Raw genomic sequence first — 57,671 nt, forward strand, 5'->3', positions numbered from 1 at the left:
GGTTTTTCCGGTTGAGCTGGTTTCTCAGGTTCAGCCGGTTTTTCCGGTTGAGCTGGTTTTTCCGGTTGAGCTGGTTTTTCCGGTTGAGCTGGTTTTTCCGGTTGAACTGGTTTCTCAGGCTCGGCTGGTTTCTCCGGTTCAGCCGGTTTTTCTGGTTGAACTGGTTTCTCAGGCTCGGCTGGTTTCTCAGGTTCAGCCGGTTTTTTCGGTTCAGCCGGTTTTTCCGGTTCAGCTGGTTTCTCAGGTTCAGCTGGCTTTTCAGGTTGCGCTGGTTTTTCAAGCTCAGCTGGTTTCTCAGGTTCAGCTGGCTTCTCAGGTTCAGCTGGTTTCTCAGGTTCAGCCGGTTTTTCCGGTTCAGCCGGTTTCTTAGGCTCAGCTGGTCTCTCAGGCTTAGCTGCTTCAAGCTTGCTAATTTGTTCAAGAGCGGATTCTAGCGCTTTATTAACTTCTTCTTGAGTCTTGGCTTCTTGAATTGCAGTAATTGCTTGGTTTGCAAGTTCAATTAATTTCTTCTTAGCGTCATTGTTAGAACCAAGCTCACCGACTTTTTTCTCGATGGCTTCTGTCAAGCTAGCCATGGCCTTATTGTATTCGATTTCCGGCTGTTTCGGTTCAGCAGGCTGTTCTGGACTAGGTTCTTCGCCAGGTTTTTGGTAGTTTTCGTCCTTGCTTAGGATATCTTGCAAAGTACTTACTGTCAACATAACATCCTGAGCATCTACAGTTCCAGCGCTGAGTTGGTTTCTCAATTTGTCTAGATTTGCTTGGAAAGCTTGGCGTGCAGCAGGTATATTTTTCAATCCTGTTGGGTCAAAGTTAGCCAAATCGTCCTTCCATTTAGTGATGGATTGGAGAAGCTCTTCTTTGCTGTAGAGTTCGCTTCCTTCACCACGAGTGATGAATTGATCCACCTGAATACCGATGTTTCGAGACAAATCGTTTCGATCAGGATCTAGTTGAAGGGTGACTGCGTGCAAGTTTTCGTCCAGACCTTTTAGGCTAACCAGGGTTTGATTGCCTTGGCGTTGGGCAGCGTGACCGCTAAAGTATTTCTTGCCATCAATAGTCGAAGCATTTCCCATGCCATCTTGGTAAGGAACTTCTTTACCATCTAAGAAGACCTTGTAGATACCGTGACCTGGGTCTACAAATCCCTTGATGTCAAGTCCAGTACCGTAGAAGTAAGCTGTTACAGTTGTCTTTTTCTTTTGCTCGTCAGTTAAGCGACCAAAGGAAGCCCAAGACTCCGTCTTTTGGTACTTATCTGCTGAATTGGTTTCATGGTTCCAACCAGGACTGTAATCCAACTGACTAGCTTGGTCATCATGGCTTGTTTGATCCTTGATCAGCAATTCAGCCTTCATCACCTGAATCGTTGCATCGGTAGCAAAACCGAGCAAGGCACCATCAGAAACAGAAGTGAGCTTGGCTTTAAAGTCAAAGACAGAGTCAGCTTGTTCTGTAAAGTCAATCGTTGGGATGGTAACAGTCTTTTCTGTTTCTCCATCTTCAAAAGTCACATCTTGAGTTGTATCTTGGTAAACTTTACCGTGAACCCCAGTTCCAGGTTCTGTGATGAAGCGAACAGTAGCAGTTCCCTTGCTTCCACCAACACGTTTAATTTTAACAGTGACTGGTTTTCCTTTTTCGACTTCGTAGTTAGTAGACTCAAGTTCAAACATCCCTTTGCTATCATTGTTTAGGGTGTAGATCCCTTCTGTAGCAATCGGTTCGCCTGTTTTGTTTACAAGGGTAATAGTGTGTTGACCAGGTGCTAAATCGTCTGTTTCATATACTTTTTGGCTACGTTTACGGCTAGCGTTCTTAGTTTGCACATCCGCAACTTTTTGGCCATCAACGTAAACTGACATTTCTCCATGACCTGGGTCGACTGTAGAGACGACATAGGCCTTGGTTCCTGTGAAGGTATAGCTTACTTTGGCATCTTTTTGATTGGTCCACATAGAAGTGCCACGAACACCTTCAGATTCATTGTACCAAGTTGTTCCAGCTGTATCCGCTGTTGTGTTTGAGTGGTATTCAAGTCCAAGAGGGTAGCCATCTGTCTTTTCAATGCTACTTGGTGTCTTGTAGACTGAGAAGTTGGTCAAGATTGGAGTTGCTTGAGCACCAGTGATGGTTACGCGGATTTTTTGTGCCTCTAAAGGCTTGCCTTGAACCAAGCGACGGTAACCAACAGTTGAACCTTCCCCGTAAGTCACCCAGCGACCGTTGATTTCAACTTCAATCTTGAAACCAGAAATACGTTGACCTTTGGCGATGTCTTCCTTGAGTTCAACGACGTCAAAGCGTCTCTTTTGCCCTAAATCGACTGTAAAGCTACCAGTTGTGGCATTATTTGAGAGCGCCCAGCTAGTATCATCTTTACCGTCTGTCAGGTGACTTTCCTTGTAGAGGTGGTTCTGACGAGTAGAACTTGCTGTTACAGTGGCACCTTTGGCAAAGTCAGTCGCATACATTTGGTCTAGAGTTGCCTTGAACTCCTTCAAGCGAGTCACATCCGCATCTGCAAATTTTCCTTCTTTATTTGGTGGAATGTTGAGAAGGAGTGGGGTTCCACGACCAACAGACTTGAAGTAGATATCCATCAGCTCTTTGAGTGATTTCGGCTGTTGATTGTCATGGTAGAACCAGCCAGAACGAATCGAAACGTCAGCTTCCCCTACAGAGTACATATCACCATCTGGGTCACCATGGTTGAGGTATTCGTTTTTCACATCGTCTGTGATGTTAGCTCTCTTGACTTTATGCCAGACAGGGTCACCTGCGATACCACGTTCATTTCCGATCCAGCGAACGCTTGTCGGTTGAGCAGAGAAGATGGCGATATCTCCTTCAGCTTCTTTGATATATTTGAACCACTCATCAAAAGTATAGGTTACTTTTTGGGCACCGCTACCACGTGCACCGTCCATCCAAACTTCGATGAATTTTCCTTTATTTCCGTATTTTGGATTTCCAAGGATTTCTTTCAGTTGGTTGAGATAGTATTGGTTGTATTCTTTTTCGGTTGCAACATGGTATTTTGGATGATTAGCATCCCATGGTGACAAGTATACACCCATATTCATGTCATACTTGCTAGCAGATTTAGAAACTTCTTCGAGAAGGTCACCCTTTCCATCTTTCCATGGACTAGCAGCTACAGTATGGTTGGTGTACTTAGATGGGTAAGCAACGAATCCGTCGTGGTGTTTAACAACCATAATGGTTCGTTTGAAGCCCGTTTCCTTTAGAGTGCGAATCCACTGGTCTGTATCCAAGTTGGTTGGATTGAAGTATCGAGGGTCTTCTTTCCCATTTCCCCATTCAGAATTGGTATAAGTGTTCATTCCGTAGTGGATGAAGGCTGCCAATTCTTCCTTGTGGTAATCGAGTTGAGCCTTACTTGGAAGAGGTCCATGATTGCCAATCTCAGTTTCTTTGTCTTCTGGATGAGCGACTGGTTGAGTCGGAGTCGTTGGATTAGCTGTATCAGCGACTGGCTCGTATTCAAAGACGACCTCATTCACCCCTCTTTGCTGGATCCTTGCTTCCAAGCTAGCTTTTACTGGACGGTAGCCAGTAATGTTTTTTGCATGGAAAGTGTTGACAAAGGAAACGTCGTACTCTTGACCGTCATTATTATCAACTGTCGCCTCAGCGAGTTCAGTAGTTGTTCCTTTTTGACGGTAGTAAACTTTGAAGGAACCTTTGTTGACTTTATAGACTACCTTGATGACACGGGTTCCAGGAGCTGTCTTGCTAACGACATTGTGGTTCCACTCATCTTTTAGTTGCTTCTGAATCTCGACCCCATCAATGGAAACAATCTGGTATTTTTCTAGGTTTTGCTTGTAGAATTCAGTTGGAGTGATTGCTTTCTTAAAATCATAGTCAAAGCCAGTTCCCACTTCTGTTTTGTCTAAGAAAGTATCGTTTTCTTTAACTGTATTGCCTGCTTCGTCCACGTGCTGGATAACGACACGTCCGTAATCAATTCCCTTGACTAGAGTAGCGACACCGCTCTCATCAAAGGAGTACTGATTTTCTCCGATGACAGCTGTCTTATTTCTAAGCATTTCACCTTCGGGTGTAAAGTAATAACGTTTGCCATTATCACCTTGATACCAGCCCTTGACACCATATTTGTCAATGATATCTTTAACCCATTTGAGTTGTTCAGGAGAGAGGACAAGTCCACCACCAAAGCGGTCTTTCTCAGGGACACCGTTGTCAACAGTTCCGTGTTGGTGGACACCGATGACTTTTCCATCACCATTGATAATTCCACCACCAGACAAACCAGATACAGAAGTTGTTTGATAAGTGATGCCAGTAGCTCCTTTGTCATCATAAGGATCAACGGATTTTACCTTGCCGTCAGCTTTATAGAGTTGGCCAGCTACGATAGGTTGCTTGAGCTCTTTTGAACTAGAGTCAGTTGGATAGCCAATCGTGCTGACAGGATCCCCTGCTTTGTATGTCTTATGCTCAGCGAGTGGCACAAAAGTTGCTGCTTTATTTGGGCTTGCAATTTGTATAGGGACAGGTGCCACAACCGCTGCCAAGTCATTCTGATATCCCTTGCTAAACTCTTCTTTGTTCCAGAAGTGGATATCTTTCTCTTGAAAGAGCGTGGTATTTCCTGAATTTGGCTGAGAATTCTTAACGGGAGCGTTGGATCCTAGATTGTAATAGAAGCGCGCAGAATCTCCGCCACGAATATGACCTTCTTTATCTAAAAAGTTATGAGCAACTGTCAAGAAAACGTTAGGCGCAACAAAAATACCAGACCCAGAAACGATGTATCGTTGAGCTCCACCGTTATAAATGCTGTAGACCATAGTGGCAGCAGTTGCGGGTTGTCCCTCGTAGTTGATGTGTTTGAGGTCTAAACCGCCGTTAATGATGGCACGGTTTCCGTTCTCAGCTTCTTTTGGAGCTTCTTCCTTGTCCTTTAGAATGCTCTTAGTTTCTACTTTTGGACTAGCTTTCTGGTCAACGATAGTTTTTGTGTCGAGTTCTTTGACAGGTGTGTCTGGATAGGCACGGTCCTGAATGTCTTCAGGGAGCAAGTCAGCACTGTTGGTATCGGTAGCAGGTGTTTCTTGTTTTTCAGCTTCTACACGACCTTCTTCTTTGACTGGTTCGGTCTTGCCTTCTTCTACATCTGCGACATGTTCAATTTGCTGATCTAAATTGGATGTCGTGGCAGGAGACGTTTCGTCTGCACGCACGGATCCAGAAGCAAAAAATGCCAGTCCCACGATGACAGAGGCCACACCTACAGTTAACTTCCGAATGCTAAATGTTTGCCCTTTTTCAAAAAGGTATCGATTCATAATATACTCCTAGTTTTTAGAAAGGCAGTCAGCTACTGCCCGAGCCCAAGTCTGACTTGGTTACAACTTGATTTAAGGATAAAAACTCTCTGATAATTTGTAAGCCACCTTACCTCCTGTGTATAAAGCGCTTTCATTTTAAGATAAAAAAATTTAAAAGGTCATTTCTCCCTTAAAATGACTGGAAACTTTTAATATAACAAATATACTAAATTAATAAAAGAATTGCAATAGCAAAAAAGAAAAAAATAAATATAAATTAAAGAAAATAAGTTACTTTTTAAAGAAAAAACGCATCCTTTCAAGGCTCAAACTAAATGAAAGGATACGTTTTAAAAAGAAATTAGAGTATTTTTTGGAGAGACTCTTGGATGGTTTTGGGGCCTGTTTTGGAAGAGAAGCGCTCAAGGACTTGTCCCTCTCGGCCAATGAGAAACTTAGCGAAATTCCATTCGATTCGTTTTCCTAGCGGACCAGCTTTTTGGTCTTTCAACCAAACATAGAGAGGATCTGCTTCCTTGCCGTTGACCTTGACCTTGGCAAATCGATGGAAAGTAGTCTGATAGTGTAGGCTGCAGAAGCTATTGATTTCCTCTGCGCTGCCGGGTGCTTGTCCCATAAATTGATTGCAAGGGAAATCTAGGATTTCAAAGCCCTGATCTTGATAGCGTTCATAGAGTTCTTGAAGTCCCTGGTACTGGGGCGTTAAACCACATCCAGTAGCAGTGTTGACAATCAAGAGAACGTTACCACGATAACTCTCTAGGGAAGTTGCTTGGTTGCTTTGGTTTAAAACGGAAAAATCATAGAGTGAAGTCATTGATTTATTTTCTCCTTATGTTTGTGATTTTTAGGAGTTTTTTCCTCCTGTAGTGATAGAAATCCATCAAAGATAGCAGCAATACTCAAGCCAAATACCAATAATGGGATGAGTGTATCGATTTGGACAAGTTTGTCCCAAAAAGTAGAAAGAGGAATTTGTTCGACATAGAATTCATAGAGTTTATGAAAGCACAGCAAAGTAAATAAACCAATTAGAATACCGATAAATACGAGCTGACTACGAACTCTAATCTCCTGTTTACTATAGGTTCTGTACATCGTTGAGGGCTGGAATATATACTAGGAGGAGCAATATCTCAGGAATCGGTAAGTTGCCTGAAAAGATGATGAAGAGGATTAGAGAACTAAATATAAGATGATAGGTAAGTAAGGTAAGTAGTGCTTTCATAAGTTTTCACCTATTCGTCATCTTGATCTTTCTTAGCTTTTTCAATGCGACGGGAGATGATAATTTGTATAATCAATCCGAAGAAGAAAGATTGGAGAATACTTGAAAAAATATTTTTAAAAGTGAGAAGAGACTGAAGATAGTCCTGACTCTCACCTAGTAGTATATGGAGAAGAGGGGTTACAAAAAAACTCATCAATCCATAGACTATCCCCGCTTTAAGACCTGGGTAGTGTAGTTGCTTGCTTTCTTTCTCATTCAGCATATCTAGATCAATGACTGTGATGCCTGTTTTCCTGGTTTGGGAGAGCACATAGAGAGCAGAAATCATCGAAATACCGAATACCACAAGAGGATAGCCGATAGCGACAATTTGCGGATATTTATAAGCAAGGACAAAGGGAATAAGATTACCTAAAGTCATGAGGTAAAAGAGAATCACAAAGATTTTATTTCCGATGCGGTCAGCTTCGCGTCGTTTGTGTTCATCAAGTGGTCCTGAAATGCCATAAATGCGTTTGATAAGTTTTTCAGTGAAGGTTTCTTTTTTCATGAGTTTGCTCCTTTTTTAAAAATCGTCTTCCCAAAAGAGACTGTTGAGGTCAGTTTGGAGGCTGCGGGCGAGATTGAGACAGAGTTCCAGAGTTGGATTGTACTTGTCATTTTCAATCATGTTGATGGTCTGTCTCGAGACACCGATATCTTTGGCGAGCTCGAGCTGGGAAATGCCCAGTTCCTTGCGGAATTCTTTGACACGGTTCATAGGGTCTTCTTTCTGATTTATGTCGTATATATTTGACTATATTATATTCTTTCGAGAGGGACGTGTCAAGTATATATGACATTTTTTGGAGAATTTTTTTCGAAGGTCTCTAGCTTTGTCTGACAAGTGCAAGCTGGTCAGATTTGTGGTAAAATAGATAGGATATGACAAAAGAATTTCATCATGTAACGGTCTTGCTTCATGAAACGATTGATATGCTTGACGTGAAACCTGACGGTATCTACGTTGATGCGACCTTGGGCGGAGCAGGCCATAGCGAGTATTTATTAAGTAAATTGAGCGAAAAAGGGCATCTCTATGCCTTTGATCAGGACCAGAATGCCATTGACAATGCGCAAAAACGTTTGGCACCCTATATCGAAAAAGGGATGGTGACTTTTATCAAGGATAACTTCCGTCATTTGCAGGCACGTTTGCAAGAGGCTGGTGTCCGTGAAATTGATGGAATTTGTTATGACTTGGGAGTTTCCAGTCCTCAGCTGGATCAGCGTGAACGTGGTTTTTCTTATAAAAAGGATGCGCCACTGGATATGCGGATGAATCAGGAAGCTGGTCTGACAGCCTATGAGGTGGTCAATCATTATGACTATCATGACTTAGTTCGGATCTTTTTCAAGTATGGGGAGGATAAATTCTCTAAACAGATTGCCCGGAAGATTGAGCAAGCGCGTGAAGTGAAACCAATCGAGACGACGACTGAACTGGCAGAGATTATCAAGTCTGCCAAACCTGCCAAGGAGCTCAAGAAAAAGGGGCACCCTGCCAAGCAGATTTTTCAGGCTATCCGAATCGAAGTCAATGATGAGCTAGGGGCAGCTGATGAATCCATCCAGCAGGCCATGGACATGCTGGCTCTGGATGGTAGAATCTCAGTCATTACTTTCCATTCTTTGGAAGACCGCTTGACCAAGCAGTTGTTTAAGGAGGCTTCAACAGTGGAAGTTCCAAAAGGCTTGCCCTTCATTCCAGACGATCTTAAGCCTAAGATGGAATTGGTATCCCGTAAGCCAATCTTGCCAAGTGCCGAAGAGCTAGAAGCCAACAATCGTTCGCATTCAGCCAAGTTGCGCGTGGCTAGAAAAATTCACAAGTAAGAGGAAAAACATGGCAGAAAGAATCGAAAAAACAAGCCAGTTATTGCAAACGAAGTTTAAAGGTTTTTCACGTGTGGAAAAGGCCTTCTATGTTTCGATTGCTGCAACAATGATTATCCTGGCAATTAGCGTTGTGTTTATGCAGACCAAGCTATTACAAGTTCAGAATGAATTGACTAAGGTCAATGCTCAAATCGAAGAAAAGAAAACAGAGCTCGACGATGCTAAGCAAGAGGTCAATGAATTGATTCGTTCAGAACGTTTGAAAGAAATTGCAAACTCAAAGGATTTGCAGCTGAATAACGAAAATATCCGAGCAACGGAGTAAGAAATGAAACAGTGGAAAGAAAAAATCATCCGTTATGCCGTTCGTAATCGTAAATCTCCAGAAGAAAACCGCCGAAGAGTAGGGAAAAGCCTGAGTTTATTGGCTGTCATACTCTTTGCTGTCTTTTTGGTCAACTTTGCGGTCATTATCGGAACGGGTAAAAAATTTGGTAAGGACTTGGTTCAAGAAGCAAACAAGGTCCATCAAACAACCAAGACGATTCCTGCAAAACGGGGAACCATCTACGATCGTAATGGGACACCTATTGCTGAGGATGCAACTTCTTATAATATCTATGCTGTTATTGACAAGACCTACAAGTCAGCAACAGGCAAAATTCTCTATGTAGAGGATTCTCAATTTAATAAGGTAGCTGAGATTTTCCATAAATACCTAGATATGGAAGAGTCTTATGTCAAAGAACAGCTTTCTCAACCAGATCTAAAACAGGTATCTTTTGGTACCAAGGGAAATGGGATCACCTATGCTAATATGATGGCCATTAAAAATGACCTCAAAACTGCTGGTGTTGAGGGAGTTGACTTTACAACTAGCCCTAACCGTAGTTATCCCAATGGACAGTTTGCTTCTTCCTTTATCGGTTTAGCGCAACTCCATGAAAATGAGGATGGCACCAAACGTTTGATTGGGACATCTGGATTGGAGAGTTCTTTAAATAGCATTCTGGCGGGTACAGATGGGATCATCACCTATGAGAAAGATCGTCTGGGAAATATTGTTCCGGGTACAGATCAAGCTTCTCAACAAACGGTAGATGGAAAGGATGTGTACACAACCCTTTCTAGTCCCTTGCAATCCTTTATGGAAACCCAGATGGATGCCTTTCAGGAAAAGGTAAAAGGCAAGTATATGACGGCTACCTTGGTCAGCGCTAAAACAGGGGAGATCCTGGCTACGACCCAACGGCCGACCTTTAATGCCGATACCAAGGATGGCATCACAAAAGACTTTGTCTGGCGTGATATCCTCTATCAAAGTAACTATGAGCCAGGGTCAACCATGAAGGTGATGATGTTGGCCTCAGCAATTGATAACAATACCTTCCCTAGTGGCGAATACTTTAACAGTAGTGAATTGAAAATAGCTGATGCGACCATTCGAGACTGGGACGTCAATGAAGGATTGACCAGTGGTGGCACTATGACCTTCTCTCAAGGATTTGCCCACTCAAGTAATATCGGGATGACCTTGCTTGAGCAAAAGATGGGAGATGCAACCTGGCTGGACTACCTTAACCGCTTTAAGTTTGGGGTGCCAACTCGTTTTGGTTTGGCAGATGAGTACACAGGTCAATTGCCTGCTGATAACATTGTCAATATCGCCATGAGTTCATTTGGACAAGGGATTTCTGTTACCCAGACCCAGATGCTTCGTGCCTTTACAGCCATTGCCAATGATGGGGTTATGTTGGAGCCGAAATTTATCAGTGCCCTCTATGACCCGAATGACCAGTCTGTCCGTAAGTCTCAAAAGGAAATTGTCGGAAATCCTGTGTCAAAAGCAGCAGCGTCCTCTACTCGGGAGCACATGGTCATGGTCGGAACAGATCCTGTCTACGGTACCATGTACAACCACAGTACAGGAAAACCAAATGTCAATGTTCCAGGTCAGAATGTCGCTCTGAAATCAGGGACTGCTGAGATTGCCGATGAGAAGAATGGGGGCTACCTGACAGGTGAAACCAACAATATCTTCTCTGTTGTGTCGATGCATCCTGCAGAAAATCCTGACTTTATCCTCTATGTGACGGTGCAACAGCCAGAGCATTATTCAGGTGTTCAGCTTGGGGAGTTTGCCAACCCAATCCTTGAGCGAGCTTCTGCTATGAAAGAATCCCTCAATCTTCAGTCAACTGCCAAGAGCTTAGATCAGGTCAGCAAGACGACAAGCTATGCCATGCCAGCTACCAAGGACTTTACGCCGGGAGACCTAGCAGAGGAATTGCGTCGCAACCTTGTCCAACCAATCGTTATCGGAACAGGAACCAAGATCAAGGAACTCTCGGTTGCTGAAGGAGATAATTTGGAAGCCAATCAGCAGATCTTAATCCTGTCTGACAAGGTCGAAGAAATGCCTGATATGTACGGCTGGACAGATGAAAATGTGCAAACATTTGCCAAATGGCTAAATATAGAAGTCGAGTGGGAAGGTAGTGGCAAAACGGTCAAGAAACAAAGTGTCCGTGCCAATACAGCCCTCAAAGACATTAAAAAAATGAAAATAACTTTAGGAGATTAAGATGATTAGTTCCATTAGTGCTGGAGTTCTAGCCTTTCTATTGACCTTGATTGGCATTCCAGCCTTTATCCGATTTTATCGAAAAGCACAGATTACGGGTCAGCAGATGCACGAGGATGTCAAACAACACCAAGCTAAAGCTGGGACTCCAACCATGGGAGGTCTTGTCTTCCTTATCGTTGCAGTTGTTGTGAGCTTTCTGGCTGCTCTCTTTACCCAACAATTGACCAACAATGTAGGCATGATTTTGTTTATCTTGGTTTTGTATGGTTTGGTAGGTTTTTTGGATGATTTCCTCAAGGTCTTTCGTAAGATTAACGAAGGCTTAAATCCCAAGCAAAAACTTGCTCTCCAGCTCCTTGGAGGAGTGATTTTCTACCTCTTTTATGAGCGTGGTGGCGACATGCTTTCAGTTTTTGGCTACCAAGTGCACCTGGGTATTTTCTATATTTTCTTCGCCCTCTTCTGGCTAGTTGGCTTTTCAAATGCGGTGAATCTGACTGACGGGATTGATGGCTTAGCGAGTATTTCTGTGGTGATTAGCCTGTCTGCCTATGGTGTGATTGCTTATATGCAAAATCAACTGGATATTCTTCTTGTCATTCTTGCTATGATTGGTGGTTTGCTAGGTTTCTTCGTCTTTAACCACAAACCTGCCAAGGTCTTCATGGGAGATGTGGGAAGTTTGGCTCTTGGTGGGATGCTGGCAGCTATTTCTATGGCTCTTCATCAAGAATGGACCCTTTTGTTGATTGGGATTATCTATGTCTTTGAGACAAGCTCTGTTATGATGCAGGTTACCTACTTTAAGCTAACTGGCGGGAAACGTATTTTCCGTATGACGCCTGTCCATCACCATTTTGAACTTGGAGGATTTTCAGGCAAGGGCAATCCTTGGAGCGAGTGGAAGGTTGACTTCTTCTTTTGGGGAGTTGGACTTCTAGCAAGTCTTTTGACCCTAGCCTTTTTATACCTACTGTAAAGATAATCTTTGATTACAAAACAAAACAGGATGAAGTTGATCTTCATCCTGTTTTTCTTATGCTTAAAAGTTAGTTGGATTCATCCTTTCTTCCTTTTAACATAAAAGTGGCTGTGAGGGCTAGGCTAAGGCCTGCTAAGAAGAGGAGTGGGTTGGATGCTTCCCCTGTTGCTGGAAGTTGTTCCTTAGGAGAATGATTTCCAGCTTTAGCAAGGCTAGGACTAGCTGAAAGTTGTTCAGCGCCGTGCGCTTCTGAAGCACTTGGTTTTTCCTCTGCACTTGGGGTTGTTCCAGCAGCTTGATAGACGACAGCATAGGTACTGAAATGACTAGTAGTGAATTCTGCCTTTCCTTCTCGAACGTCGAAATCAAGGGCTTGCAACTCTTTAGTCGGAGTGAGGTAGTAGACTCCTTGCACTTCTCCTGAAACTGGTAAGCGAACTAAGACTTGGTTCTGTAGTTGGACATTGTGATTTTCCTTATTTTTGAGCTGGAAGTCATATGCATCGTATGTCTTGCCAAAGAGTTCCTGAGCTAGGATACGTCGACTAGAAACGTGAGAAATTCCTTCTAAGTCAGTAGCACCACCGATGATTTCTACTCCCGTCTTTTCATCTTTCAAGGTGCGCAACTGATACTCAGGTCGAGTGAGGGTTGGAGCAGCCTGTTCTCCACTAGTTCCAATAGGCTCGGTGTACTCAGGTTTTTCAAGAGTAGGGGCTTCCTCTTGCCCTGCCGTTCCGATAGGTTCGGTGTATTCAGACTTTTCAATAGTAGGAGCTTCCTCTTGTCCTGCGGTTCCGATAGGTTCGGTGTATTCGGGAATTTCTACTGTTGGAGCAGCCTGCTCCCCGCTTGTCCCGATAGGCTTAGTGTATTCAGGCTTTTCAACTGTAGGTGGTTCCTCTTGCCCTGCAGTTCCGATAGGGCCAGTGTACTCAGGTTTTTCAACAGTAGGAGCTGGTTCGTCTCCCTTACTTGTAGTTGGTTGACTCTCGTCAACCTTTTTCTCATCCTTTTTAGTAAAGACGGCTACGACAGGACTGCTTGTGGTAGTTCCTTGAATGGCATAGGCTTCAATCGCTTTTCCAGCTTGTCGATCAGTAGCGTTAGGAATTGGGATTTGAACTTGATTGTCTTGGATTGATAGCACGGTCTGATCCCCACTTGTAACCAGATGTGTTTCATCTGCCTTGCGCAAGACTAGAGGATCTTTAACTCCTGGGAAGGTCACAGAGATGGCTTCCCAGTCTCCAGATGGTAGGGTTAAGGAAATTTCTTTGTCATTTTCCTTGAGAGGAGCGATACTTGGGCTATCTATACCTACAGCAGGTGCCTTGATGATATCAAAGGAGTCTAGAGAAATCTTCTTGCGACCTTCTGGCGAATCTGGGTCAACTTGTAATGTCAGGGTGTGCGGACCGGCAGCAAGGTTTGTAAATTCGCCAATAAAGGCTCTCTTTTCAGTTGCACCTGAAGTGTAGAAGTCTAGGCTTGGCATTTCTTTGCCATCTAGTGTAACACGTGCTCGTCCAAGGGCAAGGCTCTTCAAACCATAGATACGAATACCTGTACCAGTAAAGGAAATAGTTGCCTGAGCTTCTGAAGCTGCACTAGAGTCGCTGTTGTTGATATCAGCGTATTTTTCCGTACCTCCGTAGAGTTCAGGGTCAGACCAATCCTTAAACTGGGAACCATACTGGATGCGAGTGTCGCGATCATCCATTTTCTCAATCGTGTTGCCTGCTCCTGATAGGATCTTGAAGTAATCTAATGAAATTTTCGAGCGTTCACTTCCACGTCCCTTGTGCTCACGTTTAACAGAAAGAGTCAATGTATGAGGTCCGTCTGACAATCCTGTAAAGCGACCGATGAGACTTCCTTTTTCAGTTGCCCCAGCAGTGTGGAAATCAAGTTCGCCGACCTCTTTTCCATCAATTTTAGCAGTGGCAAGACCTAGTTCAGACGATTTTAGTCCATAGATTTCGATACCAACTCCAGTGAAAGGAATGGTAGCAGTGATATCTTCGTCTGTGTAGTCACCTTTTGAAAGATCAGCAAATTTTTCTGTTCCTCCAAATAATTCTGAGTCTGCCCAGTTTCCAAAGGCAGCTCCGTACTGGATACGACCGTCCCGGTCATCCATCAATTCACTAGGAGTTTCTACAGTGGCCTGTTCAGATACTTGTGTGGAAACTTCGCCCAGCATCGCCTTGACGGTATAGGTATAGGCGAGTTGAGGATCTAGTGAGCGGTCGACAAAGTGGGTTTGATTGGTTACAAATTCTCTGCTTGCAGAGGTTTGGCCAGACGCGTCTTTCATGTGTCTTTGGATGACATAGTGGCTAGCGCCTTCTACCTGGTTGAAGGTGAGTTCGGCAGTGACTCCATTTTGTCGAACTGCTGTCAGACTGGTTATGCGACCAGGGAAATGTTCAAAGGTAATCACGTCACCCTTTTGAGTTGCCAGTTGGATGCGGCCATCTTTGAGGACAGTTGCCTTGACAGCTTTGCCATTGACCTTGATTTGGCTGGCTTCGATATTTGGATAATCTACAACCAAGTCTCCACCGACATTTGAAAGGAAGGACAAACTTTGAAGATTTTTATCTTTCCACTTCATGCTAACTTCAAAATTACCACGGGCAATCAAGCCAGAAACCTGACCGTCTTTCCAAGCATCTGGAAGGGCTGGCAATGGCGCAATATAGCCAGTATGAGATTGCAGTAGCATTTCTGCCATCCCACTAGTTGCTCCAAAGTTTCCGTCGATTTGGAATGGTGCGTGCGTATCCCAAAGATTTTCTAGGGTTGAGTACTTGAGCTGTTCAGCGAGTAGACGATGGGCACGGTTACCGTCCAAGAGGCGAGCCCAAAGGTTGATTTTATTAGCCTTAGACCAACCGGTACCACCATCTCCGCGATGGTTGAGGGTAGCACGCGCAGCCTCCAGGTATTCAGCCTGGTCCTTGCTAAAGAGCGTACCTGGGAAGAGACCAACCAGATGGGAAACGTGGCGGTGGTGATTTTCAATCCCTTCATTGGTGAATTGGGGGCTATCCTCCTCGTACCATTCCTTGATGCGTCCTTCTTTGTTGATGTGAAGCGGTTTGAGTTTGTCAAATTTAGCCTTGACCTCTGTAACTAAGTCTTGGTCGACATTCAGATGTCTAGCGACTTCCATGTAGTCGTGGAATAGCTGCCAGACTAGCGATTGGTCAAAGGTGTTTCCGATGGTGATGGTTCCGTGTTCAGGTGAGTAGGATGGAGAAGACACCCAACGGTCACTGACCTTGTCATAGTGCAAGAAGGAGTTCCAGAACTTAGCGGTCTCCTTGAGCATTGGATAAATCTTTTCTTTGAGATAGGTCTCATCCTTGGTGAATTTATAATAGTCATAGACATTCTGCATCATCCAAGCGTTGGCTGCTGGAGACCAACCCCAATAGTAATTCCAGCCTGGAGTAGTCCAGCCAAATGGTGTTGCTTGGGTGTGGACCAGCCAACCATTTTCTTGTCCGTCTTTTGATTCGATACCAGCGTATTCCTTGGCGGCGATACGACCATAGTAGCGCATGTCGTCAATGTAATTGATCATTGGCTTGGCTGTTTCAGCCAGATTGCTCATATAGGCAGGCCAATAGTTCATTTGCAAATTGACATTGAGGTGGTAGTCAGCGTTCCAAGGTGGATTGTCTACAGCATTCCAGACTCCTTGGAGGTTGGCAGGCAGAGCATCTGTCCGATCACGAGACGAACTGATGAGTAGATATCGGCCATATTGGAAGAAGAGTTCTTCCAATTTTTGCCCTTTTTCTGGGTTATAGCCTTGAAGGGCCTCTTTTGTCGTTTGAGTAGTCTTGCTTCCACCTAGATTTAGTTTAACGCGGTTAAAGAGACTTTGATAGTCCTTGATATGGGCCTTTTTAAGTGTCTCGTAGTCTTTGGCCTTAGCTGCTTCAACAATCCCTTTAACTGTTTTTTCGAGGTCAATGTCTTTTCGATAATTGGTTTTTGGATTTTGAGCAAAATTAGTCTTGGCACTGAGATAGAGGGTCGCATAGCTTGCGCCTGTAACGGTTAGAGTTTCGTCCTGAACAGTCACCTTTCCGTCTGTTTTAATTCCTAGATAGGATGCAAATTTGAGGCCGTTATCTTTGACAGTTCCCTTTAGAAGGATTCCGTTTGCATCTGTAGTGACATGACCATTCTTATAGTTAGAATATTCCCAAGAGTAGTTGCCATTAGCAAGCAAGTCTTCTGTCAGGCTATTCCAAAGGGTAAAGTCAAGTGTCTTGTTTCCTTTTTTGGTCAAGTGGGTCACAGTGACATCATCAGGATAGCTGGAGAAAGTTTCGCGTTTGAAAGTCGTCCCATCTTGGGTGTAAGAAGTTGTCGTAGTGGCTTCTGTGATATCCAAACCACGATGATAATCAGTTACAGTATCTAACCCTTTTTTCTGGTTATTGAAGACCATGAAGATATCACCAAAGGCAAGATAACGTCCATACTGAGCATTGTTTGGTCCAACTAGATTTTGTTCAGCTAGCTGTTTTGCTTTTTGGCGGTCACCAGCTTCGAGGGCTTTACGTATCTCTGCTAAGACCTTGTAGCGGTCCTTGTAGTTTCCTCCGTTATAGTCGGTGCTATTGGGTTGAGGTCCTCCAGACCAGAGAGTCTTTTCGTTGTACTGGATTCTCTCTTCCCCAATGAGACCGAAAACCTTGGCTCCCATCTCTCCATTTCCGACAGGAAGGGCTTGTTTTTCCCATCCATCATAGGAGGGAGCTGTTGGCTGATCGTAGTTGAGTTGGTAGTTTTCTTGCTTTGTCACTGGCTGATCTGCCTTTTCAGGTTCCTTATTTTCTTTAGCTTCTACAATGGCTTCTTCACTAGCTTGACTATTTGTCTTCGGAGTCTCCTCAGCTGGCTTGCTTTCGGAACTTGGAGTCTCAACTAGAGCTGGTTTAGTGGTCTCGGTCGGTTCAATCTGCTCTGATCCACTATTAGGTTTAGTTGTAGTCTCGACAATACTTGGGTCATTTTGCTGCACTTCAATACCATCAGCTGAGACTGTATGACTGGATAGAAAAACAGCCCCTAGCAAAACAGAAGCAGTCCCAACCGTTAGTTTGCGGATGCTATAGCGACAGGATTTCTCCCAAAAGTGTTTTTTCATAAAAACCTCCGTTGTTTATCCGAAACCGCTTACATTTTATAAAGCAGTTCCTTTTAATTTGTTTCTATTTATCTCCTCACCTCCCATTCTAATGGTCGCTTAGCATTTGTCAAGAGGTTTTTGGTGAAAAACATATTTGAGATTGCTTTTTCTTAAAAAAGTAGAAGAAAGAGAGGAAAGGGTGGAATTATTCGTAATTTCATAGTTCAATCTGATTTTAAGACTAGCTTAGAATTGGCTTAACCCCTTCTTGAAAGCGTAAAACAAACTAGTCAGGAAAGCCACTTTATGGTATAATATAGAAGACTCAAAAAGAAACAGGAGAAAAAGAATGGATTTACTTTTAGCAATTGTCTTGATTGTGCTAGCTTTTCTAGGAGGAGCTCTTGGAGGTATGTATTTGGTGCGTAAGCAAATTGAAAAAGAATTTGCTGACAACCCACGTTTGAATGCTGAGGCAGTTCGTGCTCTTTTGAGCGCAAATGGTCAAAAACCAAGCGAAGCCAAGGTACAACAAGTTTACCACCAAATCATCCGTCAACAAAAAGCAGCCCTCGCTAACAATAAAAAGAAAAAATAAATAAGGAAAAGTCTGGGATGAAAGTTCCAGACTTCTCACTATGTTCAATAGTTCTCAAGGATAAGACTTTTTCCTTGCATTCTATTGATATTTGATTATGATTAAGAGAGGGGCAGTTGACATTCCATCAAGCTGTCTGTCAGTTCGTTCAGGATAAGAAATCATGATGAACTATCAATCAGAAAAAGAAGACTAGAAAGAAGACTGTATGGATAATCGACCAATTGGTTTTTTGGATTCGGGTGTCGGGGGCTTGACCGTTGTTCGTGAGCTCATGCGCCAGCTTCCCCATGAAGAAATCGTCTATATTGGAGATTCGGCGCGGGCGCCCTATGGTCCCCGTCCTGCTGAGCAAATTCGTGAATATACTTGGCAGTTGGTCAACTTTCTCTTGACCAAGGATGTCAAAATGATTGTCATTGCTTGTAATACCGCGACTGCGGTCGTCTGGGAAGAAATCAAGGCTCAACTAGACATTCCCGTCCTAGGTGTGATTTTGCCAGGAGCTTCGGCAGCCATCAAGTCCAGCCAAGGTGGGAAAATCGGGGTCATTGGAACACCCATGACGGTACAATCAGACATCTACCGTCAGAAAATCCATGATTTGGATCCAGACTTACAGGTGGAAAGTTTGGCCTGTCCTAAGTTTGCCCCCTTGGTGGAGTCTGGTGCCTTATCAACCAGTGTAACCAAGAAAGTCGTCTATGAAACCCTGCGCCCCTTGGTTGGAAAGGTGGATAGCCTGATTCTGGGCTGTACCCATTACCCACTCCTTCGCCCTATCATCCAAAATGTCATGGGCCCTAAGGTTCAGCTCATCGATAGTGGGGCAGAGTGTGTACGGGACATCTCGGTCTTGCTTAACTACTTCGAAATCAATCGTAGCCGAGATGCGGGGCCTCTTCAACATCGTTTTTACACAACAGCCAATAGCCAAAGTTTTGCCCAGATTGGGGAAGAATGGCTGGAGAAAGAGATTCATGTGGAGCATGTAACATTATGACAAACAAAATTTATGAATACAAGGACGACCAGGACTGGTATGTTGGTGTCTGGGATGTCTATGGAGGCATCTATAGCCTCATCAAAGATCCGCTTGAGCTTGATTTTATGGATTTAGCGCGGATTTTTCGTGATGAGGAAAAGGGCTTTCCGATTACGATAACAGTGATGCGCTGGTCTTCTAACTTTCGTCTGCTCTCCTTTATCGTTGAGATTTTAAATGCGGAAGCAGGACGTAACTTGGAAGTCATCCAACGTCAGGGAGCCTTACTTTTGATTGAAAATGGACAGCTTTTGCATGTCGAACTACCTAAAGAAGGGATCGATGTTCAAGACTTCTTTGAAACTAGTAAGGTTAGAGAAACCTTGTTGATTGCGACTCGTAACGAGGGCAAGACCAAGGAATTCCGAGCTATCTTTGACAAACTAGGCTACGATGTCGAAAATCTGAATGACTATCCTGACCTGCCTGAAGTAGCTGAAACAGGCATGACCTTTGAAGAAAATGCCCGCCTCAAGGCAGAAACCATTTCCCAATTAACAGGCAAGATGGTTTTGGCAGATGATTCTGGTCTCAAAGTCGATGTCCTCGGCGGTTTACCAGGAGTCTGGTCAGCGCGATTCGCTGGCGTGGGAGCTACTGACCGTGAAAACAATGCCAAACTCTTGCACGAATTGGCCATGGTCTTTGAACTCAAGGACCGCTCAGCTCAGTTTCACACAACCCTAGTTGTAGCCAGTCCAAACAAGGAAAGCTTGGTGGTTGAAGCTGACTGGCCAGGTTATATCAACTTTGAACCCAAGGGTGAAAATGGCTTTGGTTATGATCCCCTTTTCCTTGTGGGAGAGACAGGCAAATCCTCAGCTGAATTAACCCTTGAAGAAAAAAATAGCCAATCTCACCGTGCCTTAGCCGTTAAGAAACTTTTGGAGGTATTTCCATCATGGCAAAGCAAACCATCATTGTAATGAGTGACTCCCACGGAGATAGCTTGATTGTGGAAGAAATTCGTGACCGCTATCTGGGTAAAGTTGATGCCATTTTTCACGATGGTGACTCAGAACTTCGTCCCGATTCTCCGCTCTGGGAGGGCATCCATGTCGTCAAAGGCAACATGGACTTTTATGCTGGCTACCCAGAACGTTTGGTGACTCAACTTGGTCCTACAAAGATCATCCAGACTCACGGACATTTATTTGATATCAATTTCAACTTTCAAAAGTTGGACTACTGGGCTCAGGAAGAAGAAGCAGACATCTGTCTCTATGGTCACTTGCATGTGCCAAGTGCTTGGATGGAAGGAAAGACACTCTTTCTCAATCCAGGCTCCATCAGCCAACCACGAGGAACCATCAGAGAATGCCTCTATGCCCGTGTGGAGATTGATGACAGCTATTTCAAAGTGGACTTTTTGACACGTGATCATGAGGTTTATCCAGGCTTGTCCAAGGAGTTTACTCGATGATTGCCAAGGAATTTGAAGCATTTTTACTGGAGCAGGAAGGAACCTTTCTCACCCCTGCTGAGAATCTAGCAGCCTTGATTGATACCCATAACGCTGACCATGCGATTTTGGTGTTGAGTCAAATTACCTATACCCGTATCCCTGTTGTGACCTTTGACAAACACTTTGTCGGAACCATTGGTCTACGAGATATTTTGGCTTATCAAATGGAGCAAGGTTTGAAAGATGAGCAGATGGCAACTACAGATATCGTCAATATGACCAAGACGGATGTAGCAGTCGTCGCTCCAGACTATAATATCACTGAGGTCCTCCATAAACTAGTAGATGAACCTTTCTTGCCAGTCGTAGATGGTGAAGGAATTTTCCAAGGAATCATCACGCGCAAGTCCATCCTCAAGGCCGTCAATGCCCTCTTGCATGATTTTAATAAGGATTATGAGATTCGATGCAAATGAGAGATAGGATTTCAGACTTTTTAGAGGGAAAGCAGGGTTTGTCTGCCAATTCCAAGCAGTCCTATAAGTATGATCTGGAGCAATTTTTAGACATTGTAGATGAGCGGATCTCTGATACCAGTCTCAAGATTTACCAAGCCCAGCTAGCCAATCTAAAAATCAGCGCCCAGAAGCGAAAACTTTCGGCCTGTAACCAATTTCTCTACTTTCTCTACCAAAAAGGAGAAGTGGATAACTTTTACCGTTTGGAATTAGCCAAGCAAGCTGAAAAGAAGACTGAAAAATCAGAGATTCTAAACCTAGACTCTTTTTGGCAGGAAAGTAATTATCCAGAGGGACGCTTGCTGGCGCTCTTAATTCTAGAAATGGGACTCTTGCCTAGTGAGATTTTAGCCCTCAAGGTTGCAGATATCAATCTGGATTTTCAGGTGTTGCGAATTAACAAGGCTTCCCAACAGAGGATTGTCACCATACCCACGACCTTGATTCCAGAGCTAGAACCCTTGATGGGGCAGATCTATCTCTTTGAAAGGGGAGAGAAAGCCTATTCTCGTCAGTGGGCCTTTCGTCAGCTAGAGTCCTTTGTCAAGGAGAAAGGTTTCCCAACCTTATCCGCTCAAGCCTTGCGGGAACAGTTCATTCTAAGACAAATAGAAAACAAGGTCGATTTGTACGAAATTGCAAAAAAATTAGGATTAAAAACAGTCCTGACCTTAGAAAAATATAGATAATGGATATTAAATTAAAAGATTTTGAAGGGCCCCTGGACTTGCTTTTGCACCTAGTCTCAAAGTATCAGATGGATATCTACGATGTGCCTATCACAGAAGTCATCGAACAGTACCTAGCCTATGTCTCAACCCTGCAGGCCATGCGTCTGGAAGTGACGGGTGAGTACATGGTCATGGCCAGTCAGCTGATGCTGATCAAGAGTCGCAAGCTCTTGCCAAAGGTAGCAGAAGTGACAGATTTGGAAGATGATCTAGAGCAGGATCTTCTCTCTCAAATCGAAGAATACCGCAAGTTCAAGCTCTTGGGTGAGCACTTGGAGGCTAAGCACCAAGATCGGGCCCAGTACTATTCCAAAGCGCCAACAGAGTTGATTTACGAAGATGCGGAACTTGTGCATGATAGGACGACCATTGACCTCTTTTTGGCTTTTTCAAATATCCTAGCCAAGAAAAAAGAGGAGTTCGCTCAGAACCACACGACCATCCTGCGGGATGAGTATAAGATTGAGGACATGATGGTTATCGTAAAAGAATCCTTGACTGGGCGAGACCAGTTGCGTTTGCAGGATTTGTTCAAGGAAGCCCAGAATGTCCAAGAGGTCATTACCCTCTTTTTGGCGACCTTAGAGTTAATCAAAACCCAGGAACTGGTCCTCGTACAAGAGGAGAGTTTCGGAGATATCTATCTCATGGAAAAGAAGGAAGAAAGTCAAGAGGCACAAAGCTAGACTTGATAGAGAGGAAAGATGAGTACTTTAGCAGAAATAGAAGCGCTCTTGTTTGTAGCAGGTGAAGATGGGATTCGGGTCCGTCAGTTGGCTGAACTCCTATCACTTCCCCCAACAGGTATCCAACAGAGTTTAGAAAAATTAGCCCAAAAGTATGAAAAAGACCAAGATTCGAGCTTGTCCCTGATTGAGACAGGTGGGGCTTATAGATTGGTGACCAAACCTCAATTTGCAGCGATTTTGAAGGAATATTCCAAAGCTCCCATCAACCAGAGTTTGTCTCGGGCTGCCCTTGAGACCTTGTCAATCATTGCCTACAAGCAGCCCATCACAAGGATAGAAATCGATGCCATCCGTGGGGTCAACTCGAGTGGGGCCTTGGCAAAGTTGCAGGCTTTTGACTTGATAAAGGAAGACGGGAAAAAAGAAGTGTTGGGTCGCCCCAACCTCTATGTGACTACGGATTATTTCCTAGATTACATGGGAATTAACCATTTGGAAGAACTGCCAGTGATTGATGAGCTTGAGATTCAGGCCCAAGAAAGCCAATTATTTGGTGAAAGGATAGAAGAAGATGAGAATCAATAAATATATTGCCCACGCAGGTGTGGCCAGTAGGAGAAAAGCAGAAGAGCTGATCAAGCAAGGCTTGGTGACGGTCAACGGCCAAGTAGTGCGTGAACTAGCAACCACTATCAAGGCTGGTGACAAGGTTGAAGTTGAAGGCCAACCTATCTACAACGAAGAAAAGGTCTACTATCTTCTCAATAAACCCCGCGGTGTGATTTCCAGTGTGACAGATGACAAGGGCCGCAAGACTGTTGTGGATCTCTTGCCCAATGTAAAAGAGCGCATTTACCCTGTGGGACGTTTGGACTGGGATACATCAGGTGTCTTGATTTTGACCAATGATGGGGACTTTACAGACGAGATGATTCACCCCCGTAATGAGATTGACAAGGTCTACGTCGCGCGTGTTAAAGGTGTGGCCAACAAAGAAAATCTCCGCCCCTTGACTCGTGGTCTTGAGATTGATGGCAAGAAAACCAAGCCAGCTGTCTATGAGATTCTCAAAGTGGATCCAGTTAAAAATCGCTCTGTAGTGCAGTTGACTATCCATGAAGGGCGTAACCACCAGGTTAAAAAAATGTTTGAAGCCGTCGGTCTTCAAGTGGATAAGTTGTCTCGGACACGTTTTGGACACTTAGACTTGACAGGTCTTCGTCCAGGAGAATCCCGTCGCCTTAATAAAAAAGAAATCAGCCAACTACACACTATGGCTGTAACCAAGAAATAATGAAACGAATCTTAATAGCGCCAGTACGCTTTTACCAACGTTTTATCTCACCAGCCTTTCCACCTTCTTGTCGCTTTGAGCCGACTTGTTCAAATTACATGATTCAGGCTATTGAAAAACATGGCTTCAAGGGTGTTTTGATGGGCTTGGCTCGAATTTTCCGATGCCATCCTTGGTCGCCAATAGGAAAAGATCCTGTCCCAGATCACTTTTCCCTCAAACGAAATCGAGAAGAAAAATAAACCCAACATCATTTGATGTTGGGTTTTCTTGCTTATTTCAAAGCTTTTTGAGTGTCTTCAATCATAAGTTTAGTTGATTCAAGTCCGCCTCCGCTTAGATACCAGAGGTCTGGTGTTAGTTGGATAATCTTACCGTTTTTAGCGGCAGGGGTTTCAGCGATGAGGACATTTTCTAGGACGCCATCGTTGCTAGAGTTGTCACCACCGATGGCAAGGGTACGGTTGATGACAAAGAGGATGTCAGGATTGATTTCTTTGACACTTTCAAAGCTGACTTCTTGTCCGTGGCGTGAGTCTTCAAATTGAGTATCTGTTGGCTTGAATTTCAAGGTTTGGTACAAGAAAGAGAAACGAGATTGGGCACCAAAGGCGGCCATTTTTCCTTCATGGAGGAGGATAGCAAGGGCTTTTTTGTCAGAACTTTCGTTTTTAGTTGCGACTTCTTGGATGCTCTTGTCTAGGTTGGCTAATTCTTCCTTGGCTTTCTGTGTACCAGTTTCGCCGAAGGCGCTTGCTAAGGATTCGATATTAGCCTTGGTAGAAGTCCAGTAGTCGTCCTTACTTGCTTGGAAGAGCACAGTTGGAGCAATTTCTTTGAACTTGTCTACGAATTTTTGGGTACGTGGAGAAGCAATAATTAGATCTGGTTCAAGAGTAGCAATAGCTTCTAGGTCTGGCTCAACCATGGAACCCACATTGTTGACATTTCCTGCAAGATCTTTTAGGTAAGTCGGAACAGTTTTTGTAGGCATTCCGACGATATTCTTTTCAAAACCTAAAGCGCGAATAGTATCCGCAGCACCGAGATCAAAGGTCACAATCTTTTCAGGAACCTTTGAAAGTTTGACCTCGTCTAGTGAACTTTTAATGGTTATCTCTGTTGGAGCAGAGCTACTTGTCTCTGTCTGGCTAGTGCTTGAATTTGTATTTGTACTACATGCACCAAGTAAGAGCAAGAAGCTGGCCACTAGGGCAGTGAGATAAAGTTTAAGGGATGTTTTCATGATTTCTCCTTTTTAAAATGTGATAACAATGTAGGGAGTCTCTTAGATAGGCTTGTTAGCTAAGAGACTGAGGGTTCTTTAACTCGAGTTTCTGAGTTACTAGCTATAGATACAGATCTTTTTGCCATTGATATCAGCCAACGTGATGGGAATCTCATAGAGTTGACTGAGCAGGTCAGCCTGCATGATTTGAGTAGTCGTTCCCTTGCTAAAGACTTGGCCGTCTTTAAAGGCAACAATTTCATCCGCATACTGGCTGGCCATGTTGATATCGTGGAGGACGATGATAATGGTTTTACCGAGTTCCTCCACCAGTCGCTTGAGAATCTGCATCATGCTGACACTTTGCTTAATATCGAGATTGTTAAGTGGTTCGTCCAGCAAGATAAAGTCTGTATCCTGGGCCAGTACCATGGCGATAAAGACACGTTGGAGTTGTCCACCAGACAGGCTATCGATGTAGCGGTCTTTTAAGTTTGTCAGTTCCAGATAGTCTAGAGTTTCTCGGATTTTTTCCCAGTCCGCTGTTCTCAATCTACCTCGGCTGTAGGGAAAACGTCCAAAACTGACTAGTTCTTCAACGGTCAATTTGGCTTGGTAATTGATCTTCTGCTTTAGGATAGTCAGTTCTTTGGCCAGTTCTTGCGAATTCCAACTCTCGATTTCACGCCCTTTGATACTGAGAATTCCCTGATCCTTATTGGTTAGTCTACTCATAATGGAGAGGAGAGTTGATTTTCCAGCACCATTTGGACCAATGAAGGCTGTCAGTTTCTGAGGACTGACTTCAAGCGAAATGTCTTGCAAAATATCCTGTTTTTGAATGGATTTGTCAATGTTTTCCAGTTTCACTGACGTGCCCTCCTATAAAGTAAGATAAAGAATAAGAAGCCACCCACATTCTCGATGATCATACTGATGCGAATTTCCAGCGCAAAGACTCGTTCAATGAGGGCTTGTCCCAAGGTCAAACTAATAAATCCAATCAGAATGGCTACGATAAAGAGCAACTTGTGCCGATAATCTTTGAGGATTAGATAGGTGAGATTGGCAAGCATAAAGCCGAAGAAGGCCATAGGCCCTACCAAGGCAGTGGCTGTTGAGGTCAAAAGCACGATGCCCCAGAGGAGTTCTCTCTGTTCTTTTTCAATATCGAGTCCCAGTATCTGAGCCGTTTCTCTTTGCAGGTGCAAGACATCCAGAACGACTGCTTTTCGAAAGAAAAAGATGGTCAAAGCGAGGATAATCAGAGAACCGATGACTAGGATGGAAGTGTTGAGATGCTGAAAGGAGGCAAAGAGACTGTTCTGCAGTTTATCATATTCATTTGGATCCATCAGGACTTGGAGGAAGGTACTGATATTTCGAAAGAGACTTCCGAGGGCTATACAGATTAGCAGGATGAAGACCAGATCTTGCTTCATCAGCTTTTTCAAGTAGCCTTGTAAGGCGAGAAAGAAGAGGGATTGAAGCAGAAGCAAGACTAGAAATTCTAAGATAGAAGACTTTTCAAGCTGAAGAAATTTGCTCTCAAAAACCAGTAGCAGGGTCTGTAGCAAGACATAGAAGGATTCGATTCCCAAAATACTTGGCGTTAGGAAGCGATTTTCCGTCAGAGTTTGAAAACTAATAGTCGAAATCCCTGTCGCGATAGCTACCAAGAGATAAACGACAATCTTTTGAGAACGAAGTTTCCAAGCAAAGACAGATAGGTGACTAATAGGCCAAAAGTAGAGGAGACAAGCTCCGATGGCCAGAATAATGAGAAGGCAGAAGAGTCTGGTATGTTTGCTTTTAAACGGCATCTTTTCGTCCCCCTCTCCATAGAAGTAGGATAAAGACGAGGCTACCGATGATTCCTAGCAAGAGACTGACAGACAGCTCATAGGGCCGAATGAGAACTTGAGAGAGGATATCGCAGGCCAGAACCAGATTGGCTCCGACCAGTGCGACGATGAGTTTGGTTTGACTCAAATTATCTCCATAGCGCTTGCGGACCAGATTGGGAACGATGACCCCGAGAAAAGGCAAGGCACCAACGGTAATCATGGTGACGCTTGTCGTTAGCGCCACCAGAAAGAGGGCCAGTTTTTCCAGTAGGGAGTAAGAAATCCCCAAACTCTCACTGGTTTCCTTGCCCAGATTCATGATGGTAAAGGTTTGGGATAATTTCCAAACGGCTATCAGGATAATGAGGCCTAAGAAGAGCCACTCATACTGATGGGTCTGAATCATGGAGAAGGAGCCCTGGGTCCAGGCCGTCATACTCTGAACCAGATTGAAACGATAGGCGATAACTTCTGTGACAGAACCGATGATCCCGCTATAGATAATCCCGATCAAGGGCAACATCCACCTTTCCTTTACAGAAAAAATAGTCATAAAGGCCAGGAAGAAGAGGGTAAATAAGATGGATGAGCCAAAAGCAAAGAGCATCTTTTGGGTCAGACTCGCAGACGGAAAGACAAAGAGGCTTAACACCATTCCCAGTTTGGCGGCTTCTGTCGTTCCGACTGTGCTTGGGGCAGCAAACTGATTTTGGGTAATGGTCTGCATGAGGAGTCCTGCCATGCTCATACTAGAGGCTGCAAGGAGAATACTGATGGTTCTTGGAAGACGCGACTCTTGAAAGAGAAGCCAGGTCTGTTGGTCAAAAGCAAAGAATTTTTCCCAAGAAAAATCACTGGTTCCAATGGTGATGGAGAGAAAGACAAGGAGTAGAAGTAAGCCAGTTAAAAAATGAGAGAGTTTCATGCCCCGTCCTTTCACGTAGATTTGGTATAAAAATACCCTTGGAGATAATGTAACACGATTTTTTTAATCTGTCATTAAATTTTCTGACAATTTAATGTAGAAAGAAAGAAAAATTACTGAAATAACATCTGCCCCTCTATTTTATAGGATAAACTTGTAAAACCCAATCCACCTTCCCACTACCCTTCTCCTATAAAAAGTGGTAAAATGGAGGACAGAAAGAAGGAACTGATATGACAACATTATTTTCAAAAATCAAAGAAGTAACAGAACTTGCTGCAATCTCAGGTCATGAAGCGCCTGTCCGTACTTATCTTCGTGAAAAGTTGACACCGCATGTGGATGAAGTGGTGACAGATGGTTTAGGTGGCATTTTCGGTATCAAGCATTCAGAAGCTACCGATGCGCCCCGTGTTTTGGTCGCTTCTCATATGGACGAAGTTGGTTTTATGGTCAGCGAAATCAAGCCAGATGGTACCTTCCGTGTTGTTGAAATCGGTGGTTGGAATCCAATGGTAGTCAGCAGTCAACGCTTTAAACTCTTTACTCGTGATGGTCGTGAAACTCCTGTGATTTCAGGCTCTGTCCCGCCACATTTAACACGTGGAACAGGTGGACCAACCATGCCAGCTATTTCAGATATCATTTTTGATGGTGGTTTTGCGGATAAGGCTGAGGCAGAAAGCTTTGGTATCCGTCCGGGTGACACGATTGTCCCTGATAGCTCCGCTATCTTGACAGCCAATGAAAAGAATATCATTTCAAAAGCTTGGGACAATCGCTACGGTGTCCTCATGGTAAGCGAGCTAGCTGAAGCTTTGTCAGGCCAAAAGCTGGGAAATGAACTCTATCTTGGCTCGAACGTTCAAGAAGAGGTTGGTCTTCGTGGCGCTCATACTTCCACAACTAAGTTTGACCCAGAAGTTTTTCTGGCAGTTGACTGTTCACCTGCTGGTGATGTTTATGGTGGCCAAGGCAAGATTGGGGATGGAACACTGATTCGCTTCTATGATCCAGGTCACTTGCTTCTTCCAGGTATGAAAGATTTCCTTTTGACAACGGCTGAAGAAGCTGGCATCAAGTACCAATACTACTGTGGAAAAGGCGGAACGGACGCTGGTGCAGCTCATCTAAAAAATGGTGGTGTCCCATCTACAACTATCGGTGTCTGTGCCCGTTATATCCATTCTCACCAAACTCTCTACGCGATGGATGACTTCTTAGAAGCCCAAGCTTTCTTGCAAGCCTTGGTGAAAAAATTGGATCGTTCAACGGTTGATTTGATTAAACATTATTAAACATAAGGGAGGTGGTCAGGATGGCAGAACCAAACCTAGAAAGCCTTATAAGAGATCTCTACAACCATGCTCGTCAGGGTTTGAGTGAAGATTTAGTTGCTGCTCTCCTAGAGACTGCTAAAAAACTACCAACTACAAATGAGCAATTACTAGCAGTCCGACTCTCAGGACTGGTCACCCGTGAATTGCTCATCAATCCCAAACACCCAGCACCTGAGTTGCTCAACTTGGCGCGCTTTATCAAAAGAGAAGAAGCCAAGTATAGGGGCACTGCAGTTTCTGCTATCATGTTTGGAGAACTCTTTAAAATGCTTTGATTCCACTGTGAATCAAAGCATTTTTTATATGTCAGAAAAAACATTTTTGATGAGGAGATGAAAAAGCCATCCCATTCAGGATAGCTTTTTGGTTATTAGATTTGTTCAGCGATGACCTTCTCGGCTAGGTTCATAGCATGGTCAGAGACACGAGTGTAGTGGGAAATGATGTCGATAAAGTTGACTCCAGCTTGTGTAGAACACTCACCCTTGTTAAGGCGTTTGATGTGGGTCTTTCTGAGAACGCGTTCCATATTGTTGATTTCTTTATGGCGTTCAACCAGACTTTGAGCTTTTTCAATATCATTGTTTTCCACACTATCAAGGGCATCCTTGATAAATGCAGTTGTTGCTTGATAAATTTCAGCTAATTCCTCTAAAGCAGCATCAGAGAACTGAACATTCTTACGTTGAAGGTAGTCGGTTAGGTTGAGCAAGCCTTCTGCGTGGTCCCCAATCCGTTCCAAATCACGAGACGAATCCAGGATGTTAGTCAAGACTTCGCTTTCCTTTTGACTCAAGGATTCGCTTGAGAGTCTGATGAGGTAACGAGTGAGTTTTTCATCGATGGTGTTGATGGCTTCCTCTGTCTTGTGCCCTTTTTCAGCTACCTTTTCATCCAAACCGATGATATAGGTATAAGAAAGGTCAAAAGCTTTGGCTGCATAGTTTCCTAAGTGCAAAAGTTCTTTTTTGGCATTTCCTAGAGCGATAGAAGGAGATTGCTGGATAAGTTGCTCGTCGAGATAGAGGGGCTCGTACTTGACAACCTCGTCTTCACCAGGGATGAGCTTGGTTACAAAGTAGGCCAAGGCTCCGATGAATGGAAATTGTACAATGGTGTTACTTACGTTAAAGGCACCGTGCGAGAAGGCGATGGTCATCTCAGGTGAGAGGTGAAGGAGTGCCTGGAAGTACTCGATCATAGCAGTAAAGGGGCCTAATAAGATTAAGCAAAGAATAGTCCCTAAAACGTTAAAGGTAACGTGGGTTGCAGCAACGCGTTTCGCAGAGACATTGGCTCCAGCTGCGGCAATGATAACGGTTAGGGTTGTCCCGATATTATCTCCGAAAAGAACTGGTAGTGAACCTTTAAGATCAAGGAACCCACCTGCATAGAGGCCTTGCAAAATCCCGATTGTAGCCGAGGAAGCCTGGATGAGGACGGTAATCACTGCACCGGCCACCACTCCTAAAATGGGGTTTTGTCCCAAAGTGACCATATACTCCTTGAATTGTGGTAAATCTTTAAGTGGGCTCATACCGGCACTGATGAGGTTAAGGGCGTAGAAGATTCCCCCAACACCAAACAGGATGCGACCGATATTGTTTGCTGTTCTGTTTTTTGTAAAGAAGAGGAACATGGTTCCAAGGAAAATCAAGGGCAAAGCATACTCACCAAGCTTGAAACCGATGATAAAGGAAGTAACGGTGGTTCCGATGTTGGCTCCCATGATAATTCCGATAGCCTGTCTAAGAGTGAGAAGACTAGCGCTGACCAGCCCAACCGTGATAACTGTAACCCCTGTACTTGACTGAATCAGGGCAGTCACGACGATTCCGACTAGAACGCCTAAAAAGGGATTGCTAGTGTACTTGTCAATGTAAAAACGAAGGCGATCTCCAGCAGCTTGTTGCAAACCGTCTCCCATGGTCTTGATACTGTATAAAAACAGTCCTAGACCTCCTAAAAAGTGAAATAAAATTTCCTGCCAATTAATGGACATTTCTTTTTCCTCCGAAAAATAATAACGGAATTTCTCCTATTCTATTTTAAAGGATAAAAGTAAATCTCACAAGTGTTTTCTTGATATTTTAGTAAGAAATCGCTAACTTTTTTAAATTTCTTCCTTAAATAGAGTTCTTACCTCAAGTATAAATGTCTGCAAGGATTATATCCAAATTTAACTGTTTTTTATCCTAGTTATAGTTTATGCGTAAAATAGATTGACAACGTTTTCATATAAGATAGAATGAAGATAATCCTGTTCTGATGATTGATTGCGGGAACAGTTACTTTTTTGTTCTATTAGGAGGATAAGATGAAAGATCTATTTTTTGAAAAACGTTGCCGTTACAGTATTCGTAAGCTGTCAATCGGGGCTTGTTCCTTGATGATTGGATCAGCTTTATTTGCGAGTCCAGCTCTTGCCGAACAGGTTGCTGTCCCTGAGACAGTTGCCAATACAAGTGCTCAAGCGACAAGTGCCAGTGAAACTGCTAATCCAGACACTGCAGCTATCGAAAAACAATTAGAGGAAACTGAAAACAAAGTAGCTGAGCAACCAATTTCAGAAAACACTTCAGCAATAACTAATCTAGTTAATGAAAAAGAAGAAGCGAAACCAGCTCCGACAGAAACAGCTGAAAAACCAACTGATAAAGAAGGAGTCAAGCCTGAGGAAGCTCCTCAAGTGGTTGACAATAAAGCCGACAAACCAAGTCTAGCAGACGTTCCTAAAAATGAAGAGAAGAGTCTCCGGCCAAAAGAAATCAAATTTGATACTTGGAATGATTTGTTGAAATGGGAACCAGGTGCGCGCGAGGATGATCCCATCAATCGTTCCTCAGTTGAACTCGCCAAGCGCCATAGAGGTCAGTTGGTTAACGAAAAAGCAAGCAGAAGAGCCAAGGTTCAGGCGCTAGCAAATACCAACTCAAAGGCTAAAGACCACGCTTCTGTTGGTGGAGAAGAATTCAAGGCTTACGCCTTTGATTACTGGCAATACTTGGATTCAATGGTCTTCTGGGAAGGCCTAGTTCCTACTCCAGATGTCATTGATGCAGGGCACCGTAATGGTGTGCCTGTTTATGGAACCCTGTTCTTCAACTGGTCAAACAGCATCTCCGACCAAGAGAAGTTTGCTGAGGCTTTGAAGCAAGATGAAGATGGCACCTTCCCGATTGCACGTAAACTTGTTGAACTCGCTAAATACTATGGCTTTGATGGCTACTTCATCAACCAAGAAACAACGGGGGAATTGGTAGCACCTCTTGGTGAAAAAATGCGCCAATTCATGCTCTATACAAAAGAATACGCGGCTAAGGTCAACCACCCAATCAAGTATGCTTGGTACGATGCCATGACCTACAAATATGGCCGTTACCACGAAGATGGTCTAGGTGATTACAACTACCAGTTTATGCAAAAAGAAGGAGATAAGGTCCCTGCAGATCAATTTTTTGCTAACTTCAACTGGAACAAGGAAAAAAATGACCACTCTGTAGAGATGGCAAAATGGCTAGAACGTAGCCAGTATGATGTCTTTGCAGGCTTAGAATTGCAACAAGGTGGTTCGTATAAGACCAAGGTCAACTGGGATGCTCTTTTAGATGAAAAAGGTAAGTTGCGCTTGTCACTTGGACTTTTTGCGCCGGATACAATTACCAGTCTAGGAAAAACAGGTGAAGACTACCACAAGAACGAGGATATCTTCTTCACAGGTTACCAAGGAGATCCAACGGCTCAAAAACCAGGTGATAAAGAGTGGTATGGAATTGCCAATTTAGTTGCGGACCGCACTCCAGCAGTAGGCCGGACCTTCACTACATCTTTTAATACAGGTCATGGTAGAAAGTGGTTTGTAGACGGCAAAGTTTCTAAGGATTCTGAATGGAACTACCGTTCTGTTTCAGGTGTCTTACCAACATGGCGTTGGTGGCAGACTTCAACGGGGGAAAAACTTCGTGCAGAATATGACTTTACAGATGCCTACAATGGAGGAAATTCTCTTAAATTCTCAGGTGATGTAGCTGGTAAGACGGACCAAGATGTGAATTTGTATTCTACTAAACTAGAAGTGACGGAGAAAACCAAACTTCGTGTTGCCCACAAGGGAGGAAAAGGCTCGAAAGTTTATATGGCCTTCTCTACGACTCCAGACTACAAATTTGAGGATGCAGACGCATGGAAAGAACTGACTCTTTCTGACAACTGGATAAATGAAGAAATTGACCTTAGCTCACTAGCAGGTAAAACCATCTATGCAGTTAAACTCTTCTTCGAACATGAAGGTGCTGTAAAAGATTATCAGTTCAACCTAGGTCAATTAACCATTTCAGACAATAACCAAGCACCTCAAGCCCCGACAGGTCTCTCTGTGGTGAAGCAATCTCTTAAGAATGCCCAAGAAGCTGAAGCAGTGGTTCAATTTTCGGGTAACCAAGATGCAGATTTCTATGAAGTCTACGAAAAAGACGGGGACAACTGGCGTTTGTTGACAGGTTCATCTGCTTCAACCATCTACTTGCCAAAAGTTAGCCGTTCTGCTAATGCGACTGGTACGACTCAGGAATTGAAAGTCGTTGCAGTTGGTAAAAATGGACTCCGTTCTGAGGCGGCGACAGCATCCTTTAACTGGGGGATGACAGTTCAAGATACGACTCTCCCAAGACCTTTGGCTGAAAATATTGTTCCAGGGGCAACTGTTGTCGGTAGCACTTTCCCAAATACTGAAGGTGGAGAAGGTATCGAAGGCATGTTGAACGGTACGATTACAAGTCTATCAGACAAGTGGTCTTCAGGACAATTGAGCGGTAGTGTGGATATACGTTTGACCAAGCCACGTACCGTTGTTAGATGGGTCATGGATCATGCGGGAGCTGGTGGTGAGTCTGTTAACGATGGTTTGATGAATACCAAGGACTTTGATCTTTACTACAAGGATACAGATGGCGAGTGGAAACTAGCTAAGGAAGTCCGTGGCAATAAAGCGCACGTTACAGATATCACTCTTGACAAACCAATCACTGCCCAAGACTGGCGTTTGCATGTCATTACATCTGATAACGGAACACCTTGGAAGGCCATTCGTATCTACAACTGGAAGATGTACGAAACCTTGGACACAGAAAGTCAAAATATTCCAATGGCTAAGGTAGCTGCTCGTTCACTTGGAAACCACCAAGTTCAACTAGGCTTCTCTGATGTTCCAGCAGGCGCAACCATCACCGTTTACGACAAGGCAGATTCACAAACACCAATTGCAACCTTGAAGACTGAAACTGGTGGCGACCTAGCAACAGCACCATTGGCCTTTGACAAGCAACCAACTCTCCTCTACTATCGTACCCAATTACCTGGCAAAGAAATCAGTAACACCTTGGCTGTAGCGATTCCACAGGATGAAAGAAAAATTAAATCTGTTAGCCTTGAAAAAGGACCTAAGAAGACGGTTTACAAAGAGGGAGAAAAACTTGATCTCAGAGGCGGAACACTCCGTATTCAATACGAAGGGGGACAAGCCGATGAGCTGATTAACCTTACTCACTCAGGTGTGACGGTATCTGGATACGACGCTCATCAAAAAGGGGAACAAAACCTAACACTTCAATACCTTGGTTTACCAGTGTCAGGTGATCTGAAAGTCCAAGTGACAGGACAGGATGAAGGAAAATCAAAAGAAGTAGCGGGCTTGTATATTACTAAGAAACCAAAAACAGACTATCTAGTAGGGGATCAACTGGATCTCTCTGAAGGTCGCTTCGGTGTCCTCTATGATGATGAGACGGAAGAAAGTCATGCCTTTACGGATCAAGGTGTTGGAATCAAGGGCTATGATGCTCAGAAGACTGGACGACAAACCTTGACCTTGCATTACAAGGGACACACTGCTGAGTTCGATATCTTGGTTTCTCCAAAAGCAGCTGTCAACGATGAGTACCTCAAACAAGAAATCACTGCTGCCCAAGGGCGCCAGTCAACCCTTGCCTATACCTTCTCAAGTGAGGACAAACAAGCTGTACTAGCAGAGAAACTCAATGCAGCGAAAGCTGTTGCAGAAAACCATGATGCCAGTCAAGAAGAAGTCAACAAAGCCTTGAATGAATTGAAACAAGCTGGAGCGGATTTGGATGGTAACCAAGTGTATCAAGCAGCCAAAGAAGAGCTTGAAGGCTTGCTATCACAAGTTCGTGAAAAAGCACCTCAAGATGAGTTGATTGCCCAAGCAGAAGCTTTATTATCTTCACAAACGCCAACTCCTCAAGCTTTTGCGGAAATGAAAGAAAAGCTAAATAAGAAACGATCTCCTGCAGAAGAAAGTCACCACGTTGGTAGCATGAATCCAAATGAAGGAGCTCCAACGGTTGAAGTCCTCCCTGAACTAGTTGTTGAAACTGAAACAACAGCCTTTGAACGTCAAGAAAGACAAAATGTGGATCTTCTGAAAGGTCAACGTCAACTTGTCCAAAAAGGAGAAGAAGGGCAAATTCGTCGTCTAGTAGAAGTAGATGCCCAAGGCAAACGTACTCTTCATTCGACTGAAGTTGTCAAGGAAGCAATCCCAGAAATCACCGAAGTTGGAACAAAAGTTCTGTCAAGCAACCAACCGGCTGAGGGAGTAAAAGACCTAGTTTTAGAAATTCCGAAACTAGAAATTGAAGAGGATACAGTTGCCTTCGAACGTCAAGAGCAATCAAATGCAAGCCTTCTAAAAGGTCAACGTCAGCTTGTTCAAAAAGGAGAAGAAGGGCGAATTCGTCGTCTAGTAGAAGTAGATGTCCAAGGCAAACGCACCCTTCATTCAACAGAAGTTCTTAAGGAAGCTATCCCAGAAATCACAGAAGTTGGTATAAAAGAAGTGGCGCCAAGTCCAGATAAACCTCATGCTGATACCCTCTCTAAAGAGCAAAAGGGACTTCCAGCTACACCAAGTACAAATGCTCCAACTGCAGAAGTGCCTGTCAAAGGTGAAGCAGCAAGCAAACAACTGCCAAATACAGGAGTAGAAACAGATGCCAGTCTAGTAGCTCTGGGGCTTCTCGGAGTGATGAGTGGCTATGGACTTGTAGCTTTGAAAAAGAGAGAGGATTAAGGATAGATAGTATTTCTTAAGCTGAGATTAGAAAGAAATCGTTTCAAGAAGCAACAGCTAAAAATAGTTGTTGCTTTTTGCACCCTTTCATCCGAATGTTTTCTGAATTGAGATTGAATAGCTTGTAAGCCATAATAAAGTGTTTTTCAGCAACATGACCTCCAAATTCAGTCCGGTCATATTTCTGGACTTTGATTAGTTTATTTGATGCCGTAAAATTTCAATAAAATTGTGCACTTAATTTGACAATTCAAGGCTTAAAAATCGTGTAATAGTATCTTTAGATTTTCCCATCTTACTTTAGAAAAAAATTATGAAAGACTTCGAATTCGTTAAATTCTAATAAAACTTGGTCACAAGATTTATTGACGATTAATGATGTAAGTTGTATAATCTAACTAGGATACTGTTTATATATAATAATATTTTATAATTTTATTTATAAATTGCAGAGATTTTTTAAAAATATAAAATGACATAGGAGAATGTATATTATGGCAAATTATATTATGTTACATCAAAATAGAATTGAAGTAAAAATTGATGATATTACTGTATACTGTGATAATTTTAAAGGGAATCAAGATCCATATGTTTGGAGTGAAAGATTTCTGAATACATTTTGCAAAACTAATCAAATTAAAGCATCTCAACTTAAAAAGGGAGATACATTGTTTTGGTTTACCAGACAAGGAACCCCATCAGATGATAAGTGGTTTGTTGATTTAGTATTTATTGTAGACGAGATAATTTATTGGGAAAAGAGTGATAAAGTAGGAAAAGTAGGTGATAATCCTTTTGAACACTATAATGATGTCAAACTTTCAACAATACAATATGATGAATTTTCTTATAAAGATCATTATGAGTGGGCAAAAAATGATCATCCTAAAACAAGTAGTAGACCAAAGAGACGATTTACTATAGTTGCTTCAAAGGAGAGTTATCAACCACAAACTGAAAATAAAGAATTAATTGAAATAAACGATAAATGTATCCTTGATATGTTTAGTCATTCACCATATGGTGGGGGCGGGTTCAGGTGCAAAGAAATTACTGATAAACAAGTAAAGTGTATTGAGAATCATATACTTAACAAAAAGAAGATAGAATTGAAAGGAACTGACCTTTTTAAATTAAGGAGTAATAGTCAAAAGTGGGAGAGTAAGAAGTGGAGATGTGAGAGGTGGAAGAGAAAAAAATGGGAGAGTAAGGAATATTAGATAAGATAATTTGAACGGAACCGACTCTTTTAACATACAAAATAAAGTAATCTGAAAATTCATTGAAAGCCAATCTTTTGTATCGATAAAACTATATTTTTAAAACTAGGTATTAAGTTTGATTAAGTGAATTTTACAATTCTAAATATTACCATAGTCTCTACTCTTTCTACTATTTTTAGGAATCTAAATAAAGCTTGTTAAAATAAAGTCTATAGATAGATGAATCAATTTTTACAGAAATAAAGAACTGGAAAAGTGCAGGCTTTTGCTATCTCTTTTGCTGATTTTGTGATATAATTAACACGTATAAAAAAAGAAGGAGTCATATCTAATGGCAAAATTGACTGTTAAAGACGTTGACTTGAAAGGGAAAAAAGTTCTCGTTCGTGTTGACTTCAACGTTCCTGTAAAAGATGGCGTGATTACTAACGACAACCGTATCACTGCAGCTCTTCCAACTATCAAGTACATCCTTGAACAAGGTGGACGTGCAATCCTCTTCTCTCACCTTGGCCGTGTAAAAGAAGAAGCAGACAAAGCTGGTAAATCACTCGCTCCTGTAGCTGCTGACTTGGCTGCTAAGTTGGGACAAGAAGTTAAATTTATCCCAGGTGTTACACGTGGTGCTGAATTGGAAGCCGCTGTTAACGCTCTTGAAGATGGACAAGTTCTCTTGGTTGAAAACACTCGTTTTGAAGATGTTGACGGCAAGAAAGAATCTAAAAATGATCCTGAACTTGGTAAATACTGGGCATCACTTGGAGATGGTATCTTCGTAAACGATGCATTCGGTACAGCTCACCGTGCACACGCATCTAACGTTGGTATCTCAGCAAACGTTGAAAAAGCAGTTGCTGGATTCCTTCTTGAAAACGAAATTGCCTACATCCAAGAAGCTGTTGAAGCCCCAGAACGTCCATTCGTGGCTATCCTTGGTGGTTCAAAAGTTTCAGACAAGATCGGTGTTATCGAAAACTTGCTTGAAAAAGCTGATAAAGTTCTTATCGGTGGTGGGATGACTTACACATTCTACAAAGCACAAGGTATCGAAATCGGTAACTCACTTGTAGAAGAAGACAAATTGGATGTCGCTAAAGCTCTTCTTGAAAAAGCAAACGGCAAATTGATCTTGCCAGTTGACTCAAAAGAAGCAAACGCATTTGCAGACTACACTGAAGTAAAAGATACTGAAGGTGAAGCAGTAGACCCAGGTTTCCTTGGTTTGGATATTGGTCCTAAATCTATCGCTAAATTCGACGAAGCCTTGACTGGTGCGAAAACAGTTGTATGGAACGGACCTATGGGTGTATTTGAAAACCCTGACTTCCAAGCTGGTACAATCGGTGTCATGGACGCTATCGTGAAACAACCTGGCGTGAAATCAATCATCGGTGGTGGTGACTCAGCTGCCGCAGCTATCAACCTTGGTCGCGCAGACAAGTTCTCATGGATCTCTACAGGTGGTGGAGCGTCAATGGAACTTCTTGAAGGTAAAGTTCTTCCAGGATTGGCTGCGCTTACAGGAAAATAAGTTTTCTTAAATGAAACGATGAAAAGAGGAACTCTGTTTCCTCTTTTTTATAGTCTAAATTAAAAACGCTTCCGATTGATTTTGGCTCATAAAATCAACTAAATTATGATAAAATGGAAATAGAAAGTTGAGATTATGAGTTATTTTAAAAAATATAAATTTGATAAGTCACAGTTCAAGCTTGGTCTACGAACCTTTAAAACCGGAATTGCTGTTTTTCTAGTTCTCTTAATCTTTGGTTTTTTTGGCTGGAAGGGACTGCAAATTGGGGCTTTGACAGCAGTCTTTAGTTTGCGAGAAAGCTTTGATAAGAGTGTTCATTTTGGAACATCACGTATCTTAGGAAATAGCATCGGGGGTTTTTATGCTCTTGTCTTTTTCCTCTTAAATACCTTATTTCAAGAAGCTTTTTGGGTAACCCTACTAGTTGTTCCGATTTGCACCATGTTAACCATTATGACAAATGTTGCCATGAACAACAAGGCGGGAGTTATCGGTGGTGTAGCGGCTATGTTGATTATTACCCTATCAATACCAAGCGGAGAAACATTTTTGTACGTGTTTGCGCGCGTATTTGAAACATTTATGGGAGTTTTTGTCGCAATCCTTGTAAATTATGATATTGAGCAACTGAAACTCTTTTGGGAGAAAAAAAGAAAATAATGTTACATTTTGTAACATTATTCGTTGACGTATGTCTTTTTTTAGACTATAATAGACAGGAAGAAGGAAATTGTAAATGAAGGAAAGAGAATTTCGCCGAAATATAGCTGTTTTTCCTATCGGTAGTGTTATGAAATTGACCGATCTCTCGGCGCGTCAGATTCGTTATTATGAAGATCAAGAGTTGATAAAGCCTGATCGAAACGAAGGAAACCGTCGTATGTATTCGTTGAATGACATGGATCGTCTGCTTGAAATCAAAGATTATATCTCTGAAGGTCATAATATCGCTGCCATTAAGAAAAAATATGCTGAACGGGAGGCGAAGTCCAAGAAAGCCGTGAGTCAGACGGAAGTGCGTCGTGCGCTTCATAATGAGCTCCTCCAACAGGGACGCTTTGCTTCAGCGCAGTCACCTTTTGGTCGCGGTTAGGCAACCGCAAGTAGTCATACATTAAGGAGAAAAACTATGCCAATCACAGCTGCAGATATTCGTCGTGAAGTCAAGGAAAAAAATGTTACCTTTATTCGTCTCATGTTTTCAGATATTCTGGGAACCATGAAAAACGTCGAAATTCCTGCTACAGATGAACAGTTAGATAAGGTCTTGTCAAACAAAGCCATGTTTGATGGCTCTTCTATTGAAGGTTTTGTACGTATCAATGAGTCAGATATGTACTTGTACCCAGACTTGGATACATGGACAGTCTTCCCTTGGGGAGATGAAAACGGAAGTGTTGCAGGTTTGATCTGTGATGTCTATACAACAGAAGGTAAACCATTTGCAGGTGACCCTCGTGGCAATTTGAAACGTGCTCTTCGCCATATGGAAGAAGTAGGATTCAAATCCTTCAACCTTGGACCAGAGCCAGAATTCTTCCTATTTAAGTTGGATGAAAATGGGGACCCAACACTTGAAGTAAATGACAAGGGTGGCTACTTTGATTTGGCCCCTACTGACCTTGCGGACAATACACGTCGTGAAATCGTTAATGTCTTGACCAAAATGGGATTTGAAGTAGAAGCCAGTCACCACGAGGTTGCGGTTGGACAGCATGAGATTGACTTCAAGTACGATGAAGTTCTCCGTGCTTGTGATAAGATTCAAATCTTTAAACTTGTTGTTAAAACCATTGCTCGCAAACATGGTCTTTATGCTACCTTTATGGCGAAACCAAAATTTGGTATTGCTGGGTCAGGTATGCACTGTAATATGTCCTTGTTTGATGCAGAAGGAAATAATGCCTTCTTTGATCCAAATGATCCAAAAGGAATGCAGTTGTCTGAAACGGCCTACCATTTCCTTGGTGGTTTGATCAAGCATGCTTACAACTATACTGCCATCATGAACCCAACGGTTAACTCATACAAACGTTTAGTTCCAGGTTATGAAGCGCCTGTTTACATTGCTTGGGCTGGCCGTAACCGTTCGCCACTTGTGCGCGTGCCTGCTTCACGTGGAATGGGGACTCGTCTTGAGTTGCGTTCGGTGGATCCAATGGCAAACCCATACATCGCTATGGCGGTTCTTTTGGAAGTTGGTTTGCATGGTATTGAAAACAAAATCGACGCACCAGCTCCTATCGAAGAAAATATCTATATTATGACGGCAGAAGAGCGTAAAGAAGCTGGTATTACAGACCTTCCATCAACTCTTCACAACGCTTTGAAAGCTCTGACTGAAGATGAAGTTGTCAGAGCGGCTCTTGGAGAACACATCTACACAAGCTTCCTTGAAGCCAAACGAATCGAATGGGCAAGTTATGCGACCTTTGTGTCACAATGGGAAATTGATAACTATTTAGATCTTTACTAATATAGAAGAAAGATTGCCTGAGGGTGATCTTTTTTCTTGCGTTTTATATCGAGGTGTGATATATATTGTATAACGAAGTACGATATATCGAATTGAATGGGAGGTGGTTATAAATGGAATTAGCGGATAAGATTCGTCGGGTCTATCTTCCGATGACGGAAACAGGCTTTTATATCTTGTTTTGTCTACAGAAGGAGAACCATGGCTATGGTATTACCCAAAAGGTCAAGGAGATGACAGATTCGCAAGTCCTAATTAGTCCTGGTACTATGTATGGAACCTTGTCAAAAATGGAAAAGGATGGCTTGATTTCCTTTGTTCGCGAAGAGGAAAAACGGAAAATCTATCAGATAACAGATTTGGGACGAAAAGTTTTAGAGATTGAATTGAAACGTATTGAACGACTCTATAGAAACAGTCTGGAGGAAGGATGATGGAAAAGAAGGTTATTTATAGAATTGCTACCATTGCGGATTATGATAGAGAGGCTTTATATCTTAGAAAAATGCATGCTGAGGGGTGGAAGCTCAAGGAAGTAACCTACTCTAACTTAGTAGTTGCGGTTAAGTATACTTTTGAAAAGTGCCAACCGGAGCAGGTGTCTTATCAGTTAGACTTTTATCCAATGAAAAAATCAGAGAGAGCCTCCTATTTACAATTATTTAAAGACTGTGGCTGGGAGCATATTACAGACTTTAATGGTTTTTCCTACTTTAGAAAAGCACATTCTGAAATTGAATCGGATGCAGAATTTGAAATTTATAATGACGCGGCCGGGAAGTTAGCTGTAGTCAAACGGATTTTAATAATGCGAATGCTTCCTATTTTGCTTCTCTTTTTAGCTCTACTACCGGTTTTCTCAAAGTTTGTCAGTGGAGGTAGTTCTTTCAGTTGGGAATTGTTTTTGATTTTCATAATAGATTATGTTTTATTGATAGTTTTTGCGATTCAGATTTCTTATATTTTTTGGAGATTGTTCCAAAAGTGGAAAGAATTATCTGATAGTTGAAACAATACTTGTTTTCTGATTTGGAGGTCAGGCAATGAATAGCAAAGTACAATTTCGGATTTTCACCATTGTTGATTTGGACAAGGAAGAAGAATATTTGCATGAGATGCACTTGAAAGGTTGGAGGTATAGAACTAACCGTTTTGGTTTTTTCTATTTTGAACAATGCCAACCAGATGATGTCACCTATCATATCTATGATTCTCGCAATCTTAAAAAGTGTAAGCATGAACTGCAAGATTTTAGAAATAGAGGTTGGGAATCGATAGAAACAGGTTTTTGTTCAATTCTTCGTAAATCAGCTTCTGATTTACTTCCGGAGGATCAAGTCTATATGAATAAGGGGCTCAGGTGGGAAGTTATGCGGTCTAGACTTCGTTCATGTACAGCTACTTTCTTAGGTGGTTTTGTTGTCTGTATGAGTTTATTTAGAGAAGATCTTTCTATATCTTTCTTCATTATTTTTGTTCTATACGCTTTCCTGATTTCTTATCTGATCTATGGATATTACAGACTTAAAAGGAAATACCAAGTAGATGAAAGATAAGTTTCTAGGTCCTCAGACTGATTTTTAGCACTCTTGATAAAAGAGTGCTAATTTTTTGAGTTTTTGTCTTGACATTCTCTTCTAAGGGTGTATAATAGAATCATGAGTTAGCACTTGAGTGTATTGAGTGCTAATTGATCGGACAGAGAGGAGTGATGAAGATGGTTACAGAGCGTCAGCAGGATATTTTAAATCTGATTATTGACATCTTTACCAAAACGCACGAACCTGTCGGATCCAAAGCCTTGCAAGAGTCTATTAACTCTAGCAGTGCAACCATTCGTAATGATATGGCAGCTTTAGAAAAGCAAGGTTTGCTTGAAAAAGCTCATACTTCCAGTGGTCGGATGCCAAGTGTTGCTGGTTTTCAGTACTATGTGAAACACTCACTGGATTTTGACCGACTGGCTGAAAATGAGGTCTATGAGATTGTCAAAGCCTTTGATCAGGAATTCTTCAAACTGGAGGATATTCTACAAGAGGCTGCTAATGTCTTGACAGACTTGAGTGGCTGTACGGTAGTAGCACTGGATGTTGAGCCGAGCAGGCAACGGTTGACAGCCTTTGATATCGTTGTTTTGGGACAACATACTGCTCTTGCAGTTTTTACACTTGACGAGTCCCGAACGGTTACCAGTCAGTTTTTGATTCCAAGGAATTTCTTGCAGGAGGATTTGCTGAAGCTTAAGGCAATCATTCAGGAACGTTTCCTCGGTCACACCGTTCTAGATATTCACTATAAGATTCGGACGGAGATTCCGCAGATTATCCAGCGTTACTTTACAACGACGGACAATGTCATGGATCTCTTTGAACACATTTTTAAAGAAATGTTCAACGAAAACATTGTGGTGGCGGGCAAGGTCAATCTCTTGAATTTTGCCAATCTCGCAGCCTATCAGTTCTTTGACCAACCACAGAAAGTGGCTCTGGAGATTCGTGAAGGTCTGCATGAAGATCAGATGCAAAGCGTCCGTGTTGCGGACAGTCAAGAGTCTTGTCTGGCAGACCTAGCAGTGATTAGCAGTAAATTCCTCATCCCTTATCGAGGATTTGGAATTCTGGCGATTATCGGTCCGGTTAATCTGGATTACCAGCAATTGGTCAATCAACTCAATGTTGTCAATCGAGTACTAACTATGAAACTCACAGATTTCTATCGCTATTTGAGTAGTAATCATTATGAGGTGAGTTGAACATGAAATTACATAAATTCCTAAAAAGGAGGCGAAAAATGTCTGAGGAAATAAAAAACGAAGAAGTAAAAGAAGAGGAAGTGGTGGAAACGACTGAGGAAACAACTCCTGAAAAGTCAGAGCTAGACTTGGCAAATGAACGTGCGGATGAGTTTGAAAATAAATACCTTCGTGCTCATGCAGAAATGCAAAATATCCAACGCCGTGCCAATGAAGAGCGTCAAAACTTGCAACGTTATCGTAGTCAAGACTTAGGAAAGGCTATCCTCCCTTCTTTGGACAACCTTGAGCGTGCGCTTGCCGTTGAAGGATTGACAGATGATGTGAAGAAGGGCTTGGAGATGGTGCAAGAAAGCTTGGTTCATGCTTTGAAAGAAGAGGGAATCGAAGAAATCGCAGCCGACGGAGAGTTTGACCATAACTACCATATGGCTATCCAAACTCTCCCAGCAGACGATGAACACCCAGCAGACACTATTGCACAAGTCTTCCAAAAAGGCTACAAACTCCATGACCGCATCCTACGCCCAGCAATGGTAGTGGTCTATAACTAGGCAATTCTGACGGTTGCTGAAGCAACTCGTCAGAAAACGGCAATCGCTATGGCGTTTGCCTAGCCTCCTTACTAACTCGTCGTCGAAATAAAATCGATTTCGACTTCTCGTGTCGTAACATAATTGAAACCTTGTCCGAAACGACAATAAACTATGAAGAAAGATAAGAAATTGTTCAGCTTTGCAATAGTGAGCGGAGCGAACCAAAGGCGATACTCTTCGCCGTGGCGCTATTTGCGCAAACTTTGAGACCTTAGGCTCAAAGTTTAATCAAAGAGATTGACGAGTCAAGCTCTGACGGCGCCACCACTTAAGAAGAGTATCAAAAAGAAAAAACAACAAGGAGAAAAACACATGTCTAAAATTATCGGTATTGACTTAGGTACAACAAACTCAGCAGTTGCAGTTCTTGAAGGAACTGAATCAAAAATCATCGCAAACCCAGAAGGAAACCGTACAACTCCATCTGTAGTATCATTCAAAAATGGTGAAATCATCGTTGGTGACGCTGCAAAACGCCAAGCGGTAACAAACCCAGATACAGTTATCTCTATCAAATCTAAGATGGGAACTTCTGAAAAAGTTTCTGCAAACGGTAAAGAATACACTCCACAAGAAATCTCAGCTATGATTCTTCAATACTTGAAAGGTTACGCTGAAGATTACCTTGGTGAAAAAGTAACTAAAGCAGTTATCACAGTCCCAGCTTACTTCAACGATGCTCAACGTCAAGCAACAAAAGACGCTGGTAAAATCGCTGGTCTTGAAGTAGAACGTATCGTCAACGAACCAACTGCTGCAGCCCTTGCTTACGGTTTGGACAAGACTGACAAAGAAGAAAAAATCTTGGTATTCGACCTTGGTGGTGGTACATTCGACGTATCTATCCTTGAACTCGGTGACGGTGTCTTCGATGTATTGTCAACTGCAGGGGATAACAAACTTGGTGGTGACGACTTTGACCAAAAAATCATCGATCACTTGGTAGCAGAATTCAAGAAAGAAAACGGTATTGACTTGTCTACTGACAAGATGGCAATGCAACGTTTGAAAGATGCAGCTGAAAAAGCGAAGAAAGACCTTTCTGGTGTAACTTCAACTCAAATCAGCTTGCCATTTATCACTGCAGGTGAAGCTGGCCCTCTTCACTTGGAAATGACCTTGACTCGTGCGAAATTTGACGATTTGACTCGTGACCTTGTTGAACGTACAAAAGTTCCAGTTCGCCAAGCCCTTTCAGATGCAGGTTTGAGCTTGTCAGAAATCGACGAAGTTATCCTTGTTGGTGGTTCAACTCGTATCCCAGCCGTTGTAGAAGCTGTTAAGGCTGAAACTGGTAAAGAACCAAACAAATCAGTAAACCCTGATGAAGTTGTTGCTATGGGTGCTGCGATCCAAGGTGGTGTGATCACTGGTGATGTTAAAGACGTTGTCCTTCTTGACGTAACGCCGTTGTCACTTGGTATCGAAACAATGGGTGGTGTCTTCACAAAACTTATCGACCGCAACACTACTATTCCAACATCTAAATCACAAGTCTTCTCAACTGCGGCAGACAACCAACCAGCCGTTGATATCCACGTTCTTCAAGGTGAACGCCCAATGGCAGCAGATAACAAGACTCTTGGACGTTTCCAATTGACTGATATCCCAGCTGCACCTCGTGGAATTCCTCAAATCGAAGTAACATTTGACATCGATAAAAACGGTATCGTATCTGTTAAGGCTAAAGACCTTGGAACTCAAAAAGAACAAACAATTGTTATCCAATCAAACTCAGGTTTGACTGATGAAGAAATCGACCGCATGATGAAAGATGCAGAAGCAAACGCTGAAGCAGATAAGAAACGTAAGGAAGAAGTAGATCTTCGTAACGAAGTTGACCAAGCCATCTTTGCGACTGAAAAGACAATCAAGGAAACTGAAGGTAAAGGCTTCGATGCAGAACGCGATGCTGCACAAGCTGCCCTTGATGACCTTAAGAAAGCTCAAGAAGACAACAACTTGGACGAAATGAAAGCGAAACTCGAAGCATTGAACGAAAAAGCTCAAGGACTTGCTGTTAAACTTTACGAACAAGCCGCAGCAGCACAACAAGCTCAAGCAGGAGCAGAAGGCGCACAAGCAACAGGAAACGCAGGCGATGACGTCGTAGACGGAGAGTTTACTGAAAAATAAAAAATGAGTGATAAAGCTTATAAGTATTTAAAAGACATTATTTTACCTGTTGTATCAATAGTCGTTTCAGGTTTCATTGCTTTTTCTGCCTACACTGTATCTAAAGAGGCTCAGAAGGTTAATGGCAATTCTGGTGTATTACGTTATGAAATTAATGCAGTGATGAAAGATGATGACTTAGAGGTAACAATAAAACCAACTTCTGGATTTATTCGTAAGGTAATCTTTATTAATTTTTCAGATGGTGTTGTTAATGATATTAATATCAGTGATGCTTCATACACTGAAAATAAGGCTCAAGGAAAAATTACAGCAATTAGTACTGTTTCATCTAGTTTGATGACAAAAAAAGATAATAAACAATATGTTTTTTATATTGTTGAAGGAGGAAATGGGACTCGTTATTTAAATATGGTCGTTTCTGAAGAAGGGAAGCAACCGGTGGTTTATGATGAGTTACAAATCTTAAACAATTCAGAAAGCCCAGAGTTTAACGATTTTAGGAATCTGAGAAATAAATTACATCAAGAGAAATTTATTGCCGGTTAGTTTGACTGAAAGCTTTTTCTAATGGAGTCGGTTAATATTTCCGACTCCTATTTTAGAATAATTAAGTGAATCAATCATTTATTAATTCGACACTACATGGGGAAACAAGAATAAAAACAGGACCCAATCTTATTTTTGGAATTAGTTTAAAAGTAATTAAGGAATTATAATTTTAGCAATTGAACCCGAGTTCCTAAGTTTCTGATTCAATATAAAAGAAAGGAATTAAACCCGACCTAAATCATGGTTTGATTCACAATATCAATAGAAAGGAACAAAGAGTGTTCGTAACTGAACACGGGCTATGGACTGTGCCAAAAAGATAGTTTTTTCTAGGACGTAAGCGTCCGTCGTCAAAACTCCTAGATGGCTGTGTCCGTTTAACGCCCTTGGTATCTTGTATGAACAATACTGAATTTTATGATCGTCTGGGGGTGTCCAAAAACGCTTCGGCAGACGAGATCAAAAAGGCTTATCGTAAGCTTTCAAAAAAATATCACCCAGATATCAACAAGGAGCCTGGTGCTGAGGAAAAGTACAAGGAAGTTCAAGAAGCCTATGAGACCTTGAGTGACGAACAAAAACGGGCAGCCTACGACCAATATGGTGCTGCAGGTGCCAACGGTGGCTTTGGTGGTACTGGCGGTTTCGGTGGCTTTGACGGAGCAAGTGGCTTCGGTGGTTTTGAGGATATTTTCTCAAGTTTCTTCGGTGGAGGCGGAGCTTCGCGCAATCCAAACGCCCCTCGTCAAGGGGATGACCTCCAGTACCGTGTGAATTTGACTTTTGAAGAAGCTATCTTTGGAACGGAAAAAGAAGTGAAATACAACCGTGAAGCAAGCTGTCGTACATGTAACGGATCTGGTGCTAAGCCAGGAACAAGTCCAGTCACTTGTGGACGCTGTCATGGCGCTGGTGTCATTAACGTTGATACGCAGACTCCTCTTGGTATGATGCGTCGCCAAGTAACTTGTGATGTCTGTCATGGGCGTGGAAAGGAAATCAAAGATCCATGTACTACATGTCACGGAACAGGCCATGAAAAACAAGCTCATAGCGTACATGTAAAAATCCCTGCTGGTGTGGAAACTGGCCAACAAATCCGCCTAGCTGGTCAAGGTGAAGCAGGCTTTAATGGTGGACCTTACGGGGACTTGTACGTGGTAGTTTCAGTTGAAGCCAGTGATAAATTTGAACGTGAAGGAACAACTATTTTCTACAAGCTGAATCTCAATATTGTCCAAGCAGCTCTAGGAGATACTGTGGAAATTCCAACCGTGCATGGAGATGTTGAATTGGTCATCCCAGAGGGAACTCAGACTGGCAAGAAATTCCGCCTACGTGGCAAGGGGGCTCCGAGCCTTCGTGGTGGTGCCGTTGGTGACCAATACGTTACAGTTAATGTCGTGACTCCGACAGGCTTGAATGACCGCCAAAAAGCAGCGCTTAAAGAATTCGCAGCTGCAGGTGACTTGAAAGTCAATCCAAAGAAAAAAGGCTTCTTTGACCATATAAAAGATGCCTTTGAAGGAGAATAAAGTAAAAAGAGCCGACTGGCTCTTTTTGTGTTATCTTTGAAAATTTAGCGTCGAAAAATCATTTTCCAGTTAGCCGACTATTTATACTTTTGAGTAAGCAGACCAGCTGCATCCATCTCCTGGATGAGTTGCTTGATTTCCGCTTCTTTACCTGGCTTAACGGTGACGGTATCAATGTGTTTGATTGCCGAATTATCCTGAATATCCACCAAAGTCAAAGCTTTTTCATAGAATGCAATTCCCTTTTTTAGACTTTCCTGATCATTCCAAAAGAGAATTGAGTAATTGGGATTAAATTTCTTTCCGATTTCTTGGAGATACTTCTCGCTTTCTTTCTCTAAAAACTGCAATAAACCATGATTGAACAAGTTATCCCCTACTTTATAGTAGGAAATTTCTCCTGTCTGGAGGACATAGACTTCCAGTCGGTTTTTGGTGAGTTTTGGACTTTGTTTTAGGACAGGGTGACTATTGATGGCCTCGTCTGAGAAAGTAACATAAAAATTTAAGCCTCCACCCTCGAATTGATACCTTCCATTTGATTCTACTTTCTCAGGAGGCATGTCAAGGGAGATAAAGATTTGTTTTAAGGTTTCATTTCCTTTTTGGATGTCACTCGGTGAGGCCTTGAAAAGATTCATCAGTAGTAGAAATGCCAAGGCTGCAAGCAGGCAGAGGCAACCACAAGGGATCGCGATGACCTTCGCTAGAACTTTTAAAAACTGTTTCACTTTCATTCCCTCCCTTTTCTGTTCGAATCTAGTAACCCAAAATGGATTTAAGGAAACTTGGAGGCTCTCTTATCCTTGTTTTTCTTCTTGGAGGACCGCCATTCTGGTTTGGAAATCTTTTTCCAAGACTTTGAATTTATAGGTTAAGTCTTTTTGGTATTCCTTGATGAGGGCTTTTTGTTGGTCGATGATTTGTAGGCTGTTTTGGATGACATCCAAATCCTCCTTCATAGCTTCGACACGGTCGCTAGTATCCATAAATTCCTCTGTGATGGTTTGGCGATTTTTCACGACAAAATAACTTCCAGCTGCAGCTCCTGCAAATAGCAGTAGATTTGATAGTTTCATGGCATCTCCTTAAGCGTTTTTAATGGTTTCAGAGACTTGAGCAAGTTTGTCAAAGTCAGGTTCGTGGGCGATAAAGTCAATCTTGAGGTCATCTTCTGCACCGTAGCGAGGTACGAGGTGCACGTGAGTATGAAAGACTGTTTGACCAGCAACTTCCTCACAGTTGGCGATGATATTCATGCCGACAGCCTTGGTAGCCTTCATAACTTTTTGAGCTACCAGTGGCACTTGGGCAAAGAGTTGGCTGGCGCTGGTAGCATCCATCTCCAAGAGATTGCGGTAGTGCTCTTTTGGTACGACCAAGGTGTGTCCAGGCGTTACTTGAGAGATATCAAGAAAGGCAAGAACCTGCTCATCCTCGTATACTTTTGAAGCAGGAATCTCCCCTGCGATGATCTTACAAAAAATGCAATCTGACATAAAATCCACCTCTACTGTATTGAATTTTGATATAATATAGCTACATTATACCAGATTCGGAGAAAATATGTTAGAAATTAAAAACCTGACAGGAGGCTATGTTCATGTTCCTGTCTTGAAAGATGTGTCCTTTACCGTTGAAAGTGGGCAGTTAGTCGGTTTGATTGGTCTCAACGGTGCTGGAAAATCAACGACTATCAATGAGATTATCGGTCTGTTGACACCTTACAGTGGAGAAATCAAGATTAATGGTCTTACCCTGCGAGAAGATGCGACCAACTACCGCAAGCAGATTGGTTACATTCCTGAAACGCCTAGCTTGTACGAGGAATTGACCCTCAGAGAGCATATCGAGACGGTTGCCATGGCTTATGGTATTGAGCAAAACCTAGCTTTTGAGCGAGTAGAACCTTTGTTGAAAATGTTTCGCTTGGATCAAAAATTAGACTGGTTTCCTGTCCATTTCTCAAAAGGAATGAAGCAGAAGGTTATGATTATCTGTGCTTTTGTCGTGGATCCGAGTCTTTTCATCGTAGATGAACCTTTCCTTGGGCTCGATCCGCTGGCTATCTCTGACTTGATTCAGCTTTTGGAAGTGGAAAAGCAAAAAGGCAAGTCCATTCTAATGAGTACCCACGTGCTGGACTCGGCGGAGAAGATGTGTGACGCCTTTGTCATTCTCCACAAGGGAGAGGTGCGGGCTCAGGGGAACCTCCAGCAACTCCGCGAGGCCTTTGACATGCCTGAGGCTAGCCTGAACGACATTTACTTGGCCCTGACCAAGGAGGAGAAGCTATGAAAGACTTGTTTTTAAAGCGAAAGCAGGCTTTTCGTAAGGAGTGTGTCGGTTATCTGCGTTATGTTCTCAATGACCACTTTGTCTTGTTCCTGCTGGTTCTCATCGGTTTTCTAGCTTACCAGTACAGTCAACTCTTGCAAGATTTTCCTGAAAATCATTGGCCTATTCTCTTGTTTTTGGGGATTGTATCTGCCTTGCTTTTGGCTTGGGGAGGGATTGCCACTTATATGGAGGCACCTGACAAGCTCTTTCTCTTAGTCAGTGAAGAGGAGGTTAAGTCTCACCTCAAAGGGCAGACAGTGCGTTCACTGCTCTTTTGGCTATTGGTACAGACTCTTTGCTTACTTCTTTTTGCGCCCTTGTTTTTAGTCATGGGTTATGGCTTACCAGTTTTTCTCATCTATGTGTTTTTATTGGGGGCTGGGAAATACCTGATTTTTCGTCAAAAAGTTAGTAAATTTTTTACTGGGAACGGAATTGACTGGGACTATGTCATTGCCCAAGAAAGCAAGCGCAAGCAAGTCTTACTTCGTTTCTTTGCTCTCTTTACTCAGGTCAAGGGTGTTTCAAATAGTGTCAAACGTCGCGCTTATCTGGATTTCATCCTAAAGACTGTCCAAAAGGTGCCTGGGAAGATCTGGCAAAATCTCTATCTTCGTTCTTATCTGCGAAATGGAGATCTCTTTGCCCTCAGTTTGCGTCTCTTGCTCCTGTCCTTGTTAGCTGAGATCTTTATCGAGCAAGCTTGGATCGCGACAGCAGTAGTGGTTCTGTTTAACTATCTCTTGCTCTTTCAGTTATTGGCCCTCTATCATGCCTTTGATTACCAATACTTGACCCAGCTCTTTCCACTAGAAAAAGGGGAGAAAGAGAAGGGATTGAAACAGATTGTAGTCGGTGTGGGAAGTGCAGTTCTTTTGTTAGAATTGCTGGTCGGAGCAGTGGTTTTTCAAGAAAAAACAGCCTTGTTGGCTCTTGTAGGGGCTAGTCTCTTCCTACAATTGTTTTATTTACCTTACCAACTGAAAAGACTGGTTGACGAATAGACCAAAAACTAGTAGAATAGTAAGGAAACTTTATACGGAGGAAAGAAATGGACTTGGGTGATAATGAGCTAACGCTGACCCCTATACCTGGGAAGAGCGGCAAGGCTTATATGGGAAGCTACCCTGATGGGAAGCGCGTCTTTGTAAAAATGAACACCTCTCCAATCCTACCTGGCCTAGCCAGAGAACAAATCGCTCCTCAATTACTATGGACTCGTCGCTTAGCGGATGGTCGTGATATGTGTGCCCAGGAATGGTTGACGGGCAAAATCTTGACACCGCACGATATGAACCGCAAGCAGATCATCAATATCTTGACACGTCTCCACCGCTCACGTCCCTTGATGAAGCAGTTGAGCCGTTTGGGATATACCATGGAGACGCCAGTAGACTTGTTGCAGTCTTGGAGGCAAGAAGCACCTGAAGTCTTGAAACGACATCAGTACTTAAACTCGGTGATTGATGATTTGCGCAGGACAGTTCCAGGCTTTAGGGAAGACCATGCAACGATTGTACATGGGGATCTTCGCCATAGTAATTGGATTGAGACAGAGAGTGGACTCGTTTATCTAGTGGATTGGGATTCGGTTCGTTTGACGGATCGTATGTTTGATGTAGCGCATTTGCTATGCCACTACATTCCAGATCATCAGTGGCGTCAATGGTTGAGAGACTACGGCTATAAGTACAATCAGACAGTTCTGGAAAAATTGTATTGGTACGGTCAGTATTCTTACTTGAGCCAGATTACCAAATACTTTGTAAATCAAGATTTAGACAATGTAAACCGGGAGATTTATGCCTTGCGTGTCTTCCGTGACAAGTATGGAAAGAAAAGATGAGAGTAAGAAATCGTAAAGGGGCGACAGAGTTACTTGAGGCCAATCCCCAGTATGTTGTCCTCAATCCCTTGGAAGCTAAAGGGAAATGGCGAGACTTGTTTGGAAATGATCATCCTATTCATGTAGAAGTTGGAAGTGGGAAAGGGGCCTTTGTATCAGGAATGGCCAAGCAAAACCCTAATATCAACTATATCGGGATTGACATTCAAAAGTCGGTATTGAGTTATGCCTTGGATAAGGTATTAGAAGTTGGAGTGACCAATATCAAGTTGTTGTGGGTAGATGGTTCTGATTTGACGGACTACTTTGAAGACGGTGAGATTGATCGTCTCTACCTAAACTTTTCAGATCCTTGGCCTAAAAAACGCCATGAAAAACGTCGTTTAACTTACAAGAGTTTCTTGGATACCTTCAAACGTATCTTGCCTGAGAATGGGGAAATCCATTTCAAGACAGACAATCGTGGCTTGTTTGAGTACAGTCTAGTGAGCTTTTCTCAGTATGGGATGAAGCTCAATGGTGTTTGGCTGGACTTGCATGCCAGTGATTTTGAAGGCAATGTCATGACGGAGTATGAGCAAAAATTCTCCAGCAAAGGTCAAGTGATCTACCGAGTTGAGGCAAAATTTTAAGAAATAGCTTAAAAACCAGCCGTTTGAGTGCTTATACTTTACATAAATTGACAAACGTGCTATACTGATAGTAAGAATATGAGAAAGAGAGGCGGGGAAATATCTTCGCCTCTTGCTTATGAGGAGGTGGACATAATCGCAACAATCGTAGAATTAGTCAGAGAAGTTGTAGAACCTGTCATCCAAGCGCCTTTCGAGCTCGTGGATATCGAGTATGGAAAGATCGGCAGTGACATGATTCTCAGTATTTTTGTAGACAAACCTGAAGGAATTACCTTGAACGACACGGCAGACCTGACAGAAATCGTCAGTCCTGTCCTAGACACTATCAAGCCCGATCCCTTCCCAGAACAATATTTCCTAGAAATCACCAGTCCAGGCTTGGAACGTCCTTTGAAAACCAAGGATGCAGTCGCTGGAGCAGTTGGAAAATACATTCATGTCGGGCTCTACCAAGCCATCGATAAGCAAAAAGTCTTTGAAGGAACTCTGTTGGCCTTTGAAGAGGATGAGTTGACCATGGAATATATGGACAAAACACGTAAGAAAACCGTCCAACTTCCATACAGTTTAGTATCAAAAGCACGTTTAGCAGTTAAATTATAGAAAAAGAAAGGATAGCTTTTGAGGATTCAAAAGTGAAGAAAACATGAGTAAAGAAATGCTAGAGGCCTTCCGCATTTTGGAAGAAGACAAGGGAATCAAAAAAGAAGACATCATCGACGCAGTAGTAGAGTCGCTTCGTTCCGCTTATCGCAGACGCTATGGTCAATCAGATAGCGTAGCCATCGACTTCAACGAAAAAACAGGTGATTTTACAGTTTATACTGTCCGTGAAGTTGTTGATGAAGTGTTTGATAGCCGTTTGGAAATCAGCTTGAAAGATGCTCTTGCCATCAATTCAGCCTATGAACTTGGAGACAAAATCAAGTTTGAAGAAGCACCAGCTGAGTTTGGTCGTGTAGCAGCCCAGTCTGCTAAACAAACCATCATGGAAAAAATGCGCAAGCAAACACGTGCCATCACTTACAATACTTACAAGGAACATGAACAAGAAATCATGTCTGGTACAGTAGAACGTTTTGACAACCGTTTCATCTACGTCAATCTTGGTAGCATCGAAGCCCAATTGTCCAAACAAGACCAAATCCCTGGAGAAGTTTTTGCTTCTCATGATCGTATCGAAGTTTATGTTTACAAGGTTGAAGACAATCCTCGTGGCGTGAACGTCTTTGTCAGTCGTAGCCATCCAGAGATGATTAAGCGTTTGATGGAGCAAGAAATTCCAGAAGTCTACGATGGAACTGTCGAAATCATGAGCGTAGCCCGCGAAGCTGGTGACCGTACTAAAGTTGCCGTTCGTAGCCATAATCCAAACGTGGACGCTATCGGGACAATCGTTGGGCGTGGTGGTGCTAATATCAAGAAAATCACCAGCAAATTCCACCCAGCTCGTTACGACGCTAAGAGCGACCGTATGGTTCCTGTAGAAGAGAACATTGACGTTATCGAGTGGGTAGCGGATCCAGCAGAGTTTATCTACAATGCCATCGCACCTGCAGAGGTTGACCAAGTTATCTTTGATGAAAACGACAGCAAACGTGCCTTGGTCGTTGTACCTGATAACAAGCTTTCTCTTGCCATCGGTCGTCGTGGACAAAACGTTCGCTTGGCAGCTCATTTGACAGGTTACCGTATCGATATCAAGTCTGCCAGTGAGTTTGAAGCTATGGAAGAAGCAGGTCAAGTGGATTACGCAGCTGCGGATGAATTAATCGAAGAATAAAAGCTGCTAGAGGAGGGAAAGATGAAAACAAGAAAAATCCCTTTGCGCAAGTCTGTTGTATCTAACGAAGTGATTGACAAGCGTGATTTGCTCCGCATTGTCAAGAACAAAGAAGGAGAGATCTTTATCGACCCGACAGGCAAGGCCAATGGCCGTGGCGCTTATATCAAGCTAGACAATGCAGAAGCCCTAGAGGCAAAAAAGAAGAAAGTCTTTAACCGTAGCTTTAACATGGAAGTGGAAGAAAGCTTTTATGACGAGTTGATCGCCTATGTTGATCACAAAGTAAAAAGAAGAGAGTTAGGACTTGAATAAGCAAAAGATAAGCAATCTCTTGGGACTTGCTCAGCGAGCAGGTCGGATCATATCAGGTGAGGAATTGGTGGTCAAGGCCATCCAAGACCAGAAAGCCAAGCTAGTCTTTCTAGCCCATGATGCTGGTCCCAATCTAACCAAAAAGATTCAAGATAAAAGTGACTATTATCAAGTAGAAGTTATAACCGTGTTTTCAACACTGGAATTAAGCATAGCAGTCGGAAAATCAAGAAAGGTTTTGGCTGTGACAGATGCTGGATTTACAAAGAAAATGAGGTCTCTTATGGAATAGAAGAGGAGGACATGATTTGTCTAAGAAAAGATTGTACGAAATCGCAAAAGAACTTGGAAAAGAAAGTAAAGAAGTTGTAGCGCGTGCAAAAGAGTTGGGCTTGGATGTAAAAAGCCACTCATCGAGCGTGGAAGTTACTGCTGCTGAGCAAATCGCAGCTAGCTTTAAGTCTGCATCCGCTCCTAAAGCAGAAGTAAAACCTGCAGCACCAAAAGCAAGTGTAGAAAAGAAAGCTGAAAAGCCTGCATCAGCTAAACCAGCTGCCGCTAAGGAAGAAAGCAAACCAGTTGCACCTGTAGCTCCTAAGGAAGAAAAAGTGGTGGCTGCAAGACCGCAGAGCCGAAACTTCAAGGCGGAGCGTGAGGCACGTGCCAAAGAGCAGGCAGAGCGACGCAAACAAAACAAGGGCAACAACCGTGACCAACAACAAACCAGTAACCGTCCGAAAAATGACGGCCGTAATGGTGGTAAACCTGGTCAAGGAAACCGCGACAATCGCCGATTTAACGACCAAGGGAAGAAACCACAAGGTCAAGGAAATCGTGGCAATGATCGCCGTCAGCAACAAGACTTCCAGCCAAAACCAGCTGGACCACGTGTTGACTTTAAAGCCCGTGCTGCAGCCCTAAAAGCAGAGCAAAATGCAGAGTACGCACGCTCAAGCGAGGAGCGCTTCAAACAATCGCAAGCTGCTAAAGAAGCTTTGGCTCAAGCTAATAAACGCAAGGAGCCTGAGGAAATCTTTGAGGAAGCTGCTAAGTTAGCTGAACAAACTCAGCCAGCCGTAGCAGTAGCTCCTGTAGCTAAAGAAGCGCCAGTGGATACACGTCGTAAAAAACAAGCTCGACCAGACAAAGAACGTGACGATTATGATCACGAAGAAGATGGTCCTAGAAAACAACAAAAGAATCGAAGTAGTCAGAATCAAGTGAGAAATCAAAGAAATAGTAACTGGAATAACAATAAAAAGAATAAAAAAGGCAACAAGCAAAATAACCGCAATCAGGCACCAAAACCTGTTACAGAACGTAAGTTCCATGAATTGCCAAGCGAATTTGAATATACAGATGGTATGACTGTTGCGGAAATCGCAAAACGTATCAAACGTGAACCAGCTGAAATCGTTAAGAAACTATTTATGATGGGTGTTATGGCCACACAAAACCAATCTTTGGATGGAGAAACCATTGAACTCCTATTGGTAGATTATGGTATCGAAGCCAAACAAAAGGTTGAAGTGGACAATGCGGACATCGAGCGCTTCTTCGTCGAAGATGGTTATCTCAATGAAGATGAACTGGTTGAGCGTCCACCAGTTGTAACCATCATGGGACACGTTGACCATGGGAAAACAACTCTCTTGGATACCCTTCGTAACTCTCGTGTTGCGACAGGTGAAGCAGGTGGTATCACTCAGCATATCGGTGCCTACCAAATCGTTGAAAACGGCAAGAAGATTACCTTCCTTGATACACCAGGACACGCGGCCTTTACATCTATGCGTGCGCGTGGTGCATCTGTTACCGATATTACTATCTTGGTTGTAGCGGCCGACGACGGGGTTATGCCTCAGACTATCGAAGCCATCAACCACTCAAAAGCAGCCAACGTTCCAATCATTGTAGCCATCAATAAGATTGATAAACCAGGTGCCAATCCAGAACGTGTTATCGGTGAATTGGCAGAACATGGAGTCATGTCAACAGCTTGGGGTGGGGATTCTGAGTTTGTCGAAATCTCAGCTAAGTTCAATCAAAAC

At 42.8% G+C, this 57,671-nt stretch carries 52 protein-coding genes (1 of these 52 running past the window's edge); 39 read left to right on the forward strand and 13 right to left on the reverse strand.

Features of this window, described 5'->3' with window-relative positions; all coding sequences use genetic code 11:
- The 4 genes from HF881_RS09340 to HF881_RS09355 all read right to left on the reverse strand — a co-directional run.
- On the reverse strand, window positions 1-5,345 hold a 5,345-nt coding region (locus HF881_RS09340), incomplete at its 3' end, for an alpha-L-fucosidase (protein ID WP_169447267.1).
- 343 nt (window positions 5,346-5,688) lie between these two features.
- Window positions 5,689-6,165 carry a glutathione peroxidase gene (locus HF881_RS09345; protein WP_169447268.1) on the reverse strand — a complete coding sequence of 159 codons (477 nt, stop codon included), beginning with the start codon at window positions 6,163-6,165 and terminating at the stop codon, window positions 5,689-5,691.
- A gap of 421 nt (window positions 6,166-6,586) precedes the next feature.
- Window positions 6,587-7,129, reverse strand: a complete 543-nt coding sequence (locus HF881_RS09350) for a DUF3278 domain-containing protein (protein ID WP_169447269.1) — start codon at window positions 7,127-7,129, stop codon at window positions 6,587-6,589.
- A 15-nt stretch (window positions 7,130-7,144) separates the two neighbouring features.
- Complete coding sequence (locus HF881_RS09355) at window positions 7,145-7,339, reverse strand: helix-turn-helix transcriptional regulator (protein WP_001082470.1); 195 nt, start codon at window positions 7,337-7,339, stop codon at window positions 7,145-7,147.
- Between the two features lie 164 nt (window positions 7,340-7,503).
- On the opposite strand from HF881_RS09355, the gene rsmH reads away from it, so the two are divergent.
- Genes rsmH through mraY form a run of 4 tightly spaced genes read left to right on the forward strand, consistent with a single transcriptional unit; the run spans window position 7,504 to window position 12,023 of the window.
- A complete protein-coding gene (gene rsmH / locus HF881_RS09360; RefSeq protein ID WP_169447270.1) occupies window positions 7,504-8,454 on the forward strand; it encodes a 16S rRNA (cytosine(1402)-N(4))-methyltransferase RsmH in 951 nt (316 codons plus the stop codon).
- Between the two features lie 10 nt (window positions 8,455-8,464).
- A complete protein-coding gene (gene ftsL, locus HF881_RS09365) occupies window positions 8,465-8,782 on the forward strand; it encodes a cell division protein FtsL (protein ID WP_061587541.1) in 318 nt (105 codons plus the stop codon).
- A gap of 3 nt (window positions 8,783-8,785) precedes the next feature.
- On the forward strand, window positions 8,786-11,041 hold the full coding sequence (gene pbp2X, locus HF881_RS09370; RefSeq protein WP_169447271.1) for a penicillin-binding protein PBP2X: 2,256 nt from the start codon (window positions 8,786-8,788) through the stop codon (window positions 11,039-11,041).
- 1 nt (window position 11,042) lies between these two features.
- Entirely contained in the window at window positions 11,043-12,023 is a 981-nt protein-coding gene (mraY, locus tag HF881_RS09375; RefSeq protein WP_169447272.1) for a phospho-N-acetylmuramoyl-pentapeptide-transferase, read from the forward strand.
- 70 nt (window positions 12,024-12,093) lie between these two features.
- Here the strand turns inward: mraY and HF881_RS09380 are convergent, their stop codons facing one another.
- Window positions 12,094-17,202, reverse strand: coding sequence for an SIALI-17 repeat-containing surface protein (locus tag HF881_RS09380; RefSeq protein ID WP_169447273.1), 5,109 nt, complete (start codon window positions 17,200-17,202; stop codon window positions 12,094-12,096).
- Window positions 17,203-17,533: 331 nt separating this feature from the next.
- On the opposite strand from HF881_RS09380, the gene HF881_RS09385 reads away from it, so the two are divergent.
- The 10 genes from HF881_RS09385 to yidD all read left to right on the forward strand — a co-directional run bounded on the left by HF881_RS09385 (window position 17,534) and on the right by yidD (window position 23,706).
- Complete coding sequence (locus HF881_RS09385; protein WP_000364987.1) at window positions 17,534-17,782, forward strand: YneF family protein; 249 nt, start codon at window positions 17,534-17,536, stop codon at window positions 17,780-17,782.
- 208 nt (window positions 17,783-17,990) lie between these two features.
- Window positions 17,991-18,785 (forward strand): glutamate racemase, encoded by a 795-nt coding sequence (racE, locus tag HF881_RS09390; protein WP_000370380.1) that lies wholly within the window; start codon window positions 17,991-17,993, stop codon window positions 18,783-18,785.
- Window positions 18,782-19,753 (forward strand): nucleoside-triphosphate diphosphatase, encoded by a 972-nt coding sequence (locus tag HF881_RS09395; protein ID WP_169447274.1) that lies wholly within the window; start codon window positions 18,782-18,784, stop codon window positions 19,751-19,753. Before racE ends, HF881_RS09395 begins: the two co-directional genes overlap by 4 nt.
- A complete protein-coding gene (locus tag HF881_RS09400) occupies window positions 19,729-20,250 on the forward strand; it encodes a metallophosphoesterase (protein WP_084925569.1) in 522 nt (173 codons plus the stop codon). Before HF881_RS09395 ends, HF881_RS09400 begins: the two co-directional genes overlap by 25 nt.
- Entirely contained in the window at window positions 20,247-20,708 is a 462-nt protein-coding gene (cbpB, locus tag HF881_RS09405; protein WP_084925571.1) for a cyclic-di-AMP-binding protein CbpB, read from the forward strand. Before HF881_RS09400 ends, cbpB begins: the two co-directional genes overlap by 4 nt.
- A complete protein-coding gene (xerD, locus tag HF881_RS09410) occupies window positions 20,705-21,439 on the forward strand; it encodes a site-specific tyrosine recombinase XerD (RefSeq protein WP_346775291.1) in 735 nt (244 codons plus the stop codon). The genes cbpB and xerD overlap by 4 nt, the downstream gene beginning before the upstream one ends.
- A complete protein-coding gene (locus HF881_RS09415) occupies window positions 21,439-22,167 on the forward strand; it encodes a segregation/condensation protein A (RefSeq protein WP_084925575.1) in 729 nt (242 codons plus the stop codon). Before xerD ends, HF881_RS09415 begins: the two co-directional genes overlap by 1 nt.
- Window positions 22,168-22,185: 18 nt before the next feature.
- Window positions 22,186-22,755 (forward strand): SMC-Scp complex subunit ScpB, encoded by a 570-nt coding sequence (scpB, locus tag HF881_RS09420; RefSeq protein WP_033606312.1) that lies wholly within the window; start codon window positions 22,186-22,188, stop codon window positions 22,753-22,755.
- Window positions 22,742-23,464: a pseudouridine synthase gene (locus tag HF881_RS09425; RefSeq protein WP_001222214.1), complete on the forward strand. Its 723-nt coding sequence runs from the start codon at window positions 22,742-22,744 to the stop codon at window positions 23,462-23,464. Before scpB ends, HF881_RS09425 begins: the two co-directional genes overlap by 14 nt.
- Window positions 23,464-23,706 (forward strand): membrane protein insertion efficiency factor YidD, encoded by a 243-nt coding sequence (gene yidD / locus HF881_RS09430; protein WP_084925577.1) that lies wholly within the window; start codon window positions 23,464-23,466, stop codon window positions 23,704-23,706. Before HF881_RS09425 ends, yidD begins: the two co-directional genes overlap by 1 nt.
- 32 nt (window positions 23,707-23,738) lie before the next feature.
- On the opposite strand, the gene HF881_RS09435 is transcribed toward yidD, so the two are convergent.
- The 4 genes from HF881_RS09435 to HF881_RS09450 form a co-directional block, all read right to left on the reverse strand.
- Entirely contained in the window at window positions 23,739-24,710 is a 972-nt protein-coding gene (locus HF881_RS09435; protein ID WP_084925578.1) for a siderophore ABC transporter substrate-binding protein, read from the reverse strand.
- A 99-nt stretch (window positions 24,711-24,809) separates the two neighbouring features.
- The gene (locus HF881_RS09440) at window positions 24,810-25,562 is read right to left on the reverse strand and encodes an ATP-binding cassette domain-containing protein (RefSeq protein ID WP_169447276.1); all 753 of its coding nucleotides are present in this window, start codon (window positions 25,560-25,562) and stop codon (window positions 24,810-24,812) included.
- Window positions 25,559-26,515, reverse strand: coding sequence for an iron chelate uptake ABC transporter family permease subunit (locus tag HF881_RS09445; RefSeq protein WP_169447277.1), 957 nt, complete (start codon window positions 26,513-26,515; stop codon window positions 25,559-25,561). Before HF881_RS09445 ends, HF881_RS09440 begins: the two co-directional genes overlap by 4 nt.
- The gene (locus HF881_RS09450) at window positions 26,505-27,464 is read right to left on the reverse strand and encodes an ABC transporter permease (RefSeq protein ID WP_169447278.1); all 960 of its coding nucleotides are present in this window, start codon (window positions 27,462-27,464) and stop codon (window positions 26,505-26,507) included. Before HF881_RS09450 ends, HF881_RS09445 begins: the two co-directional genes overlap by 11 nt.
- A 233-nt stretch (window positions 27,465-27,697) precedes the next feature.
- Here HF881_RS09450 and pepA point away from each other — a divergent pair, with 233 nt between their 5' ends.
- Both pepA and HF881_RS09460 read left to right on the forward strand, forming a co-directional pair.
- On the forward strand, window positions 27,698-28,762 hold the full coding sequence (pepA, locus tag HF881_RS09455) for a glutamyl aminopeptidase (protein WP_169447279.1): 1,065 nt from the start codon (window positions 27,698-27,700) through the stop codon (window positions 28,760-28,762).
- Window positions 28,763-28,782: 20 nt separating this feature from the next.
- Complete coding sequence (locus HF881_RS09460) at window positions 28,783-29,079, forward strand: bacteriocin immunity protein (RefSeq protein WP_125418527.1); 297 nt, start codon at window positions 28,783-28,785, stop codon at window positions 29,077-29,079.
- 95 nt (window positions 29,080-29,174) lie between these two features.
- On the opposite strand, the gene HF881_RS09465 is transcribed toward HF881_RS09460, so the two are convergent.
- Window positions 29,175-30,806, reverse strand: coding sequence for a Na/Pi cotransporter family protein (locus HF881_RS09465; protein WP_169447280.1), 1,632 nt, complete (start codon window positions 30,804-30,806; stop codon window positions 29,175-29,177).
- Window positions 30,807-31,121: 315 nt separating this feature from the next.
- Between HF881_RS09465 and HF881_RS09470 the strand changes: the two genes are divergently transcribed.
- The 14 genes from HF881_RS09470 to dnaJ all read left to right on the forward strand — a co-directional run bounded on the left by HF881_RS09470 (window position 31,122) and on the right by dnaJ (window position 48,701).
- The gene (locus HF881_RS09470; protein WP_169447281.1) at window positions 31,122-35,894 is read left to right on the forward strand and encodes a bacterial Ig-like domain-containing protein; all 4,773 of its coding nucleotides are present in this window, start codon (window positions 31,122-31,124) and stop codon (window positions 35,892-35,894) included.
- 494 nt (window positions 35,895-36,388) lie between these two features.
- Complete coding sequence (locus HF881_RS09475; protein ID WP_169447282.1) at window positions 36,389-37,117, forward strand: hypothetical protein; 729 nt, start codon at window positions 36,389-36,391, stop codon at window positions 37,115-37,117.
- A 334-nt stretch (window positions 37,118-37,451) separates the two neighbouring features.
- A complete protein-coding gene (locus HF881_RS09480) occupies window positions 37,452-38,651 on the forward strand; it encodes a phosphoglycerate kinase (RefSeq protein ID WP_169447283.1) in 1,200 nt (399 codons plus the stop codon).
- Window positions 38,652-38,786: 135 nt separating this feature from the next.
- Complete coding sequence (locus tag HF881_RS09485; RefSeq protein ID WP_061421691.1) at window positions 38,787-39,314, forward strand: aromatic acid exporter family protein; 528 nt, start codon at window positions 38,787-38,789, stop codon at window positions 39,312-39,314.
- 76 nt (window positions 39,315-39,390) lie between these two features.
- Window positions 39,391-39,747, forward strand: coding sequence for a transcriptional repressor GlnR (gene glnR / locus HF881_RS09490; RefSeq protein WP_169447284.1), 357 nt, complete (start codon window positions 39,391-39,393; stop codon window positions 39,745-39,747).
- A gap of 36 nt (window positions 39,748-39,783) precedes the next feature.
- Window positions 39,784-41,130 carry a type I glutamate--ammonia ligase gene (gene glnA / locus HF881_RS09495; RefSeq protein ID WP_169447285.1) on the forward strand — a complete coding sequence of 449 codons (1,347 nt, stop codon included), beginning with the start codon at window positions 39,784-39,786 and terminating at the stop codon, window positions 41,128-41,130.
- 113 nt (window positions 41,131-41,243) lie between these two features.
- Window positions 41,244-41,564 carry a PadR family transcriptional regulator gene (locus HF881_RS09500; RefSeq protein ID WP_169447286.1) on the forward strand — a complete coding sequence of 107 codons (321 nt, stop codon included), beginning with the start codon at window positions 41,244-41,246 and terminating at the stop codon, window positions 41,562-41,564.
- Window positions 41,564-42,139: a DUF2812 domain-containing protein gene (locus HF881_RS10645; RefSeq protein WP_169447287.1), complete on the forward strand. Its 576-nt coding sequence runs from the start codon at window positions 41,564-41,566 to the stop codon at window positions 42,137-42,139. The genes HF881_RS09500 and HF881_RS10645 overlap by 1 nt, the downstream gene beginning before the upstream one ends.
- Window positions 42,140-42,173: 34 nt before the next feature.
- Window positions 42,174-42,686, forward strand: coding sequence for a DUF2812 domain-containing protein (locus HF881_RS09510; RefSeq protein WP_169447288.1), 513 nt, complete (start codon window positions 42,174-42,176; stop codon window positions 42,684-42,686).
- Between the two features lie 161 nt (window positions 42,687-42,847).
- Window positions 42,848-43,882, forward strand: coding sequence for a heat-inducible transcriptional repressor HrcA (hrcA, locus tag HF881_RS09515; protein WP_000255763.1), 1,035 nt, complete (start codon window positions 42,848-42,850; stop codon window positions 43,880-43,882).
- A 38-nt stretch (window positions 43,883-43,920) separates the two neighbouring features.
- A complete protein-coding gene (grpE, locus tag HF881_RS09520) occupies window positions 43,921-44,436 on the forward strand; it encodes a nucleotide exchange factor GrpE (protein ID WP_169447289.1) in 516 nt (171 codons plus the stop codon).
- Window positions 44,437-44,790: 354 nt separating this feature from the next.
- Window positions 44,791-46,614, forward strand: a complete 1,824-nt coding sequence (gene dnaK, locus HF881_RS09525) for a molecular chaperone DnaK (RefSeq protein ID WP_000034667.1) — start codon at window positions 44,791-44,793, stop codon at window positions 46,612-46,614.
- A 3-nt stretch (window positions 46,615-46,617) separates the two neighbouring features.
- Window positions 46,618-47,163: a hypothetical protein gene (locus HF881_RS09530; RefSeq protein ID WP_169447290.1), complete on the forward strand. Its 546-nt coding sequence runs from the start codon at window positions 46,618-46,620 to the stop codon at window positions 47,161-47,163.
- Window positions 47,164-47,564: 401 nt separating this feature from the next.
- On the forward strand, window positions 47,565-48,701 hold the full coding sequence (gene dnaJ, locus HF881_RS09535; RefSeq protein ID WP_169447291.1) for a molecular chaperone DnaJ: 1,137 nt from the start codon (window positions 47,565-47,567) through the stop codon (window positions 48,699-48,701).
- A 77-nt stretch (window positions 48,702-48,778) separates the two neighbouring features.
- On the opposite strand, the gene HF881_RS09540 is transcribed toward dnaJ, so the two are convergent.
- The 3 genes from HF881_RS09540 to HF881_RS09550 form a co-directional block, all read right to left on the reverse strand.
- On the reverse strand, window positions 48,779-49,438 hold the full coding sequence (locus HF881_RS09540) for a hypothetical protein (protein ID WP_169447292.1): 660 nt from the start codon (window positions 49,436-49,438) through the stop codon (window positions 48,779-48,781).
- A gap of 63 nt (window positions 49,439-49,501) precedes the next feature.
- Entirely contained in the window at window positions 49,502-49,780 is a 279-nt protein-coding gene (locus tag HF881_RS09545) for a hypothetical protein (protein ID WP_169447293.1), read from the reverse strand.
- A 9-nt stretch (window positions 49,781-49,789) separates the two neighbouring features.
- Entirely contained in the window at window positions 49,790-50,200 is a 411-nt protein-coding gene (locus HF881_RS09550) for an HIT family protein (RefSeq protein WP_169447294.1), read from the reverse strand.
- A gap of 67 nt (window positions 50,201-50,267) precedes the next feature.
- On the opposite strand from HF881_RS09550, the gene HF881_RS09555 reads away from it, so the two are divergent.
- From HF881_RS09555 to infB, 9 genes are all read left to right on the forward strand, one after another.
- The gene (locus HF881_RS09555) at window positions 50,268-50,999 is read left to right on the forward strand and encodes an ABC transporter ATP-binding protein (protein ID WP_169447295.1); all 732 of its coding nucleotides are present in this window, start codon (window positions 50,268-50,270) and stop codon (window positions 50,997-50,999) included.
- Entirely contained in the window at window positions 50,996-52,045 is a 1,050-nt protein-coding gene (locus tag HF881_RS09560) for an ABC transporter permease (RefSeq protein WP_169447296.1), read from the forward strand. Before HF881_RS09555 ends, HF881_RS09560 begins: the two co-directional genes overlap by 4 nt.
- Before the next feature lie 47 nt (window positions 52,046-52,092).
- Window positions 52,093-52,887, forward strand: a complete 795-nt coding sequence (locus HF881_RS09565; protein WP_169447297.1) for a phosphotransferase family protein — start codon at window positions 52,093-52,095, stop codon at window positions 52,885-52,887.
- Complete coding sequence (gene trmB / locus HF881_RS09570; RefSeq protein ID WP_169447298.1) at window positions 52,884-53,519, forward strand: tRNA (guanosine(46)-N7)-methyltransferase TrmB; 636 nt, start codon at window positions 52,884-52,886, stop codon at window positions 53,517-53,519. Before HF881_RS09565 ends, trmB begins: the two co-directional genes overlap by 4 nt.
- A 126-nt stretch (window positions 53,520-53,645) precedes the next feature.
- Window positions 53,646-54,125 carry a ribosome maturation factor RimP gene (gene rimP / locus HF881_RS09575; protein ID WP_169447299.1) on the forward strand — a complete coding sequence of 160 codons (480 nt, stop codon included), beginning with the start codon at window positions 53,646-53,648 and terminating at the stop codon, window positions 54,123-54,125.
- 43 nt (window positions 54,126-54,168) lie between these two features.
- Window positions 54,169-55,305, forward strand: coding sequence for a transcription termination factor NusA (gene nusA, locus HF881_RS09580; protein ID WP_169447300.1), 1,137 nt, complete (start codon window positions 54,169-54,171; stop codon window positions 55,303-55,305).
- 21 nt (window positions 55,306-55,326) lie between these two features.
- The gene (locus tag HF881_RS09585; protein WP_000857555.1) at window positions 55,327-55,620 is read left to right on the forward strand and encodes a YlxR family protein; all 294 of its coding nucleotides are present in this window, start codon (window positions 55,327-55,329) and stop codon (window positions 55,618-55,620) included.
- Window positions 55,613-55,912 (forward strand): YlxQ-related RNA-binding protein, encoded by a 300-nt coding sequence (locus HF881_RS09590; protein WP_001041396.1) that lies wholly within the window; start codon window positions 55,613-55,615, stop codon window positions 55,910-55,912. The genes HF881_RS09585 and HF881_RS09590 overlap by 8 nt, the downstream gene beginning before the upstream one ends.
- A 16-nt stretch (window positions 55,913-55,928) precedes the next feature.
- Window positions 55,929-57,671: the 5' portion of a translation initiation factor IF-2 gene (infB, locus tag HF881_RS09595; RefSeq protein ID WP_169447301.1), read on the forward strand. It continues 1,044 nt past the right edge of the window; 1,743 of the gene's 2,787 nt are visible here — the first part of the coding sequence; its start codon is at window positions 55,929-55,931; its stop codon lies off the right edge, out of view.

Source organism: Streptococcus sp. WB01_FAA12 (assembly GCF_012843315.1).
GTDB lineage: Bacteria > Bacillota > Bacilli > Lactobacillales > Streptococcaceae > Streptococcus.

Bases quoted from the DNA above. Each gene is read 5' to 3' on its own strand.
- hrcA (WP_000255763.1), top strand. From the start codon at position 42,848: ATGGTTACAGAGCGTCAGCAGGATATTTTAAATCTGATTATTGACATC.
- xerD (WP_346775291.1), top strand. From the start codon at position 20,705: ATGAGAGATAGGATTTCAGACTTTTTAGAGGGAAAGCAGGGTTTGTCT.
- racE (WP_000370380.1), top strand. From the start codon at position 17,991: ATGGATAATCGACCAATTGGTTTTTTGGATTCGGGTGTCGGGGGCTTG.
- HF881_RS09510 (WP_169447288.1), top strand. From the start codon at position 42,174: ATGAATAGCAAAGTACAATTTCGGATTTTCACCATTGTTGATTTGGAC.
- HF881_RS09350 (WP_169447269.1), bottom strand. From the start codon at position 7,129: ATGAAAAAAGAAACCTTCACTGAAAAACTTATCAAACGCATTTATGGC.
- HF881_RS09530 (WP_169447290.1), top strand. From the start codon at position 46,618: ATGAGTGATAAAGCTTATAAGTATTTAAAAGACATTATTTTACCTGTT.
- HF881_RS10645 (WP_169447287.1), top strand. From the start codon at position 41,564: ATGGAAAAGAAGGTTATTTATAGAATTGCTACCATTGCGGATTATGAT.
- HF881_RS09395 (WP_169447274.1), top strand. From the start codon at position 18,782: ATGACAAACAAAATTTATGAATACAAGGACGACCAGGACTGGTATGTT.
- pbp2X (WP_169447271.1), top strand. From the start codon at position 8,786: ATGAAACAGTGGAAAGAAAAAATCATCCGTTATGCCGTTCGTAATCGT.
- HF881_RS09540 (WP_169447292.1), bottom strand. From the start codon at position 49,438: ATGAAAGTGAAACAGTTTTTAAAAGTTCTAGCGAAGGTCATCGCGATC.
- dnaJ (WP_169447291.1), top strand. From the start codon at position 47,565: ATGAACAATACTGAATTTTATGATCGTCTGGGGGTGTCCAAAAACGCT.
- ftsL (WP_061587541.1), top strand. From the start codon at position 8,465: ATGGCAGAAAGAATCGAAAAAACAAGCCAGTTATTGCAAACGAAGTTT.
- HF881_RS09545 (WP_169447293.1), bottom strand. From the start codon at position 49,780: ATGAAACTATCAAATCTACTGCTATTTGCAGGAGCTGCAGCTGGAAGT.
- HF881_RS09555 (WP_169447295.1), top strand. From the start codon at position 50,268: ATGTTAGAAATTAAAAACCTGACAGGAGGCTATGTTCATGTTCCTGTC.
- yidD (WP_084925577.1), top strand. From the start codon at position 23,464: ATGAAACGAATCTTAATAGCGCCAGTACGCTTTTACCAACGTTTTATC.
- HF881_RS09565 (WP_169447297.1), top strand. From the start codon at position 52,093: ATGGACTTGGGTGATAATGAGCTAACGCTGACCCCTATACCTGGGAAG.
- HF881_RS09480 (WP_169447283.1), top strand. From the start codon at position 37,452: ATGGCAAAATTGACTGTTAAAGACGTTGACTTGAAAGGGAAAAAAGTT.
- HF881_RS09470 (WP_169447281.1), top strand. From the start codon at position 31,122: ATGAAAGATCTATTTTTTGAAAAACGTTGCCGTTACAGTATTCGTAAG.
- HF881_RS09450 (WP_169447278.1), bottom strand. From the start codon at position 27,464: ATGAAACTCTCTCATTTTTTAACTGGCTTACTTCTACTCCTTGTCTTT.
- rsmH (WP_169447270.1), top strand. From the start codon at position 7,504: ATGACAAAAGAATTTCATCATGTAACGGTCTTGCTTCATGAAACGATT.
- HF881_RS09485 (WP_061421691.1), top strand. From the start codon at position 38,787: ATGAGTTATTTTAAAAAATATAAATTTGATAAGTCACAGTTCAAGCTT.
- HF881_RS09465 (WP_169447280.1), bottom strand. From the start codon at position 30,806: ATGTCCATTAATTGGCAGGAAATTTTATTTCACTTTTTAGGAGGTCTA.
- HF881_RS09425 (WP_001222214.1), top strand. From the start codon at position 22,742: ATGAGAATCAATAAATATATTGCCCACGCAGGTGTGGCCAGTAGGAGA.
- HF881_RS09435 (WP_084925578.1), bottom strand. From the start codon at position 24,710: ATGAAAACATCCCTTAAACTTTATCTCACTGCCCTAGTGGCCAGCTTC.
- trmB (WP_169447298.1), top strand. From the start codon at position 52,884: ATGAGAGTAAGAAATCGTAAAGGGGCGACAGAGTTACTTGAGGCCAAT.
- HF881_RS09355 (WP_001082470.1), bottom strand. From the start codon at position 7,339: ATGAACCGTGTCAAAGAATTCCGCAAGGAACTGGGCATTTCCCAGCTC.
- glnA (WP_169447285.1), top strand. From the start codon at position 39,784: ATGCCAATCACAGCTGCAGATATTCGTCGTGAAGTCAAGGAAAAAAAT.
- HF881_RS09560 (WP_169447296.1), top strand. From the start codon at position 50,996: ATGAAAGACTTGTTTTTAAAGCGAAAGCAGGCTTTTCGTAAGGAGTGT.
- HF881_RS09345 (WP_169447268.1), bottom strand. From the start codon at position 6,165: ATGACTTCACTCTATGATTTTTCCGTTTTAAACCAAAGCAACCAAGCA.
- nusA (WP_169447300.1), top strand. From the start codon at position 54,169: ATGAGTAAAGAAATGCTAGAGGCCTTCCGCATTTTGGAAGAAGACAAG.
- HF881_RS09400 (WP_084925569.1), top strand. From the start codon at position 19,729: ATGGCAAAGCAAACCATCATTGTAATGAGTGACTCCCACGGAGATAGC.
- HF881_RS09500 (WP_169447286.1), top strand. From the start codon at position 41,244: ATGGAATTAGCGGATAAGATTCGTCGGGTCTATCTTCCGATGACGGAA.
- HF881_RS09475 (WP_169447282.1), top strand. From the start codon at position 36,389: ATGGCAAATTATATTATGTTACATCAAAATAGAATTGAAGTAAAAATT.
- HF881_RS09585 (WP_000857555.1), top strand. From the start codon at position 55,327: ATGAAAACAAGAAAAATCCCTTTGCGCAAGTCTGTTGTATCTAACGAA.
- mraY (WP_169447272.1), top strand. From the start codon at position 11,043: ATGATTAGTTCCATTAGTGCTGGAGTTCTAGCCTTTCTATTGACCTTG.
- HF881_RS09380 (WP_169447273.1), bottom strand. From the start codon at position 17,202: ATGAAAAAACACTTTTGGGAGAAATCCTGTCGCTATAGCATCCGCAAA.
- grpE (WP_169447289.1), top strand. From the start codon at position 43,921: ATGTCTGAGGAAATAAAAAACGAAGAAGTAAAAGAAGAGGAAGTGGTG.
- glnR (WP_169447284.1), top strand. From the start codon at position 39,391: ATGAAGGAAAGAGAATTTCGCCGAAATATAGCTGTTTTTCCTATCGGT.
- HF881_RS09385 (WP_000364987.1), top strand. From the start codon at position 17,534: ATGGATTTACTTTTAGCAATTGTCTTGATTGTGCTAGCTTTTCTAGGA.
- dnaK (WP_000034667.1), top strand. From the start codon at position 44,791: ATGTCTAAAATTATCGGTATTGACTTAGGTACAACAAACTCAGCAGTT.
- pepA (WP_169447279.1), top strand. From the start codon at position 27,698: ATGACAACATTATTTTCAAAAATCAAAGAAGTAACAGAACTTGCTGCA.
- cbpB (WP_084925571.1), top strand. From the start codon at position 20,247: ATGATTGCCAAGGAATTTGAAGCATTTTTACTGGAGCAGGAAGGAACC.
- HF881_RS09415 (WP_084925575.1), top strand. From the start codon at position 21,439: ATGGATATTAAATTAAAAGATTTTGAAGGGCCCCTGGACTTGCTTTTG.
- HF881_RS09445 (WP_169447277.1), bottom strand. From the start codon at position 26,515: ATGCCGTTTAAAAGCAAACATACCAGACTCTTCTGCCTTCTCATTATT.
- HF881_RS09550 (WP_169447294.1), bottom strand. From the start codon at position 50,200: ATGTCAGATTGCATTTTTTGTAAGATCATCGCAGGGGAGATTCCTGCT.
- HF881_RS09460 (WP_125418527.1), top strand. From the start codon at position 28,783: ATGGCAGAACCAAACCTAGAAAGCCTTATAAGAGATCTCTACAACCAT.
- scpB (WP_033606312.1), top strand. From the start codon at position 22,186: ATGAGTACTTTAGCAGAAATAGAAGCGCTCTTGTTTGTAGCAGGTGAA.